Origin of the sequence: Streptomyces flavofungini (genome assembly GCF_030388665.1) — a bacterium.
Lineage (GTDB): Bacteria > Actinomycetota > Actinomycetes > Streptomycetales > Streptomycetaceae > Streptomyces > Streptomyces flavofungini_A.
Genome location: NZ_CP128846.1, coordinates 7,122,910 through 7,180,580 on the forward strand (window position 1 = coordinate 7,122,910; position 57,671 = coordinate 7,180,580).

48 protein-coding genes and 1 pseudogene (2 of these 49 only partly in view) are annotated in these 57,671 nt (G+C 71.3%); 31 read left to right on the forward strand and 18 right to left on the reverse strand.

From position 1 onward, the window contains the following. Positions 1-793, reverse strand: partial view of a glycerophosphodiester phosphodiesterase gene (locus tag QUY26_RS30485; protein ID WP_289952228.1) — the 5' portion only. Its footprint begins 110 nt before the window's first position; the window shows 793 of its 903 coding nt (coding positions 1-793); its start codon is at positions 791-793; its stop codon lies off the left edge, out of view. A gap of 273 nt (positions 794-1,066) precedes the next feature. On the opposite strand from QUY26_RS30485, the gene QUY26_RS30490 reads away from it, so the two are divergent. The 6 genes from QUY26_RS30490 to QUY26_RS30515 all read left to right on the forward strand — a co-directional run bounded on the left by QUY26_RS30490 (position 1,067) and on the right by QUY26_RS30515 (position 9,572). After that, a complete protein-coding gene (locus QUY26_RS30490) occupies positions 1,067-1,960 on the forward strand; it encodes an MHYT domain-containing protein (protein ID WP_289952230.1) in 894 nt (297 codons plus the stop codon). A gap of 41 nt (positions 1,961-2,001) precedes the next feature. Then, positions 2,002-4,170 carry an excinuclease ABC subunit UvrB gene (gene uvrB, locus QUY26_RS30495; protein ID WP_289952232.1) on the forward strand — a complete coding sequence of 723 codons (2,169 nt, stop codon included), beginning with the start codon at positions 2,002-2,004 and terminating at the stop codon, positions 4,168-4,170. A gap of 125 nt (positions 4,171-4,295) precedes the next feature. Continuing rightward, on the forward strand, positions 4,296-4,874 hold the full coding sequence (locus QUY26_RS30500) for a TerD family protein (RefSeq protein ID WP_289952234.1): 579 nt from the start codon (positions 4,296-4,298) through the stop codon (positions 4,872-4,874). A gap of 116 nt (positions 4,875-4,990) precedes the next feature. After that, positions 4,991-6,991 carry a TerD family protein gene (locus QUY26_RS30505; RefSeq protein ID WP_289952235.1) on the forward strand — a complete coding sequence of 667 codons (2,001 nt, stop codon included), beginning with the start codon at positions 4,991-4,993 and terminating at the stop codon, positions 6,989-6,991. 269 nt (positions 6,992-7,260) lie between these two features. Beyond that, positions 7,261-8,280: a TerC family protein gene (locus tag QUY26_RS30510; RefSeq protein WP_289952239.1), complete on the forward strand. Its 1,020-nt coding sequence runs from the start codon at positions 7,261-7,263 to the stop codon at positions 8,278-8,280. A 191-nt stretch (positions 8,281-8,471) separates the two neighbouring features. Then, positions 8,472-9,572, forward strand: coding sequence for a calcium:proton antiporter (locus tag QUY26_RS30515; RefSeq protein WP_289952240.1), 1,101 nt, complete (start codon positions 8,472-8,474; stop codon positions 9,570-9,572). Between the two features lie 31 nt (positions 9,573-9,603). Here QUY26_RS30515 and QUY26_RS30520 read toward each other — a convergent pair whose 3' ends face one another. Beyond that, entirely contained in the window at positions 9,604-10,872 is a 1,269-nt protein-coding gene (locus tag QUY26_RS30520; protein ID WP_289956191.1) for an MFS transporter, read from the reverse strand. Between the two features lie 170 nt (positions 10,873-11,042). Further along, positions 11,043-12,113, reverse strand: a complete 1,071-nt coding sequence (locus QUY26_RS30525) for a S66 family peptidase (RefSeq protein ID WP_289952243.1) — start codon at positions 12,111-12,113, stop codon at positions 11,043-11,045. A gap of 83 nt (positions 12,114-12,196) precedes the next feature. Here QUY26_RS30525 and aroQ point away from each other — a divergent pair, with 83 nt between their 5' ends. Next, positions 12,197-12,658 carry a type II 3-dehydroquinate dehydratase gene (gene aroQ, locus QUY26_RS30530; RefSeq protein ID WP_289952244.1) on the forward strand — a complete coding sequence of 154 codons (462 nt, stop codon included), beginning with the start codon at positions 12,197-12,199 and terminating at the stop codon, positions 12,656-12,658. A 17-nt stretch (positions 12,659-12,675) separates the two neighbouring features. On the opposite strand, the gene QUY26_RS30535 is transcribed toward aroQ, so the two are convergent. Both QUY26_RS30535 and QUY26_RS30540 read right to left on the reverse strand, forming a co-directional pair. Then, positions 12,676-13,332 (reverse strand): MBL fold metallo-hydrolase, encoded by a 657-nt coding sequence (locus tag QUY26_RS30535; RefSeq protein WP_289952245.1) that lies wholly within the window; start codon positions 13,330-13,332, stop codon positions 12,676-12,678. 10 nt (positions 13,333-13,342) lie between these two features. Continuing rightward, complete coding sequence (locus tag QUY26_RS30540) at positions 13,343-14,068, reverse strand: maleylpyruvate isomerase family mycothiol-dependent enzyme (RefSeq protein WP_289952246.1); 726 nt, start codon at positions 14,066-14,068, stop codon at positions 13,343-13,345. Between the two features lie 236 nt (positions 14,069-14,304). On the opposite strand from QUY26_RS30540, the gene uvrA reads away from it, so the two are divergent. Continuing rightward, the gene (gene uvrA / locus QUY26_RS30545; RefSeq protein WP_289952250.1) at positions 14,305-17,400 is read left to right on the forward strand and encodes an excinuclease ABC subunit UvrA; all 3,096 of its coding nucleotides are present in this window, start codon (positions 14,305-14,307) and stop codon (positions 17,398-17,400) included. Between the two features lie 231 nt (positions 17,401-17,631). Next, positions 17,632-18,423, forward strand: a complete 792-nt coding sequence (locus QUY26_RS30550) for a crotonase/enoyl-CoA hydratase family protein (RefSeq protein ID WP_289952251.1) — start codon at positions 17,632-17,634, stop codon at positions 18,421-18,423. Between the two features lie 113 nt (positions 18,424-18,536). Here the strand turns inward: QUY26_RS30550 and QUY26_RS30555 are convergent, their stop codons facing one another. Then, the gene (locus QUY26_RS30555) at positions 18,537-19,106 is read right to left on the reverse strand and encodes a YceI family protein (RefSeq protein WP_289952252.1); all 570 of its coding nucleotides are present in this window, start codon (positions 19,104-19,106) and stop codon (positions 18,537-18,539) included. 113 nt (positions 19,107-19,219) lie between these two features. Between QUY26_RS30555 and QUY26_RS30560 the strand changes: the two genes are divergently transcribed. Further along, positions 19,220-20,080 carry a helix-turn-helix domain-containing protein gene (locus tag QUY26_RS30560; RefSeq protein WP_289952253.1) on the forward strand — a complete coding sequence of 287 codons (861 nt, stop codon included), beginning with the start codon at positions 19,220-19,222 and terminating at the stop codon, positions 20,078-20,080. Positions 20,081-20,094: 14 nt separating this feature from the next. Here QUY26_RS30560 and QUY26_RS30565 read toward each other — a convergent pair whose 3' ends face one another. Continuing rightward, the gene (locus QUY26_RS30565) at positions 20,095-21,033 is read right to left on the reverse strand and encodes a carbohydrate kinase family protein (RefSeq protein WP_289952254.1); all 939 of its coding nucleotides are present in this window, start codon (positions 21,031-21,033) and stop codon (positions 20,095-20,097) included. A 295-nt stretch (positions 21,034-21,328) separates the two neighbouring features. On the opposite strand from QUY26_RS30565, the gene QUY26_RS30570 reads away from it, so the two are divergent. Beyond that, on the forward strand, positions 21,329-21,748 hold the full coding sequence (locus QUY26_RS30570) for a Rieske (2Fe-2S) protein (protein ID WP_289952255.1): 420 nt from the start codon (positions 21,329-21,331) through the stop codon (positions 21,746-21,748). Between the two features lie 4 nt (positions 21,749-21,752). On the opposite strand, the gene QUY26_RS30575 is transcribed toward QUY26_RS30570, so the two are convergent. Next, on the reverse strand, positions 21,753-22,724 hold the full coding sequence (locus tag QUY26_RS30575; protein ID WP_436840434.1) for a hypothetical protein: 972 nt from the start codon (positions 22,722-22,724) through the stop codon (positions 21,753-21,755). 231 nt (positions 22,725-22,955) lie between these two features. Between QUY26_RS30575 and QUY26_RS30580 the strand changes: the two genes are divergently transcribed. The 15 genes from QUY26_RS30580 to QUY26_RS30650 all read left to right on the forward strand — a co-directional run bounded on the left by QUY26_RS30580 (position 22,956) and on the right by QUY26_RS30650 (position 41,147). Further along, positions 22,956-23,603 (forward strand): papain-like cysteine protease family protein, encoded by a 648-nt coding sequence (locus tag QUY26_RS30580; protein ID WP_289952258.1) that lies wholly within the window; start codon positions 22,956-22,958, stop codon positions 23,601-23,603. A gap of 92 nt (positions 23,604-23,695) precedes the next feature. Continuing rightward, on the forward strand, positions 23,696-24,541 hold the full coding sequence (locus QUY26_RS30585; RefSeq protein ID WP_436840541.1) for a hypothetical protein: 846 nt from the start codon (positions 23,696-23,698) through the stop codon (positions 24,539-24,541). 209 nt (positions 24,542-24,750) lie between these two features. Beyond that, positions 24,751-26,907: an excinuclease ABC subunit UvrC gene (gene uvrC / locus QUY26_RS30590; RefSeq protein ID WP_289952261.1), complete on the forward strand. Its 2,157-nt coding sequence runs from the start codon at positions 24,751-24,753 to the stop codon at positions 26,905-26,907. Next, positions 26,904-27,839, forward strand: coding sequence for an RNase adapter RapZ (gene rapZ / locus QUY26_RS30595; protein WP_289952264.1), 936 nt, complete (start codon positions 26,904-26,906; stop codon positions 27,837-27,839). Before uvrC ends, rapZ begins: the two co-directional genes overlap by 4 nt. Continuing rightward, a complete protein-coding gene (locus QUY26_RS30600; RefSeq protein WP_289952266.1) occupies positions 27,836-28,852 on the forward strand; it encodes a gluconeogenesis factor YvcK family protein in 1,017 nt (338 codons plus the stop codon). Before rapZ ends, QUY26_RS30600 begins: the two co-directional genes overlap by 4 nt. Then, positions 28,843-29,832, forward strand: coding sequence for a DNA-binding protein WhiA (whiA, locus tag QUY26_RS30605; RefSeq protein WP_030358801.1), 990 nt, complete (start codon positions 28,843-28,845; stop codon positions 29,830-29,832). The genes QUY26_RS30600 and whiA overlap by 10 nt, the downstream gene beginning before the upstream one ends. Before the next feature lie 215 nt (positions 29,833-30,047). Then, complete coding sequence (locus tag QUY26_RS30610; RefSeq protein ID WP_289952271.1) at positions 30,048-33,017, forward strand: M14 family metallopeptidase; 2,970 nt, start codon at positions 30,048-30,050, stop codon at positions 33,015-33,017. A 187-nt stretch (positions 33,018-33,204) separates the two neighbouring features. Continuing rightward, positions 33,205-34,215 (forward strand): type I glyceraldehyde-3-phosphate dehydrogenase, encoded by a 1,011-nt coding sequence (gene gap, locus QUY26_RS30615; RefSeq protein ID WP_289952272.1) that lies wholly within the window; start codon positions 33,205-33,207, stop codon positions 34,213-34,215. Between the two features lie 124 nt (positions 34,216-34,339). Beyond that, on the forward strand, positions 34,340-35,551 hold the full coding sequence (locus QUY26_RS30620; RefSeq protein WP_289952274.1) for a phosphoglycerate kinase: 1,212 nt from the start codon (positions 34,340-34,342) through the stop codon (positions 35,549-35,551). 8 nt (positions 35,552-35,559) lie between these two features. After that, positions 35,560-36,345: a triose-phosphate isomerase gene (gene tpiA, locus QUY26_RS30625; RefSeq protein ID WP_289952275.1), complete on the forward strand. Its 786-nt coding sequence runs from the start codon at positions 35,560-35,562 to the stop codon at positions 36,343-36,345. A 141-nt stretch (positions 36,346-36,486) separates the two neighbouring features. Beyond that, positions 36,487-36,717: a preprotein translocase subunit SecG gene (gene secG / locus QUY26_RS30630; protein ID WP_030358806.1), complete on the forward strand. Its 231-nt coding sequence runs from the start codon at positions 36,487-36,489 to the stop codon at positions 36,715-36,717. A 251-nt stretch (positions 36,718-36,968) separates the two neighbouring features. After that, positions 36,969-37,304 (forward strand): RNA polymerase-binding protein RbpA, encoded by a 336-nt coding sequence (locus tag QUY26_RS30635; protein WP_003957010.1) that lies wholly within the window; start codon positions 36,969-36,971, stop codon positions 37,302-37,304. Between the two features lie 222 nt (positions 37,305-37,526). Further along, on the forward strand, positions 37,527-38,783 hold the full coding sequence (locus tag QUY26_RS30640; RefSeq protein ID WP_289952381.1) for an MFS transporter: 1,257 nt from the start codon (positions 37,527-37,529) through the stop codon (positions 38,781-38,783). Positions 38,784-38,856: 73 nt separating this feature from the next. Beyond that, positions 38,857-40,560: a glucose-6-phosphate isomerase gene (pgi, locus tag QUY26_RS30645; protein ID WP_289952382.1), complete on the forward strand. Its 1,704-nt coding sequence runs from the start codon at positions 38,857-38,859 to the stop codon at positions 40,558-40,560. 146 nt (positions 40,561-40,706) lie between these two features. Next, complete coding sequence (locus tag QUY26_RS30650) at positions 40,707-41,147, forward strand: MmpS family transport accessory protein (protein WP_289952384.1); 441 nt, start codon at positions 40,707-40,709, stop codon at positions 41,145-41,147. Positions 41,148-41,211: 64 nt separating this feature from the next. On the opposite strand, the gene pgl is transcribed toward QUY26_RS30650, so the two are convergent. The 5 genes from pgl to tkt are packed head-to-tail and all read right to left on the reverse strand — an operon-like array spanning position 41,212 to position 47,916. Continuing rightward, the gene (gene pgl, locus QUY26_RS30655; protein WP_289952386.1) at positions 41,212-42,036 is read right to left on the reverse strand and encodes a 6-phosphogluconolactonase; all 825 of its coding nucleotides are present in this window, start codon (positions 42,034-42,036) and stop codon (positions 41,212-41,214) included. Beyond that, positions 42,033-43,100, reverse strand: a complete 1,068-nt coding sequence (opcA, locus tag QUY26_RS30660; RefSeq protein ID WP_289952388.1) for a glucose-6-phosphate dehydrogenase assembly protein OpcA — start codon at positions 43,098-43,100, stop codon at positions 42,033-42,035. Before opcA ends, pgl begins: the two co-directional genes overlap by 4 nt. Continuing rightward, complete coding sequence (gene zwf, locus QUY26_RS30665; protein ID WP_289952389.1) at positions 43,097-44,620, reverse strand: glucose-6-phosphate dehydrogenase; 1,524 nt, start codon at positions 44,618-44,620, stop codon at positions 43,097-43,099. The genes opcA and zwf overlap by 4 nt, the downstream gene beginning before the upstream one ends. A 4-nt stretch (positions 44,621-44,624) precedes the next feature. Beyond that, on the reverse strand, positions 44,625-45,773 hold the full coding sequence (gene tal / locus QUY26_RS30670) for a transaldolase (RefSeq protein WP_289952392.1): 1,149 nt from the start codon (positions 45,771-45,773) through the stop codon (positions 44,625-44,627). A gap of 34 nt (positions 45,774-45,807) precedes the next feature. After that, on the reverse strand, positions 45,808-47,916 hold the full coding sequence (gene tkt, locus QUY26_RS30675; RefSeq protein WP_289952394.1) for a transketolase: 2,109 nt from the start codon (positions 47,914-47,916) through the stop codon (positions 45,808-45,810). A 390-nt stretch (positions 47,917-48,306) separates the two neighbouring features. Here tkt and QUY26_RS30680 point away from each other — a divergent pair, with 390 nt between their 5' ends. Beyond that, complete coding sequence (locus QUY26_RS30680; RefSeq protein ID WP_289952396.1) at positions 48,307-49,260, forward strand: heme o synthase; 954 nt, start codon at positions 48,307-48,309, stop codon at positions 49,258-49,260. A 58-nt stretch (positions 49,261-49,318) separates the two neighbouring features. Here the strand turns inward: QUY26_RS30680 and QUY26_RS30685 are convergent, their stop codons facing one another. Continuing rightward, entirely contained in the window at positions 49,319-50,461 is a 1,143-nt protein-coding gene (locus QUY26_RS30685; protein ID WP_289952398.1) for an AMP-binding protein, read from the reverse strand. A 126-nt stretch (positions 50,462-50,587) separates the two neighbouring features. Here QUY26_RS30685 and QUY26_RS30690 point away from each other — a divergent pair, with 126 nt between their 5' ends. Further along, on the forward strand, positions 50,588-50,980 hold the full coding sequence (locus tag QUY26_RS30690; RefSeq protein ID WP_289952399.1) for a hypothetical protein: 393 nt from the start codon (positions 50,588-50,590) through the stop codon (positions 50,978-50,980). Positions 50,981-51,081: 101 nt separating this feature from the next. Beyond that, complete coding sequence (locus QUY26_RS30695) at positions 51,082-52,164, forward strand: amidohydrolase family protein (protein WP_289952400.1); 1,083 nt, start codon at positions 51,082-51,084, stop codon at positions 52,162-52,164. Between the two features lie 62 nt (positions 52,165-52,226). On the opposite strand, the gene QUY26_RS30700 is transcribed toward QUY26_RS30695, so the two are convergent. The 4 genes and pseudogenes from QUY26_RS30700 to QUY26_RS30715 all read right to left on the reverse strand — a co-directional run bounded on the left by QUY26_RS30700 (position 52,227) and on the right by QUY26_RS30715 (position 56,166). Beyond that, positions 52,227-53,249 carry a COX15/CtaA family protein gene (locus QUY26_RS30700; RefSeq protein WP_289952402.1) on the reverse strand — a complete coding sequence of 341 codons (1,023 nt, stop codon included), beginning with the start codon at positions 53,247-53,249 and terminating at the stop codon, positions 52,227-52,229. Positions 53,250-53,381: 132 nt separating this feature from the next. Further along, positions 53,382-54,152 (reverse strand): ABC transporter permease, encoded by a 771-nt coding sequence (locus tag QUY26_RS30705; RefSeq protein ID WP_289952403.1) that lies wholly within the window; start codon positions 54,150-54,152, stop codon positions 53,382-53,384. A gap of 89 nt (positions 54,153-54,241) precedes the next feature. Beyond that, entirely contained in the window at positions 54,242-55,168 is a 927-nt protein-coding gene (locus QUY26_RS30710) for an ABC transporter ATP-binding protein (protein ID WP_289952406.1), read from the reverse strand. 225 nt (positions 55,169-55,393) lie between these two features. After that, positions 55,394-56,166: pseudogene (locus QUY26_RS30715) on the reverse strand (aminoglycoside N(3)-acetyltransferase). A gap of 160 nt (positions 56,167-56,326) precedes the next feature. Here QUY26_RS30715 and QUY26_RS30720 point away from each other — a divergent pair. Both QUY26_RS30720 and sufB read left to right on the forward strand, forming a co-directional pair. Then, positions 56,327-57,079: a helix-turn-helix transcriptional regulator gene (locus QUY26_RS30720; RefSeq protein WP_289952407.1), complete on the forward strand. Its 753-nt coding sequence runs from the start codon at positions 56,327-56,329 to the stop codon at positions 57,077-57,079. After that, positions 57,076-57,671 carry the beginning of a Fe-S cluster assembly protein SufB gene (sufB, locus tag QUY26_RS30725; protein ID WP_289952409.1) on the forward strand. 826 nt of this gene lie beyond the right edge of the window, so only the first 596 of its 1,422 coding nucleotides appear in the window; it begins with the start codon at positions 57,076-57,078; its stop codon lies off the right edge, out of view. The genes QUY26_RS30720 and sufB overlap by 4 nt, the downstream gene beginning before the upstream one ends.

Below are 57,671 nucleotides of genomic sequence, written 5' to 3' on the forward strand. Positions count from 1 at the left end.
AGATCTCCAGGCGCTTGCCGTGCACGCCCTTGAGCCGGTGGATCGCGGAGACGTAGTCGGCGGAGATGGACGTGTGCGTCGAGTTGATCTGGTCCGCGAACTTCGCGTACGCCGGGAGGTCGGCGGTCGCCGGCGTGCCCAGGAAGCCGGTCTTGATGTCGGGCCGCTGGGCGTGCACCTTCTTGATGCTGTCCGCGCTGAAGCTCTGGACGACCAGCTTGTTCTTGACGTGGTGGCGGTCCAGCCAGCCGGTCTTGCGCAGCACCCGCAGGGTGTCCCGCTCGATCCCGGGGTACAGCTCGGGCTTCTTGATCTCCAGGACGAGGCTCTGGTGGTTGCGCGAGACGCGGTTCATGTACTGCGTGAGCGTCGGCACGCGCGCGCCCTTGTACTTCTCTCCGAACCAGCTGCCCGCGTCCAGTTTGGCGATCTCCGCCGCGGTGAAGTCTTTCACCTTCCACGGGGAGCGGTCGGGGAAGACCTCCTCGACGTTCGTCGTCCGCTTCAGGTTGTCGTCGTGGACGATCACCAGCACGCCGTCCTTGGTGCGCTGGACGTCGTTCTCGACCCAGCGGAAGCCCATGCGGGCGGCCTTGTCGATGGCGGCGAGGGTGTTCTCGGGGGCGTAGGCGGAGGCTCCGCGGTGGGCCACGACTGTGGGGTTCCTGTGCGCGGCGGAGGAGGCGGCGACGGCGGTGTCGGCGGGGGCCTGGGCGCTGGCGGTGGAGGGGAGGACGAGTGCTCCTGCTCCCAGGAGTGCGGCGGTCGTGGCGGCTGCGGCGCGTGCGTGCACGGGTTCTCCTCGCGTCATGAGCTCACGGTTCGCTTGAGAATGACAGTGCACGGCCAACTACGGACAGGTACAGGATGGCCACACGTTGAACACCGGCCCCCCAAGTGGGGACCCCAGGCGCGGAACCCGTGTTTCTTTGCCGGAAAATCGGTCGTGCGTTCACGGCCGAGCCCTACTCTCACCTCAGCCGACGGCCCGTCACCCGGCCGTCGGCCGGAGGCAGGCAGGGTGATCCGGGACATCCAGGTACGACAGGCGGAAGGGCTACCGCTCATGGAGGGCACGGTCGACGGCTTCAGCTACGGATTCGTCACGCCTGTGGTCGCCTATCTGATGGCCTGCCTGGGCGGCGCGCTCGGCCTGCGCTGCACCACGCGGTCACTGTTGGTCGCGCACTCCTGGCGGCCCGGCTGGCTCGCGCTCGGCTCGGCCGCCATCGGCTCGGGCATCTGGACGATGCACTTCATCGCGATGATGGGCTTCAGCGTCGAGGGGACCCCGATCCGCTACGACCGGGCGACGACCTTCGCGAGCCTGGCCGTCGCCATCGTCATGGTCGGCGTCGGGATCTTCATCGTCGGCTACCGCGGTGCCAGCGGAGCGGCGCTCTTCACCGGCGGCACCATCACAGGGCTCGGCATCGCCTCGATGCACTACCTGGGGATGGCCGGTATGCGTCTTGGCGGCAGGCTTCAGTACAACACCCTGACCGTCGCCGCCTCCGTGGTGATCGCCGTCGTCGCCGCCATCGCCGCCCTCTGGGCCGCGGGTCAGGTCAGGGGCTTCCTGTGGAGCCTCGGCGCCAGCCTCGTCATGGGTCTCGCCGTCAGCGGCATGCACTACACCGGCATGGCCGCCGTCACCGTCCACCTGCACGGCCGCTCCACCGCGCCGCCCGGCGACTCGTCCCCCGAGATCCTCGCCCCCCTCATGGTCGGCCCCCTCGCCTTCCTGCTGCTCGCGGGCGTCATCGTGATGTTCGACCCGCTGATGATGCTGGGCAAGGCCGACCTGAAGGCCGCGGCGGCCCGCCCCGGCACCGCCTCCTACCCCGTGCCCCGCTCCGGCGACCGCCAGTTCGGCGGACACGTCAGCCGCCGGCCCGCCCCGCGCCCCAGCCGCAGGATCCGCCGCAGAACGGGGGCGCGGACACCGCAGAAGTGGTGAGCGCGGGGGCGTTGTCAGTGGGGGGTCGTACGGTGGGTTCCATGCGGCCCGTATCGAAGATCGAACGCACGGTGGCACCTTTCGAGGTCGTCAGCCCGTACCAGCCCAGTGGCGACCAGCCCACGGCCATCGCCGACCTGGAGAAGCGCATCCGCGCGGGCGAGAAGGACGTCGTCCTGCTCGGCGCCACCGGCACCGGCAAGTCGGCCACCACCGCGTGGATGATCGAGAAGCTCCAGCGCCCCACCCTCGTGATGGCGCCGAACAAGACCCTGGCCGCCCAGTTGGCCAACGAGTTCCGCGAGCTGCTGCCGAACAACGCCGTCGAGTACTTCGTCTCGTACTACGACTACTACCAGCCCGAGGCCTACGTCCCCCAGTCGGACACGTACATCGAGAAGGACTCCTCGATCAACGAGGAGGTCGAGCGCCTGCGCCACTCCGCGACGAACTCCCTGCTCACCCGCCGCGACGTCATCGTGGTCGCCTCCGTCTCCTGCATCTACGGCCTCGGCACCCCGCAGGAGTACGTGGACCGGATGGTCCCGCTCAAGGTCGGCGACGAGATCGACCGCGACCAGCTCCTGCGCCGCTTCGTCGACATCCAGTACACCCGCAACGACCTCGCCTTCACCCGCGGCACCTTCCGGGTCCGCGGCGACACCATCGAGATCTTCCCGGTGTACGAGGAACTGGCCGTGCGCATCGAGATGTTCGGCGACGAGATCGAGGCGCTCTCCACCCTGCACCCGCTGACCGGCGAGGTCATCAGCGACGACGACCACCTGTACGTCTTCCCGGCGTCCCACTACGTGGCGGGCCCCGAGCGCATGGAGAAGGCGATCAACGGCATCGAGAAGGAGCTCGCCGAGCGCCTCGCGGAGCTGGAGAAGCAGGGCAAGATGCTGGAGGCCCAGCGGCTGCGCATGCGCACGACGTACGACCTGGAGATGCTCCGCCAGATCGGCTCCTGCTCCGGCGTCGAGAACTACTCGATGCACTTCGACGACCGCGCCCCCGGCACCCCGCCGCACACCCTCCTCGACTACTTCCCGGACGACTTCCTGCTCGTCCTCGACGAGTCGCACGTCACGGTCCCGCAGATCGGCGCGATGTACGAGGGCGACGCCTCCCGCAAGCGCACCCTCGTGGACCACGGCTTCCGGCTGCCGTCCGCGCTCGACAACCGCCCGCTGAAGTGGGAGGAGTTCCAGCAGCGCATCGGCCAGACCGTCTACCTGTCGGCGACCCCGGGGGCGTACGAGCTCTCCCGCTCCGACGGCACGGTGGAGCAGATCATCCGCCCCACCGGCCTCGTCGACCCCGAAGTCGTCGTCAAGCCCACCGAGGGCCAGATCGACGACCTGGTGCACGAGATCCGGGGGCGTACCGAGAAGGACGAGCGCGTCCTGGTCACCACGCTCACCAAGAAGATGGCCGAGGATCTCACCGACTACTTCCTGGAACTGGGCATCCAGGTCCGGTATCTCCACAGCGACGTCGACACCCTGCGCCGCGTCGAGCTCCTGCGCGAGCTGCGCGCCGGTGAGTACGACGTCCTGGTCGGCATCAACCTCCTCCGGGAGGGCCTTGACCTGCCCGAGGTCTCCCTGGTGGCGATCCTCGACGCCGACAAGGAGGGCTTCCTGCGCTCCGGCACGTCCCTGATCCAGACGATCGGCCGCGCGGCGCGCAACGTCTCGGGACAGGTCCACATGTACGCCGACAAGATCACCCCGGCGATGGAGAAGGCCATCGAGGAGACCAACCGCCGCCGGGAGAAGCAGATCGCGTACAACAAGGAGAAGGGCATCGACCCGCAGCCCCTCCGCAAGAAGATCAACGACATCGTGTCGGCCATCGCGCGCGAAGAGGTCGACACCGAGCAACTCCTCGGCACCGACTACCGCAAGGCGAAGGACGGCAAGAACGCCAAGGCTCCGGTCCCCTCGCTCGGCACCGCGGGCGGCGCGACAGCCGCCAAGGGCGCGAAGGCCGCGGCAGCGGGGAAGGCCCCCAAGGGCAAGGCCGGGCAGACGGTGCCCACGGACCGCCCCGCCGCCGAACTCGCCGAGCAGATCGAGGAGATGACCGCGCGGATGCGCGCCGCCGCCGCGGACCTGCAGTTCGAGATCGCGGCACGGCTGCGCGACGAGGTGTCGGAGATGAAGAAGGAACTGCGGCAGATGAAGGAGGCAGGCCAGGCATAGCGCAGTGTTGCAACACCGACACAAAGTGCCCGGCAGGGTGCGGCGCGGTGGACAGGGCTGCATAGGGTGATGGGCACCGCCCGCAACGGGCGGTTGCCCAGGGCAGTTCGAGAAGGGGACAGCGCGTGACGGTCAACATGACCAAGGGCCAGGCCATCAGCCTGCAGAAGGACGACGGGGGCGCTCTGACGTCGGTGCGCATGGGACTGGGCTGGCAGGCGGCCCCGCGGCGCGGACTGTTCGGCACGCGCACGCGGGAGATCGACCTCGACGCGTCGGCCGTCCTGTTCGCCGACAAGCAGCCCGTCGACGTGGTGTTCTTCCGCCACCTCGTCAGCGACGACGGCTCCGTGCGCCACACCGGCGACAACCTGGTCGGCGGCGTCGGTCAGGGCGGCGACGACGAGGCCATCCTCGTCGACCTGCAGCGCGTCCCGGTCCACATCGACCAGATCGTCTTCACGGTGAACTCCTTCACCGGCCAGACCTTCCAGGAGGTGCAGAACGCGTTCTGCCGCCTGGTCGACGAGACCAACGGCCAGGAACTGGCCCGCTACACCCTCGACGGCGGCGGCCAGTACACCGCCCAGATCATGGCCAAGGTCAACCGCGCGGGCTCCGGCTGGCAGATGACGGCCCTCGGCAACCCCGCCAACGGCCGCACCTTCCAGGACCTGATGCCGGCGATCCTGCCGCACCTCTGAGCACGCACCTCTCTGAGCACGCACCACCGAGCACTGCCTGACCGAGCACCACCGTCCAGACGGCAGTCCGCACGCAGGCCCGGTGAGGGGGCCGACACCAAGGGGGAACGAACGCGATGACCGCCGAGCTGGTCAGGGGGCAGAACCACCCGGTTCCCAGCACCCGCCTAGAGATCCGGGTGTCGGCCGGAAAGCCGATCGTCGCCGGTGCCACCCTCTGCGACGACCACCGCAAGGTGCGCGGCACCTCCTGGGTCGCCCACCCCGGCGCCCCCACCCTGCCCGGCCTCGAAGTGTCCCGGCAGGCGGCCGCCGACCACCGTCTGGCCGTCGACCTGGGCGCGCTGCCGGACGGCGCGCACCAGGTCAACGTGCTGCTCGCGCTGCCCGTCGGCGTCGGGGGCCCGGTCGCCTTCGGCGCCGTCGCCGCGCCCTTCGTGGCCGTCACCGGACTCGACGGCACCGAGATCGCCAGCTACACGATCACGGATCTGTCCGCCGAGTCGGCCGTCGTCGCCCTGGAGCTGTATCGCAAGCAGGACATCTGGAAGGTCCGCGCCGTCGGCCAGGGCTACGCGGGCGGCCTCGCCGACATGCTCGCCGACCAGGGCCTGCCCGAGGCCCAGGAGCTGGCGACCGCCATCAACGACGCGGTGGCGCGCGGCCTCGCCCGCTCGGTGGCCGCGCCCCCGCCCCGTCCCGCGGACGAGACCCGCGTGCGCGCCGCGGCCCAGGGCCACACGAGCCCCGGACGACAGCCGTCCGCGCCCGCCCCGGGACCCGACGCCGCGCCCCAGCCCGTCACCCCCACGCCCGCGTCCGGCGACGGCGGCCGGCCCCCGCACCCCGTCGCCCCCGCGTCCGGCGACGCCGCCCCGCCCGCGCAGCCCGGCGACGGCGGCCCCGTGAACTACACCCACCCGCGCCGCCAGACCAGCGCGCCCCCGCCGCCCCCGCCCACCGCGCAGCCCGCCGCCCCCGGACAGCCCGCCCGCCCCGTCGCGGGCGACGCCACCGGCTGGTCCATGGAGGAGCGGCTCTACAACCAGGTGTGGGGCATGTTCGAGGATCTGGCCCGCTCCGCCGCGGCGTACCGCAGCGCGGTGGACTTCGCCGACTCCCGCATGGAGCGGGAGCTGGACGAGGTCCTCTCCGACCCGCGCAGCCGCATCGGTAACACCGGCGACGTCGCGCGGGAGGCCGCCCGCGCCCGCCACGGCGACCTCGTCGACCAGGCGCGGGCGGCCCTCGACCGGGACCTGGCCCAGCTCGCCGCCGAGGCTGAGGTCGTCGAGCCCGCCCTGCCGCCCGCGTTCGCCGACTGGTCGAGCCCGATCTGGCAGGGCTATCGCGTGCCCATGGAGATCCCCATGGCCCTGCGCCTCGGCGGCTTGCACCTGCCCGAGCGCCCCGACCTGCGCATCCCCATGCTGGTGCGGCTGCCCCTGGAGCGCGGCCTGTGGATCGACAGCGGCCGCTCCGGCGCGGACTCCCTCGCGGACGCCGACCAACTGCGCCGCCTCGCCCTGGACAGCGCCGTCGCGCACGCCGCGCGGCTGCTCGCCTCGTATCCGCCCGGCGCCTTCACCGTGCACGTCATCGACGCCGCGGGCAGCGGCACGAGCGCGTTCGCCCCGCTGGTGAACGCCGGGGTCCTGGACGAGCCGCCCGCGACCGGCGCCGCGGGCGCCGCCGCCGTGCTCACCCGCCTCACCCAGCGCGTGGACCTCGTCCAGATGGCGGTCCGCGGCGGCATGGCCGACGCCCTGCCGCAGGACCTGGACACCGGCGAGCACCTGCTGATCGTCAACGACTTCCCGCACGGCTTCGACGACCGCGCCGTGACCCGGCTGCGCTACCTCGCGGACGAGGGCCCCGCCGTCGGCGTGCACCTGATGATGGTCGCCGACCGCGAGGACGCCGCGGAGTACGGCCCGCTCCTCGACCCGCTGTGGCGGGCCCTGCTGCGCCTCACACCGGTGCCCGAGGACCACCTCGCGGACCCGTGGGTGGGTCACGCGTGGACGTTCGAGCCCTCGCTCGCCCCGCCCGGCAGCCAGGTCCTCAGCCACGTCCTCGACCGCGTGGGCGTGGCCCGCCGCACCGGGAGCCGCTGAGCCGCCATGTCGACCTGGAGACTGTCAGATGCCCAAGCACCCTCCTGAGCTGGCCATTTGGTGCTACTTTGCCTCTCCCTTTACCTAACCTTGGTCTTTCGCGTACCCTTCTCGGTGCGGAGGGGAGTACTCCCAGACGCGACGTGCCCGTCAATACGGACCGCCATCGGTCCCGGGGCGTCGGACCGGGGCGCACGGACAGCGCCCGGGTGGAAGAGACCTCCGGCAGCGACGACGCTGATCAGTAGCCGTACGACGCCGGAGGCGCAGTGGACGTTTCTATGACCCTGTGGGTGACGACCGTTCTCGGTCTGTGTGCCCTGATCGCGGTCGACTTCTTCATCGGGCGCAAGCCCCATGACGTGTCGATCAAGGAAGCCGGAATCTGGACGGTCGTCTGGATCGTCCTCGCGGTGATCTTCGGACTCGGCCTGCTGATCGCCGGCGAGAGCCAGGCGTCCGGCGAGTTCTTCGCGGGCTTCATCACCGAGAAGTCGCTCTCCGTCGACAACCTCTTCGTCTTCATCCTGATCATGGCGAAGTTCTCGGTGCCGACCCATCTCCAGCAGCGCGTGCTGCTGTTCGGTGTGCTGATCGCCCTGGTCCTGCGAGCGATCTTCATCGCCGCCGGCGCCGCGGTCATCGCCAACTTCTCCTGGGTCTTCTACATCTTCGGCGCGTTCCTGATCTACACCGCCTGGAAGCTCATCCAGGAGGCGCGGGCCGACGAGGAGGAAGAGGACTGGGAGGAGAACCGTCTCCTGAAGTCCATCGAGAAGAAGTTCGGCGTCTCCGACCGGTACGAGGGCACGAAGCTCTTCGTCCGGAAGAACGGCAAGAAGATCATGACGCCCCTCATGGTCGTCATGCTCGCCATCGGCACCACCGACGTGCTGTTCGCCATGGACTCCATCCCGGCGATCTTCGGCCTCACCCAGGACCCGTACATCGTCTTCACCGCCAACGCCTTCGCCCTGATGGGTCTGCGGCAGCTGTACTTCCTCATCGGCGGACTGCTCAGGAAGCTGGTCCACCTGAGCTACGGCCTGTCGGTGATCCTCGGCTTCATCGGCGTGAAGCTCGTCCTGCACGCCCTGCACGAGAACGGCGTGCACGTCCCCGAGATCTCCATCCCGGTCTCGCTCGGCGTCATCTGCGGTGTCCTCATCATCACGACGATCACCAGCCTCATGGCCTCCAAGAAGCAGGCGGAGCGCGAGGCGGCCGAGGCCGGCAGCGACGGCCCGTCCGGCAAGGACGACGTCCAGAAGGACAGCGTCGAGGCGTGACGGCGACGTGAACACGCGCTACGCGGAGTCGACTCGAAGGCGCCGCCGGTGACAACCGGCGCGGACCGGCGGGTACCGGCTGTGTGAGCACCACCCCGGAAGCGGTGCACGGTCGTCGACCGTGCACCGCTTCCGCATGAAAGGAACCTATGAAGTCGCGGCCCTCCCGTGAGCGGGGCAGCATCGAAAACATGATCCTTGAGCTCCGGGCCCTCGCCGCACGGTGGACCACCGCCGTGCCCGTGCTCGGAATCGTTCTCCTCGCCCTCACCTGGGGGCGCGACCTGCCGGGCGCGGTCGTCGCCCTGGTGACGGCGGTACTCGCCGGGGCGGTGCTCGCCGCGGTCCACCACGCCGAGGTCATCGCGCACCGCGTCGGCGAACCCTTCGGCTCCCTCGTCCTGGCCGTCGCGGTCACCATCATCGAGGTCGCCCTCATCGTCACCCTCATGGCCGACGGCGGCGACAAGAGCTCCACGCTGGCCCGCGACACGGTCTTCGCCGCCGTGATGATCACCTGCAACGGCATACTCGGCCTCTGCCTGCTGACCGGCGCCCTGCGCCACCGCGTCGCCGTCTTCAACTCCGAGGGCACCGGCGCCGCGCTCGCGACCGTCGCCACCCTGGCCACGCTCAGCCTGGTCCTGCCGACCTTCACGACCTCCAAGCCGGGACCGGAGTTCTCCACGGCGCAGCTCACGTTCGCCGCCCTGTCGTCCATCGTCCTGTACGGCCTGTTCGTCGCCACGCAGACCGTCCGGCACCGCGACTACTTCCTGCCGGTCACCAAGGAGGGCGAGGTCGTCGACGAGGACGTCCACGCCGAGGGCCCCTCCGCCCGCACCGCACTGATCAGCCTCGGTCTGCTCGCGCTCGCCCTCATCGGGGTCGTCGGGCTCGCCAAGGGAGTGTCGCCCACCATCGAGTCGGGCGTCGAGTCGGCCGGTCTGCCGCACGCCGTCGTCGGCGTGATCATCGCGCTGCTCGTGCTGCTCCCGGAGACCATCGCGGCCGTGCGCGCGGCCCGCCGCAACCGCGTCCAGACCAGCCTGAACCTGGCTCTGGGCTCGGCGATGGCCAGCATCGGCCTGACCATCCCCGCCGTCGCCATCGCCTCCGTGTGGCTGTCCGGGCCGCTCGTGCTCGGCCTCAGCTCGACCCACATGGTGCTGCTCGTGCTCACCGTCCTCGTCGGCACCCTCACGGTCGTGCCCGGCCGCGCCACGCCCCTCCAGGGCGGCGTGCACCTGGTGCTGTTCGCGGCGTACCTGGAGCTCGCGGTCAATCCCTGACACGCGGGAGCGGCCGGCGCCGGTCCGGGGGTCACCCCGTGACCGGCACCGCCGCCTCCTGCCGCACGGGCCGCGTCTCCGGAAGCAGCGCGAAGCACCCGAGGCTGAACACCGCCACGGCCGTCAGATACGCGGCCACACCCCAGGGCGTGCCCTCGCCCCGCGCCGCCGCGGTCGCCACCATCGGCGTGAGCGCCCCACCGAGGACACCGGCAAGGTTGTAACCCACCGCCGCCCCCGTGCAGCGCACCCGCGGCTCGTACAGCTCCGGCAGATACGCGGCGACCACGGAGAACATCGCGACGAACGCGATCAGCGCCACCAGGAAGCCCAGGAAAATCAGGAACGGCTCACCCGTGGCCAGCAGGGCGACCATCGGGAACATCCACAGGGCGACCCCCGCGCACCCCACCAGGCACATCGGCCGCCGCCCGTACCGGTCGCCCAGGGAAGCCGCCACGGGCGTCAGGGCGCCCTTGACGACGACGGCGGCCATGATGCACGCCAGCATGACGGTACGGCTCACACCGAGGCGCTCCACGCCGTAGGAGAGCGACCACGTCGTGACGGCGTAGAACACCGCGTACCCCACGGCAAGGGCGCCCGCCGTGAGCAGCACGAGCCGCCAGTGCCCGCGCGCCACCTCGACGAGCGGTACGCGCGCGTGCTCACGCACCTGGAGGAAGTCCGGGCTCTCCACCAGCGAGGCGCGCAGCGCGATCCCCGCCAGCGCGAGCACCCCCGCTCCCCAGAACGGAATCCGCCACCCCCAGGAGGCGAACTGCGCCTCCGTGAGGGTCGCGGACAGCGCCAGCGTCACGCCGTTGGCCAACAGGAACCCGATCGCGGGCCCGACCTGCGGGAAGCTCGCCCACAGCGCGCGCCGCTCGGGCGGCGCGTGCTCGGCGGTCAGCAGCACCGCCCCGCCCCACTCCCCGCCGAGCCCCACACCCTGCACGAAACGCAGCACGAGCAACAGCACCGGGGCGGCCACGCCGATCGTCCCGTACGTCGGCACGCAGCCCACGGCGACGGTGGCAACGCCCGTCAGGAGCAGCGAGATCACCAGGACGGGCCGTCGCCCGCGCCGGTCGCCGAGGTGCCCGAAGAGCACGGAGCCGAGCGGCCGGGCGACGAAGCCCACTCCGAATGTCGCGAACGCCGCGAGAGTTCCCGCCAGCGGGGAGAACGTCGGAAAGAACAGCGGCCCGAGGACCAGGGCCGCCGCGGTGCCGTAGATGAAGAAGTCGTAGAACTCGATGGCCGTCCCGGCGAGCGACGCGGCGGCGAGCCGGGGCAGAGAAGGAGGCGTGGGCTGGGCTGTGGGCTGGGATTCTGACGGAGAGTGACTGTTGCGCACGGTGCGTCAACTACCCGGTGTGACGGGCGGTTACGGGGGCTCGCGGGAGTCCGGGGGCGCGCCGCAACGCCCGGTGGCGCGCCCCGCCCGCGGGTGTCGGCGTGCCCCACTCAGTACGTGACCGTGATCCGCCGCTCGTCCCCGTCCACCCGTACCGTGCCGCCGTAGGGGATCACGTACTGGGGATCCGTGTGCCCGAGGTCCACGTCGAAGACGGCCATGGTGGCGGGAGCGTACGCCGAGAGCGCTTCGAGTACGGCCTCGCGCTGCTCCCGTGCGTAGCGGGCCCGCTCCTCGGGGCCGTGGGGCCGGTCGAAGCTCCAGCGCTTGGCGCGGCCCATGAGCAGCGCGGCGAAACGCGCGAGGAGCCCGCGCTCGCCCATGGCACGCAGGATCCGGAACACCTCGGTGGGGGAGGGGAGTTCCTCCGTCGTCTCCAGGAACAGGACGTGCCCGTCGTACGCGGCCGGGTCGGCGACCTCGCGGTCGGCCATCATGAGCCCGGACAGGACCTCCAGGCAGCCGCCCCAGGAGCGCCCCTCCACGACCCGCTCGGCGCCCTCCGGCAGATGCCAGCTCCAGCCCTCGCCCGGCTCCGTCGGCGGCTCGGCGGCGAGGGCCGCCGGGTCGTCCCAAGGGACGTCGACGTCACGGAAGCGCTCGGCGGGACGCAGTTCGTGGCGGCCGGCGGTGAACAGGGCCGCGCGCAGTGAGTCCGCCGTCGGGGCGGCCATGGCTCCCGGCCGCCCCAGTTCGCACATCACCGACGCCCCGTGGAAGCTGACGATGCCGGCCTGCCACAGGAACGCGTGCAGGTTGGTGTTGTCGCTGAACCCGAAGAACGGCTTGGGGTGCGCCCGGATCAACTCCCGGTCCAGGAACGGCAGCACGGTGATCTGGTCGTCGCCGCCGATGCTCGCCATGACGGCCTTGATCTGCGGATCGGCGAACGCGGCGTGCAGGTCCTCGGCACGCTCCCGCGCCGAGGCGCCCATCCTGCGCGTCGTCGGATACTCCACCGGCTCCAGGAGGAAGTCCGTCCGCAGCCGCCGCAGGCCCAGCTCGTAGGGCAGCGGGAAGAGCTCCGGCAGCCCGGCGGCGGGCGACACGACGGCGATGCGGTCGCCCGGGACGGGCTTTGGCGGATAGAGCGGCGGGTGCGGGCGGCCTGGCGGTGTCATGCCGGGCAGCGTACGGCCCGACTCGCGGCGTCCGCACCGTGATAAACCGGCAGTGAGCAGCAGTCCGACGCACGGAGGTCCCTGTGCCCCACACCCTCGCCACCGCCCCGGTCCTGATCCTGAACGGCCCCAACCTGAACCTCCTGGGCCGTCGCCAGCCGGAGATCTACGGCACCGACACGCTCGCGGACGTCGAGGCGATGTGCGCCAAGGCGGCCGCGGCGCACGGCGGGACGGTCGACCTGCGGCAGTCCAACCACGAGGGCGAGCTGGTCGACTGGATCCACGAGGCGCGCGAGCACCACGCGGGCATCGTCATCAACCCGGCCGCGTACTCGCACACGTCGATCGCCATCCTGGACGCGCTCAACACGTGCGACGGCATGCCGGTCGTGGAGGTGCACATCTCCAACATCCACCAGCGGGAGTCGTTCCGGCACCACTCGTACGTCTCGCAGCGCGCCGACGGCGTCATCGCGGGCTGCGGTGTGCAGGGGTACGTGTTCGGGGTGGAGCGGGTGGCGGCGCTGCTGGGGCGGGCCTAGGCCCGCCCCGGCGGGGGTCACCAGCCGCGTGCGCGCCACTCCGCGAGGTGCGGACGCTCGGCGCCCAGCGTGGTGTCCTTGCCGTGGCCGGGGTAGACCCAGGTCTCGTCGGGGAGCGTGCCGAAGATCTTCGTCTCGACGTCATCGATGAGGCTCGCGAACCGCTCCGGGTCCTTCCACGTGTTGCCGACGCCCCCGGGGAAGAGGCAGTCGCCGGTGAAGACGTGCGGGTGGCCGTGCGGGTCGTCGTAGATGAGGGCGATCGAGCCGGGCGTGTGGCCCACGAGGTGCCGGGCGGTGAGCGAGATCCGGCCGAACGTGATGGTGTCGCCGTCGTCCACGAGGACGTCGGTCGGCGTCGGGATGCCCTCGGCGTCCTCGCGGCCCGCGTACGTGCGCGCGCCCGTCGCCGCGACGACCTCCGCGAGGGCCTGCCAGTGGTCGCCGTGCTGGTGGGTGGTGACGACGGCGCAGACGCCGTCGTCACCGATGAGCCGCAGCACCGTCTGGGGCTCGTTGGCCGCGTCGATCAGGAGCTGCTCGTCGGTGGCCCGGCAGCGCAGCAGATAGGCGTTGTTGTCCATCGGGCCGACCGCGACCTTCGAGATCATCAGGTCCTGCAGCTCGTGCACGTCCGCGGGCCCGCCGACCTTCACCACTCCGCTGTACGTCATGCGACTCAGCCTATAGCGGGGGCAGGGCGGGGAGGGAGCCGCCGGCCACGGTCAGTCCGGTGCCGTCGCGACGCCCGGCGAGCCAGCCCAGGAGGTCCGCCCGACGGCCGCTGACGGTGACGTCGACGGCCCGCTCGCGGCCCTCCTCGATCTGCTCCGGGGTGACGCCCTCGACGGCGCCCGTGGCGAGCACGCGGCCGTCGTCCTGCCGGATGGCCACGGCGGGCAGGCCGGGGTGGTTCCTGAAGCGCTGGGCGAGGAAGTCGATCTCGCGCTGGGTGAACTCCTCGGAGAGGTCCTCCAGCTCGTAGCCGACGCCGAGGTCCACGTGGTGCAGCTCCACCTCGATCCAGCGCCGGAACGGCACGTTGAAGGCGGAGTCCTTGACGCCGTTGCGCAGCTCCACGGTGCGGGACCAGTCCGCGGGGGCGGCGCCCTCGTCCTGGAAGCGGGCCGCGGACTCCCGCAGGTCGGCGAGGTGCACCTCCAGCGGTCGTGGCGCGTCACGCTCGATGTCGGCGTCCCGCGCCTCCCCGCTGACGTACATGGGCCGCCCGGCCAGAACGTTCACCAGGGCGTCGGCGTTCCGCGCGACGTGCGCGAGGACGTGGCCGCGCGTCCAGCCGGGAAGCCGTGACGGCTCGGCCGTCGAAGCGTTGTCCAAGGAGGCGGCTGCGGCGAGCAGCCGGTCCGTCGCGTCACGTACAGACGCCAGGTCGCGCACATGATCAATCATGCGCCCGACGATAGCTCCGCCACACGTTCGGGTGAAGGCGGTGGACGAGGCCCGCAAATCGAATGTCCGTGCTATAAGGTCGGTTGCGGCATCGGGCATTCTTGGTAGTCCGGGTTTCATCGGCCCCAGGGCCGCGAACCAGAGAATCCGGCCCGGCGTTGTCAGTGGGTCGCCCTAGTCTGTGAACGACGGGGGCCCCGCCCCTGTCACTTCTCTCAAGAAAGGTGCGGACCGGCGTGGCCGACCGTCTCATCGTCCGTGGCGCGCGCGAGCACAATCTCAAGAACGTCTCGCTCGACCTCCCGCGTGACTCCCTCATCGTCTTCACCGGTCTGTCCGGGTCCGGCAAGTCCTCGCTCGCGTTCGACACGATCTTCGCCGAGGGCCAGCGGCGGTACGTCGAATCGCTGTCGTCGTACGCCCGCCAGTTCCTCGGCCAGATGGACAAGCCGGACGTCGACTTCATCGAGGGACTGTCGCCCGCGGTCTCCATCGACCAGAAGTCGACCTCGCGCAACCCGCGCTCCACGGTCGGCACCATCACCGAGGTCTACGACTACCTGCGCCTGCTGTTCGCGCGCATCGGCAAGCCGCACTGCCCCGAGTGCCGCCGCCCGATCTCCCGGCAGTCCCCGCAGGCCATCGTCGACAAGGTCCTCGAACTGCCCGAGGGCAGCCGTTTCCAGGTCCTGTCGCCGCTGGTGCGCGAGCGCAAGGGCGAGTTCGTCGACCTCTTCGCCGACCTCCAGACCAAGGGATACAGCCGCGCCCGGGTGGACGGCGCGACCATCCAGCTCTCCGAGCCGCCCACGCTGAAGAAGCAGGAGAAGCACACCATCGAGGTGGTCGTCGACCGCCTCACCGTCAAGGACAGCGCCAAGCGTCGCCTCACGGACTCCGTGGAGACCGCGCTCGGCCTCTCCGGCGGCATGGTCGTCCTGGACTTCGTCGACCTCCCCGAGGACGACCCCGAGCGCGAGCGGATGTACTCGGAGCACCTCTACTGCCCGTACGACGACCTGTCCTTCGAGGAACTCGAGCCCCGCTCCTTCTCCTTCAACTCGCCCTTCGGCGCCTGCCCCGACTGCACCGGCATCGGCACGCGCATGGAGGTCGACCCCGAGCTGATCGTCCCGGACGAGGACAAGTCGCTCGACGAGGGCGCCATCCACCCCTGGTCCCACGGCCACACCAAGGACTACTTCGGCCGCCTCGTCGGCGCCCTCGCCGACGCCCTCGGCTTCGCCACGGACATGCCCTGGGCGGGCCTGCCCCAGCGCGCCAAGAAGGCCCTGCTGCACGGCCACAAGACCCAGATCGAAGTGCGCTACCGCAACAGGTACGGCAGGGAGCGGGTCTACACCACCGCCTTCGAAGGCGCCGTCCCCTTCGTCAAGCGGCGGCACAGCGAGGCCGAGAGCGACGCCAGCCGCGAGCGCTTCGAAGGCTATATGCGAGAGGTGCCCTGCCCCACCTGTGAGGGCACCCGCCTCAAGCCGATCGTCCTCGCCGTCACGGTCATGGGCCGGTCCATCGCGGAGGTCTCCGCGATGTCGATCAGCGACTGCGCGGACTTCCTCGCCGAGCTGCGGCTCGACGCCCGCGACAAGAAGATCGCCGAGCGGGTCCTGAAGGAGGTCAACGAACGACTGCGCTTCCTGGTCGACGTCGGCCTGGACTACCTCTCGCTCAACCGCGCCGCGGGCACCCTCTCCGGCGGCGAGGCCCAGCGCATCCGCCTGGCCACCCAGATCGGCTCCGGCCTCGTCGGCGTGCTCTACGTCCTTGACGAGCCGTCCATCGGCCTGCACCAGCGCGACAACCACCGCCTCATCGAGACCCTCGTCCGGCTGCGCGACATGGGCAACACCCTGATCGTCGTCGAGCACGACGAGGACACCATCAAGGTCGCCGACTGGGTCGTGGACATCGGCCCGGGCGCGGGCGAGCACGGCGGCAAGGTCGTGCACAGCGGCTCCCTGAAGGAACTGCTCGGCAACGACAAGTCGGTCACCGGGCAGTACCTGTCGGGCAAGAAGGCCATCCCCGTCCCCGACATCCGCCGCCCCGCCGACCCCGCCCGCCGCCTCACGGTCCACGGCGCCCGGGAGAACAACCTCCAGGACATCGACGTCTCCTTCCCGCTCGGCGTCCTCACCGCCGTCACCGGCGTCTCCGGATCCGGCAAGTCCACGCTGGTCAACGACATCCTCTACACCCACCTGGCCCGCGAGCTGAACGGCGCCAGGTCCGTCCCCGGGCGGCACACGCGCGTGGAGGGCGACGACCTCGTCGACAAGGTCGTGCACGTCGACCAGTCGCCCATCGGCCGGACCCCCCGGTCGAACCCGGCGACGTACACCGGAGTCTTCGACCACGTCCGCAAGCTCTTCGCGGAGACCACGGAGGCGAAGGTCAGGGGCTATCTCCCCGGACGCTTCTCCTTCAACGTCAAGGGCGGCCGCTGCGAGAACTGCTCCGGCGACGGCACCATCAAGATCGAGATGAACTTCCTCCCGGACGTGTACGTCCCCTGCGAGGTCTGCCACGGCGCGCGGTACAACCGCGAGACCCTGGACGTGCACTACAAGGGCAAGTCCATCGCCGAGGTCCTCGACATGCCCATCGAGGAGGCGCTCGACTTCTTCGAGGCGGTCCCCGGCATCGCCCGGCACCTGAAGACCCTCCACGACGTCGGCCTCGGGTACGTCCGGCTCGGCCAGTCCGCACCCACGCTCTCCGGCGGCGAGGCCCAGCGCGTCAAGCTGGCCAGCGAGCTCCAGAAGCGCTCCACGGGCCGCACGGTCTACGTCCTCGACGAGCCGACCACCGGTCTGCACTTCGAAGACATCAGCAAGCTGATCACGGTCCTCTCCGGCCTGGTCGACAAGGGCAACACGGTCATCGTCATCGAGCACAACCTCGACGTGATCAAGACCGCGGACTGGGTCGTCGACATGGGCCCGGAGGGCGGCAGCGGCGGTGGCCTCGTCATCGCCGAGGGCACCCCCGAGCAGGTCGCCGGCGTGCCCGCGAGCCACACCGGCAAGTTCCTGCGCGACATCATCGCCGCCGACCGCATCAGCGACGCGGCGGTGCCCCCGGCCCGCCGCAGCACGAAGAAGACCACCGCCAAGAAGACGGTGGCCTCGAAGTCGGCCCCCACGAGGGCCGCCGTCACCAAGTCGACGGTCACCAAGCCGGAGCCCACGAAGTCGACGGCCGCGAAGCCGACGACGAAGAAGACGGCCGCCAAGAAGGCGGCGGCCAAGAAGGCGCCCGCGAAGAACACGCCCGCGAAGAAGACGGCGTCGCGGTCGCGCAAGGCCTGAGGCCAAGCGCCGCCCGCCCGGTCTTGGGCCACACACGTCAGCGCGCCGCCCCGCACAGGGGTGGCGCGCTGACGTCTCTTCCGGGCCCCCTCCTCCGGGCCCCCTTCTTCCGCTTCCGGGACCCCCTTCTTCCGCCACCCACCTCGCGTACCGTCCAACGCACCCAGCGTCCAGCGCACCCATGCGTTCAATCGCGTTCAACGCACCACCGCGACCAAGGAGGCGTACGAGATGTCAGCCGCAGCCACCCCGTCCGTGCGGAGCGAACGGAACGGAGCCGTCACCACCGTCGTCCTGTCGCGGCCCGACGTGCGCAACGCCGTCGACAGGCCCACCGCGCGTGCCCTCGCCGACGCCTTCCGGGACTTCGACGCCGACCCGGAGGCATCGGTCGCCGTGCTGTGGGGAGAAGGGGGCACGTTCTGCGCGGGCGCCGACCTGAAGGCACTCGGAACCCCGGAGGGGAACGAGATCGCCGAGGTCGACGGGGCGAACGACGGGCCGATGGGGCCCACCCGCCTCAGCCTGTCCAAGCCCGTCATCGCCGCGGTCTCCGGGCACGCCGTCGCGGGCGGCCTGGAACTCGCCCTCTGGTGCGACCTCAGGGTCGCCGAGGACGACGCTGTGCTCGGGGTGTTCTGCCGCCGCTGGGGCGTGCCGCTCATCGACGGCGGGACCGTGCGGCTGCCCCGCATCATCGGGGAGGGCCGCGCCATGGACCTCATCCTCACCGGCCGCCCGGTCGACGCGGCGGAAGCGCTGGGCATGGGCCTGGTCAACCGGGTCGTGGCGAAAGGCACCGCCCGCGCGGCCGCCGAGCAACTCGCCGCCGAGATCGCCGCGTTCCCCCAGACCTGCCTGCGGCACGACCGGCTCTCCGCCCGCGAACAGCACGGACTGCCCGAACAGCGGGCGCTCGCGGGCGAGTTGGCCCACGGCCTGCACGCCCTTGGCGAAGCAGCCGAAGGCGCCGCGCGGTTCGCCGCCGGAGCGGGAAGACACGGCGCCTTCGGGACGAGCTGAACTCCGGGGACGAGGCCGAAGCGCGGGGCGAGCTGAACTGCGGGACGAGGGCCGAAGCCCGGGTCGAGCTGAACCTCCCGAGCCGGAACAGCTGAACCTCCCGGGCCAGGGGCCTACGCCTCGCCCTTGCCCGGCTCCAGGAACTGCATGTCCAGCTGGATCTTCACGGCCTCGCCGAGCATGCCGGGGGCGAACGTCAGGCCGTACTCACTGCGGCGGATCTCGCCCGTCGCCTCGAAACCGGCGTGGCGCGTCTCGCCGAAGTCGCCGAGGCCGCCGAACTCCACGGCCAGCGTCACCGGGCGGGTGACATCCCCGATGGTCAGCTCGCCCGCCATCGTCCAGTCCTCGCCGGAACCGGAGATCCCGGTCGAGCGGAACGCCATCGTCGGGCGCTTCTCCACGTCGAGCAGGTCGGAGGCGCGGACGTGCGCGTCCCGGTCCGGGTTGCCGGTGTCGATCGACGCCAGGGCGATGGTGGCGCTCACCACCGTGTCGTCGAGGGTCTCGCCCACCACCAGCTCCGCGTCGAACTCCGTGAAACGGCCACGCACCTTGGAGATGCCCAGGTGGCGGATGGTGAAGTTCACGGCGGAGTGCAGCGGGTCAAGCGTCCAGCGGCCCGCAGGCAGGGGCAGGGCGGTGGTGGCGGCAGCGTCAGTGGTGTGGGTCTCAGTGGTCATGCCGTCCACTCTGGGGCGAGCGCCGGACCCGAGGAAGGCCGGGCGGAGACTGGTAGTGGCAGGGCCACGATCAGGGGCGGCGGCCCCAGGATGCACCCTGATACGTTCGAACGGTGAGCGAGAACGAGCTGGGATCCTTCCTCCGTACCCGCCGCGAGGCCGTCACGCCCGCCGAAGCGGGACTACCCACCGGCGCGCGCCGCCGCACGCCCGGACTGCGCCGCTCCGAAGTCGCCACCCTCGCCGGAATCAGCGTCGAGTACCTGACCCGCCTGGAACAGGGCCGCGACCGCAACCCGTCGCCGTCCGTGCTCGGTTCGCTCGCCGACACCCTGCGGCTCACCGTCGAGGAGCGCGTCCACCTGCGCCGCCTGCAGAAGGCCGGCAGCGGCGCCGACGACCCCTGCTGCTCCGCCGCCCCGCCCCCGGCGCTGTCCGTGCGGCCCACCGTGCGCGCCCTGGTCGACCGCCTCGAACCCACCCCGGCCGTCCTGCTCAACCGGCTCAGCGACGTCCTCACGTACACGACGGCCTACGAACGGCTCGCCCGCCCCCTCGGCCTGCTCGACGGCGAACGGCCCAACCTGCTGCGGTTCGTCTTCACCGACGAGCGGGCCCGCACCGTCTTCCCCGAGTGGGACCGCGTCGCCGACGAGCAGATCGCGCACCTCAGGAACGAATCGCCGATGATCGACCCCCATGTGGTGCAGTTCGTCGACGAGTTGACGGTGCTCGCGGGCGCGCCGTTCGCCGACCGTGTCGAGGCCGTGCCCGGCCTGCCGCGCCGCAGCGGCGTGGAGCGCCTCGCGCACCCCGAGGTGGGCGCGCTGCGCCTGTCGTACGAGACGCTGGCGCTGCCCGACGTCGACGGTCAGCGCCTCCTCGTCCACCTCCCGGCCGACGACGCCACCTCGGCGGCCCTGGACCAGCTCAACGGCCGCCAGCCCGGCGGCCTGCGCGCGGTCAGCGGCTGAGGCCCGTCCGCGCCTCAGCGGCCCGCGCCCCCGTCCACCTCCCGCGCGTACGGCGGCTCCGCCCCCGCCCGTGAGCACGTGACCGCCGCCGCGCGGGCCGCGAAGCGCAGCACCTCGGCCCAGGCGTCGCCATCGAGCCCCGCCGCCGTCCGCGCGGACAGGGCGTCCCGCGCGGCCAGGGAGTGCAGCAGCGCCGCGTTCACCGTGTCGCCCGCGCCGATCGTGTCCACGACGTCGACCGGAACGCCGGGCACCGAGACCTCACCGCAGGCGCGCGTGAAGACGGACAGGCCCTCGCCGCCCCGCGTCACCACCACGGCCGCCGGGCCCGACGCCAGCCACTCCTCGGGCGTGCCGCCCAGCCAGCGGGCGTCCTCCTCGGACAGCTTCAGGAGCGCCACCGACGGCAGCCAGCTCTTGAACCGGGCACGGTAGGCGTCCGCGTCGGCGATGAGTCCGGCGCGGATGTTGGGGTCGAGCGCCGTGAAGACGCCGCGGGCCGCCTCGCGCCGCATCAGCTCCTCGTACGCGCTCGCGCCCGGCTCCAGGACGAGCGAGCAGGTCCCGAAGGACATCGCCCGGACCCGGTCCGGGACCCGGCGGGGCACGGCGAAGAGCCGGTCGGCGGTGCCGTCCACGTAGAAGGAGTACCCGGCCGAGCCGTCGGCGCCGATCGAGGCGACGGCCAGGGTCGTCGGCTCGGCGCCCCGCTGGACGTACGACACGTCGACGTCAGCCGCCCGCAGACCCGCGAGCAGCGCCTCTCCGAACGCGTCGAGCGAGACCCGGGAGCAGAAGGCGGTGGGGGAGCCGAGGCGGCCGAGGGCGATCGCCGTGTTGTAAGGGCCGCCGCCGAGGCGCGGCGCCAGGTCCGGCAGCACGGGGTGCCGCGCGTCCCGCGGCGCACCCTGCGGCACGAGGTCGATGAGGGCCTCACCTGCGACGACTATCACTGACGGTTCCTTCCCGGCGTGCGGCTCCGGCGGTCCGGCGGTCGGGCCCGCGGACGTTCGCGCGCCCTGGAGCCCCGGCCTCCGCCTGCGGACAGGCTAGGGCCTGACCCGGCGGGCGCGGCCGATGCGGGCGGCACTCGGGCACCGCCGCGCCCCACCCGGTCACGGGGTACCCGGGCCCGACCGTGCCACCTGGTCACGGGGCACCCGGGCCCGACCGTGCCATCCGGCCCCACGACACCCCACCGGTAAGGTCATGATTCGTCGCCGAACCAGCCTGACCTGTGGAGACTTCATGCCCGGCACGTCCCCCGCCCGCCGCACCGTGCTGCGCGCGGCTGCCCTCGCCCCGGCCGTGGGGCTCGGGCTCACCGCCTGCTCCTCCGGCGGCAACGGCAGCCGTTCCGCGCCGACCGAGCCGGTGGACCTCGGCGCGGCCGACGCGGTTCCTGTGGGCGGATCGAAGCTCTACCCGGACGAGAACGTGGTGGTCAGCCGGATCGCCGACGACGAGTACAAGGCGTTCAGCAGCATCTGCACGCACGCCCGGTGCCCCATCGAGAAGCTTCAGGGCGCCGAGCTGACCTGTCAGTGCCACGGCAGCCAGTTCGACGCGAGGAACGGCAAGGTGCTGCGCGAGCCCGCCGTGACACCCCTGGAGGAGCTGCCGGTGAAGGTCGCGGGCGGCAAGATCGTGGCGGGCCCGGGAGCCTGAGGCGTCACTCCCAGTCCCAGCCGATGCCGATGATCCCGGCCCGCACCTGCGGCTCCACGAGGTGGACCGACCGATGGCTGCCGCTCAGCGTCAGCTCGCGCAGGCCCAGGCGGGGCGCGGCCGCCGAACGCTGTGTGAAGCGGTGGCAGCGGACGGGCAGGGTGCCCTCCGCGAAGCGGACCTGGAGGGCGTACTGGCCACCGGTGAAGCTGAAACCGCGCACGTACTCGGCGCTCGTCCCGGCCGTGCCGTCCTCGAAGCCGTAACAGAACAGGTGCGTGTCACCCGCGCGCAGCCGGGCGTCGAACAGCAGCTCGGCGACCAGGACACCCGTGTCGTGGTGCCAGCGCACCCGGCCGGTGCGGCAGTTCTCCAGGGCCCGCACCTCCATCCGCTCCGGGGCGCAGCCGGGGTCCCCGTGGTGGATGGCCAGATAGCGGTCGATCCCGTCCGTGTGGGCGCGTACGACATGCTGGGAATCGCGTCCCAGCAGCTCACGATGGGCGCCTATGCGTATGCGCTCATGGTGGCCGACGGTGTGCAGGCCGCCGTCGAGCGGGGACTCCAGGTCCGCGAGGAGCTTCTGCAGGACGTCGGAGGCCTCCACCAGGGAACGGTAAGAACGGGCCGCGGGGCGTTCGGTGTTGATACGCTCCTCGGCCTGGGCGAGCAGCCGGATGAGTGATTCCTCCGGCAGCCGCAGGATCTCCTCGAGGGCGCGTACGGCCCGTAGTGACTCGGCGCGCTGAGGGCGGCGCGCGCCCTGTTGCCAGTAGCTCAGACTGGTCACGCCGACGTGGACGCCCGCGCGGGCGAGATGGTGGCGCACGCGTTGCAGGGGCAGGCGCCGGGCGGCGATGGCGGCGCGCAGGGCGACGTGGAACGGGCCGGTGCGCAGGGCGGTGGCGAGGTCTGCCGGGGTGTCGTCCGCGACGGGCGTCGCGTGGGGCGTTGTGTGGGGGGTCACGTTCCGCACCGCAGGTCCTTTCTGTGAACGTTCACTCCGGCCGCGCGGGTGTACGCCCCGGTCGAAGCGGGTGGCCAGGTGAGCGTGCGAGCGGCGTTCACAGATGTACGCCGTTGTTCACGCTTCAAACCATGCCGCATTGAAGCGTGTTGACCTGCACTGGACAACACCTGATGCTCAATCGCAGCGTCCGGACGCGCTCCTCCACATCCCACCCCCACTCCGCTCGGGAGGAACGCGATGCACCACTCCACCCGCGGATCGAGCCGTCGCAGACGGCTGTCCGCACTGGCCGTCGCCGCGGCGGCCTTCCTCGCCGTACCGGCGGCCACCGCCGCCGCGGCACCCCACGACACGTCGTCGACCGTCGCTCCGGCCGCCTCGGGAGCGGCCGACCCGTCGGTCCTCGCCGCCAAGCGCCTGAACATCACGATGCAGGCGCAACAGAAGACCAACTGGTGCTGGGCCGCGGCGGGCAACACCATCGCCACGTACCTCGGCAGGAACTACAGCCAGAACCAGTTCTGCAACGCCGCCTTCGGCCGCAACCAGAACACCGAGTGCCCCAACAACCAGGCCACCCTCGGCAACGTCCAGACCGGCCTCCGCTGGGCGGGCATCAACTCCGGTTCTTACGTCACCGGCTGGCTGCGCTACCCCACCGTGCAGTCCGAGATCAACGCGAACCGGCCCGTCGAGACCCGCATCCAGTGGTCCAACGGCGGCGGCCACATGCACGTCATCTACGGCTACGACACCGCCAACAGCTGGGTGTACTGGGGCGACCCGTGGCCATCGAGCGACCGCTACAACTGGGCGTCCCACGGCTGGTACGTCAACAACAGCACCTTCTCCTGGACCCACTCGCTGTACCGGATAGGGGCGTGAGAGCGATGACCAGTCCCCTTTCTCGCGGTCCCGTTCCCTCCGGTCGTCCTTCCGGCCGGGCTTCTTCCGGTCGTGCTTCTTCCGGTCGCGCGCTGAAGGCCGTGCTCGCGGGCTCGGCCGCCACCCTGCTCCTCGGCCTCGCGGCCCCGCACGCCACGGCCGACTCCGGCCCGGCCGCGAAGCCCGCGCCGCCCGCGCCCTCAGCCCCCTCGGACGCCGCCCGCGGCGCCGCACACGACGCGGCCGAGGCCCCGAAGACCCTCGACACGCTGTCCCGCTTCTTCGCCCGCGAGGGAGCCGTCACGAAGGCCGCGGCCGAGCCGCGCGTGGCAGGCGACAAGGCCGTGCCCGTCTACTACTTGTCGCCCGACTTCGTCGCCGGCAAGAAGGACGCCCCCGTCGCCCGTATGGAGTTCCTGGCCAGCAAGGCGGTCTCCTCCGACGGCCAGGAGGCATCGCTCTGGTCCGTCCGGCAGGCAGGCTCCTGGAAGATCGTGAACATCGCCACCGGGGACGACGAGACCCACTACGCGCGCGTGGGTGCCGACAAGCTCCCCGGAGGCACCGTCTTCCACGAGCCGCAGATCAACGGCTGGTACGTCACCAAGGGGGCGCGCGTCCTGCCGCTCGACAAGGACGCCGTGCGCGCGGTCGGCGCGCAGGGGACCTCGACCGACGCCTACCGCAAGCGGGTCCAGAAGGCGTACGGGGACAAACTGCCGGGGTCGGCGTACGCCAAGTCGGGCAAGGCGGGCGGCTACTCCGAGGAACCGGCGGCCGAGTCGGCCAAGGCGGGCGGGGCGCCCGAGTCCGCCTCGTCCTCCTCCTCCGACGGGGCGGTCACCGTCGCCTCCACCGTGGCCGGAGCCGGGGCGCTGGTCGCCCTCGGCCTGTCCGGCGCGGCCCTGCTCCGGCGTCGTTCCCGCCGCCTGAGCTGACCTGGCCCCGGCCGCCGGCCGGGACGTTTCCCGCACCCGCCCGCCCCGCACAGGGCGGGCGGGTGCACCGTGAGCGGTCGCCCGGACGCGCCGGGGCCGGGGGAGAGAAGCGGACGCGCTGAAGCGGGCGAGAAGAGCGCACGGCCCGAGCCTCGGCGCCGCACGGCCGCCGCCACTGACTGTCACTGCTCGCCAGTAGGCTGTCCGACATGGCCGACCCTTCCAGCTACCGCCCCAAGCCGGGACAGATCCCCGACTCGCCGGGGGTCTACAAGTTCCGCGACGAGCACCGCCGGGTGATCTACGTCGGGAAGGCCAAGAGCCTGCGCCAGCGCCTGGCGAGCTACTTCCAGGACCTGGCGAACCTCCACCCGCGCACGGCCACGATGGTGACGACGGCGGCCTCCGTCGAGTGGACCGTCGTCGCCACGGAGACCGCGGCGCTCCAGCTGGAGTACACCTGGATCAAGGAGTACGACCCGCGCTTCAACGTCAAGTACCGCGACGACAAGAGCTACCCGTACCTCGCGGTGACGATGAACGAGCAGTTCCCGCGCGTGCAGGTGATGCGCGGTCAGAAGAAGAAGGGCGTGCGCTACTTCGGTCCCTACGGCCACGCGTGGGCGATCCGCGACACCGTGGACCTGCTCCTGCGCGTGTTCCCGGTCCGCACCTGCTCCGCCGGGGTCTTCAAGAACGCCGCCCGCACGGGCCGCCCCTGCCTGCTCGGCTACATCGGCAAGTGCTCGGCGCCCTGCGTGGACCGGGTCTCCGCCGAGGAGCACCGCGAACTGGCCGAGGACTTCTGCGAGTTCATGACCGGCCGCACGGGGACGTACATCCGGCGCCTGGAGCGGCAGATGACGGACGCCGCCGAGGACATGGAGTACGAGCGCGCGGCCCGGCTGCGCGACGACATAGACGCCCTCAAGAAGGCGATGGAGAAGAGCGCCGTCGTCCTCGCCGACGCCACCGACGCCGACCTGATCGCCGTCGCCGAGGACGAGCTGGAGGCGGCCGTCCAGATCTTCCACGTGCGCGGCGGACGCGTGCGCGGCCAGCGCGGCTGGGTCACCGACAAAGTCGAGGCGGTCACCACCGCCGACCTCGTGGAACACGCGCTCCAGCAGCTCTACGGAGAGGAGACGGGCGACTCCGTCCCCAAGGAGGTGCTCGTCCCCGCCCTGCCGGACCCCGTCGAGCCGGTCCAGGAGTGGCTCACCCAGCGCCGCGGGTCGAACGTGTCCCTGCGGATCCCGCAGCGCGGCGACAAGAAGGCCCTCATGGAGACCGTCGCGCGCAACGCCCAGCAGTCCCTCGTGCTGCACAAGACCAAGCGCGCCTCCGACCTCACGACCCGCTCCCGCGCCCTGGAGGAGATCGCGGCCGCCCTGGAGCTCGACAGCGCGCCCCTGCGCATCGAGTGCTACGACATCTCCCACCTCCAGGGCGACGACGTCGTCGCCTCCATGGTCGTCTTCGAGGACGGCCTCGCCCGCAAGAGCGAGTACCGCCGCTTCCAGATCAAGGGCTTCGAGGGGCAGGACGACGTCCGGTCCATGCACGAAGTGCTCACCCGGCGCTTCCGGCGCTATCTGGCCGAGAAGGAGAAGACGGGGGAGTGGTCCCCGGAACAGGCTCAGGAGAGCCTCACCGAGGAGGACGGGCGGCCCAAGAAGTTCGCGTACCCGCCGCAGCTCGTCGTCGTCGACGGCGGCCAGCCGCAGGTCGCCGCCGCCCAGCGGGCCCTGGACGAGCTGGGCATCGACGACATCGCCGTCTGCGGCCTCGCCAAGCGCCTGGAAGAGGTCTGGGTGCCCGGCGAGGACGACCCGGTGATCCTGCCGCGCACCAGCGAGGGGCTCTACCTGCTCCAGCGGGTGCGCGACGAGGCGCACCGGTTCGCGATCGGCTACCAGCGGTCGAAGCGGACCAAACGCTTCAAGGCGAGCCCGTTGGACGCGGTGCCCGGCCTGGGCGAGGCTCGCAAACAGACACTGATCAAGCACTTCGGTTCGGTGAAGAAGCTCCGGTCCGCGACCATCGACCAGATCTGCGAGGTCCCGGGCATAGGCCGCAAGACGGCGGAGGCCGTCCTCGCGGCCTTCGCCCAGGCCGTCCCGGCGGCGCCCGCGGTGAACACCGCGACTGGAGAGATCATGGAAGAGGAGGAACCCGCGACGGCGGGTGACTCCGGCCACGGCGAGCAGCCCGCACCCGCGGGAGACTCGTCCGACGGCGGCGGGCATTCCGCACCGGCGGAAGACTCGCACGGCGACGGGCCCGACACGACCGGGGCCCCGAGCGACAGCGAGGCGCCCACGCGCGTGGGCGCCGCACGGACACGACGGGGGATGGAGACATGAGCGAGCACGACGAAGGCGGAACACAAGTGAGTACGGGCACGACCATCGAACCGGGCGAAGCCGCGGAGGCGGCCATCCCCGAGCTGGTGATCATCTCCGGGATGTCCGGCGCGGGTCGCTCCACGGCCGCGAAGTGCCTGGAGGACCTCGGCTGGTTCGTCGTCGACAACCTGCCGCCCGCGCTGATCCCCACCATGGTGGAGCTGGGCGCCCGCTCCCAGGGCAACGTCGCGCGCATCGCGGTCGTCGTCGACGTCCGCGGCCGCCGCTTCTTCGACAACCTGCGCCAGTCCCTCGCGGACCTGGAGTCCAAGCACGTCACCCGGCGCATCGTGTTCCTGGAGTCCTCCGACGACGCCCTGGTGCGCCGCTTCGAGTCGGTGCGCCGCCCGCACCCGCTGCAGGGCGACGGCCGCATCGTCGACGGCATCGCGGCCGAGCGCGAGCTCCTGCGCGAGCTGCGCGGCGACGCCGACCTGGTCATCGACACCTCCAGCCTGAACGTGCACGAGCTGCGCGCCAAGATGGACGCCCAGTTCGCGGGCGACGAGGAGCCCGAGCTGCGGGCCACGGTCATGTCCTTCGGCTTCAAGTACGGCCTGCCGGTCGACGCCGACCTCGTCGTCGACATGCGCTTCCTGCCCAACCCGCACTGGGTCCCCGAGCTGCGCCCCTACACCGGGCTCAACGAGGAGGTGTCGGCGTACGTCTTCAACCAGCCCGGCGCCAAGGAGTTCCTCGACCGCTACACCGAACTGCTCCAGCTGATCGCCGCGGGCTACCGCCGCGAGGGCAAGCGGTACGTGACCATCGCCGTGGGCTGTACGGGCGGCAAGCACCGCTCCGTCGCCACGTCGGAGAAGCTGGCGGCCCGACTGACCGCCGCCGGGATCGAGACCGTCCTCGTCCACCGGGACATGGGGCGCGAATGAAGCCCAACCGCCGGGTGCTCCGCCTGAACCGCCTGGGCCGCAAGCGGGGCACCCAGCCCAAGGTCGTCGCCCTCGGCGGCGGCATGGGCCTGTCCGCGTCGCTCGCCGCGCTGCGCCGCATCACCGGCGACCTCACCGCCGTGGTGACGGTCGCCGACGACGGCGGCTCCAGCGGGCGGCTGCGCGCCGAGCTGGGCGTGCTGCCGCCCGGCGACCTGCGCAAGGCCCTCGCCGCGCTGTGCGGCGACGACGACTGGGGCCAGACCTGGTCCCGCGTCATCCAGCACCGCTTCCAGTCCCGCGGCGACCTGCACGAGCACGCGGTGGGCAATCTGCTGATCGTCGCCCTGTGGGAACAGCTCGGCGACCACGTCCAGGCCCTGGATCTGGTCGGCAGGCTGCTCGGCGCGCAGGGGCGCGTGCTGCCCATGTCCGCCGTGCCGCTGGAGCTCCAGGCCCTGGTCAAGGGCCACGACCCGGACCGCCCCGACGACGTGGACACCGTCCGCGGCCAGGCCACGGTCGCGCTCACCCCGGGTGAGGTGCAGTCCGTGCACGTCGTCCCGCAGGACCCGCCGGCCGTGCCGGAGGCCGTCGCCGCCGTCCTTGACGCCGACTGGGTGGTTCTCGGCCCCGGGTCCTGGTTCTCCTCGGTGATCCCGCACCTCCTGGTGCCGGAGCTGCTCGACGCGCTCACCGAGACCAAGGCCCGCCGGGTCCTCTCGCTGAACCTCGCGCCGCAACCCGGAGAAACCGAAGGGTTCTCTCCGCAGCGTCATTTGGAGGTTTTGGCCCGACACGCCCCTAAACTCGCCCTGGACGTGGTGCTGGCCGACGAGGCCGCCGTGCCCGACCGTGGATCTCTGACCGACGCCGCCAAGCGGTTCGGCGCCACGGTGGAGCTGGCGCCGGTGGCCCGCGAGGACGGCAGCCCCAAGCACGACCCGGAGCTGCTGGCCGCCGCGTACGACCGTATTTTTCGGATGCATGGAAGGATCGGCCCATGGCGATGACGGCAGCGGTGAAGGACGAGATCTCCCGGCTCCCCGTCACCCGGACCTGCTGCAGAAAAGCAGAGGTCTCGTCGATCCTGCGGTTCGCGGGCGGTCTGCACCTGGTGAGCGGCCGCATCGTGATCGAGGCGGAGCTGGACACCGCGATGGCGGCGCGCCGCCTCAAGCGGGACATCCTGGAGATCTTCGGGCACAGCTCGGAGCTGATCGTGATGGCCCCCGGCGGCCTGCGCCGCGGCTCGCGCTACGTCGTTCGAGTGGTCGCGGGCGGCGACCAGCTGGCCCGCCAGACCGGCCTGGTGGACGGCCGCGGCCGGCCCATCCGCGGCCTGCCCCCGCAGGTGGTCTCGGGGGCCACCTGCGACGCCGAGGCGGCCTGGCGCGGCGCCTTCCTCGCGCACGGCTCGCTGACCGAGCCCGGCCGCTCCTCCTCCCTGGAGGTGACCTGCCCGGGGCCCGAGGCGGCGCTCGCGCTGGTCGGGGCGGCCCGGCGGCTGCAGATCGCCGCGAAGGCCCGTGAGGTGCGCGGTGTGGACCGCGTCGTCGTCCGGGACGGGGACGCCATCGGCGCCCTGCTGACCCGGCTCGGTGCCCATGAGTCGGTGCTCGCCTGGGAGGAGCGGCGGATGCGGCGCGAGGTCCGCGCCACCGCCAACCGCCTCGCCAACTTCGACGACGCCAACCTGCGCCGCTCGGCCCGTGCCGCCGTCGCCGCGGGCGCCCGGGTGCAGCGCGCCCTGGAGATCCTCGGCGAGGAGGTGCCCGAGCACCTCGCGGCCGCCGGCCGACTGCGCATGGAGCACAAGCAGGCCTCCCTGGAGGAGCTGGGCGCGCTCGCCGACCCGCCGCTGACCAAGGACGCCGTCGCGGGCCGCATCCGGCGCCTGCTCGCGATGGCCGACAAGCGGGCGCAGGACCTCGGCATCCCCGGCACGGAGTCCAACCTGAGCGAGGAGCTCGCCGACAACATGGTCGTCTGAGCCGCCGCATGGTTGTCTGAGCCGTCGCATGGTCGTCTGAGACCGCCGCACCCCCGAAGCCGCCGGTGGCCCCATGGGCCCCGGCGGCTTCCGCGTGCCCGGAGAACCTCGCGGCCCGGCCGGGGAGCCGCTCACCCGCCGTATTGACATGATCATGAAGCGTGACGAGCCTGGCGTTCGCGCACACACGTGCCGGACAACTGCAAGGGGGGCTCATGAGACGAAGAGCGAGCGCGAGATCCGTCCTCGCCGCGAGCGCACTGCTCGTCGGCGGACTCGCCGCCGCACCGCACGCCCAGGCGAGCGGACCGGCCAAGGCTTCGGCAGCCGACGACCCGGCGGCCGTCAAGGTCTACCGGGCCGACGTCACCAAGAAGCAGATACCGATCCTGATCGAGGCGGGCCAGGACGCCCATGAACTCGCCGGACAGGCGCCCGAACGCGGCACCGGCCGCGTCGAGCTGTACCTGACCGAGGGCCAGGCCGACGCGATCGAGCGCAAGGGCGTCGACCTCAGCGAGCACAAGGTGTCCGCCGCCGCCGCGAAGCGGGTGAAGGCCGCGGGGGACGGCGTCTACAGGCCGTACAGCGGAAAGGGCGGACTCCAGGAGGAGATCGTCAGGACCGGGCAGGCCCACCCCGGCCTCACCAAGGTCGTCTCCATCGGCAAGACGGTCCAGGGCAAGGACATCCTCGCGCTCAAGCTGTCCAAGAACGCCAAGAAGTCCAAGGACGGCTCCAAGCCCGCCACGCTGTACATGTCCAACCAGCACGCGCGCGAGTGGATCACCCCCGAGATGACCCGCCGCCTGATGCACCACTACCTGGACAACTACGGCAAGGACAAGCGGATCACCAAGCTCGTGAACTCCACCGAGCTGTGGTTCGTGCTCTCCGCCAACCCCGACGGCTACGACTTCACGCACGCGGCCGGAGGCGACCGGCAGTGGCGCAAGAACCTCCGTGACATCGACGGCGACGGCAGGACGGCCCCCGGTGACGGCGTCGACCTGAACCGCAACTTCGCCTACAAGTGGGGCTACGACAACGAGGGTTCCTCGCCCGAGGCGTCCTCGGAGACCTACCGCGGCACCGGACCGATGTCCGAGCCCGAGACCAGGGCGATCGACCGCTTCCAGAAGCGCATCGGCTTCACGTACGGCATCAACTACCATTCCGCCGCCGAACTGATCCTCTACGGAGTGGGCTGGCAGGTCGCCACCCCCACCCCGGACGACGTGCTCTACAAGGCGCTCGCCGGCACCCCCGAGAAGCCGGCCGTCCCCGGCTACCACCCGCAGGTGTCCTCCGAGCTGTACACCACCAACGGCGAGGCCGACGGCCACGCGGGCAACGTCAACGGCATCCCGATGTTCACGCCGGAGATGTCCACCTGCCAGACCGCCTCGAACGTGGACCCCGATGACGCCTGGCGGCCCCAGGACTGCGCCTCCATCTTCACCTTCCCCGACGACGAGAAGCTGATCCAGCAGGAGTTCGCGAAGAACGTCCCCTTCGCGCTCGCCGTCGCCGAGACCGCACTCCACCCCGACCGGCCCGTGTCGGTCACCGGCATCGAAGCCCCCGACTTCACGCCCGACGCCTTCAGCGCGTCGTACGCGCGCAGAGGCGGCCAGGAAGTCGCCGTCACCGCCCGCAAGTCCGTGCGCTCCAAGGAGCTCAACTACCGGATCAACGGCGGCCGTACGCACGACGAGAAGCTCAAGGCCTGGAAGGGCGGCGAGACCTACGGCGGCGAGGACAACCTGTACTTCGACCAGTACCGCGCCGAGGTCGAGGGCGCCCGCGCGGGTGACAAGGTCGAGGTGTGGTTCAGCGGGCGCGACAAGAAGGGGAAGAAGGGCCGCACCCAGAGCGAGCACTTCACGTACACCGTGGCCGAACGCCCCAAGGCGAGCACCCTCGTCGTCGCCGAGGAAGGCGCCCCCGCCACCCAGACCCAGAAGTACGTCGACGCCCTGAAGGCGGGCGGACGCTCGGCCGCCGTGTGGGACGTCGCCAAGCAGGGCGTCCCGCACCCGCTCGGGGTCCTCTCGCACTTCTCCGCCGTCGTCCACCACACCGGCGATTCCGTGCCCGGCGCGCCCACCCAGCTCGCCCTGCGCGCCTACCTCAACGAGGGCGGCAAGCTGGTCGAGTCCGGCGAGCGGACCGGCAGCGACGTCGACCTCGGCGAAGCCCTCACCGACGACTTCGCGCAGTACTACCTGGGCGCCTACGAACGCCTCTCCGCGCCCGACGCCAAGAGCTTCAGCGGCGCGGGGGCGCTCGCCGGGGCGAACGGCGCGCTCGGCGCGGCCGAGGGCAACCCGCTGGACAAGGCGGGCCGCTTCACCGTCACCTCCGACACCCTGCCCGCCAAGGAGTTCCCGCAGTTCAAGAGCGCCGCGGGCGGCTCCTACCCCGGTCTCAGCAACCCCTACGCGCCCTTCGCGGGCCAGGGCATGGCCTCGGCGACCCACGCCGACCGGGACTACAAGCGGCTCACCCGCACCTTCGACCTGACCGGCGTCACGGCCGCCGACAAGCCGGAGCTGCGGCTCGCCCTGAACTGGAACCTGGAGCCCGGCTTCGACCACGGCCTGCTCGAGGCGCACACCACGGGCGCCGACGACTGGACCACGCTGCCCGACCGCAACGGCGGCTCCTCGGCCACCGTGCCCGCTCAGTGCGCGGCCGGGTTCTTCATCAACGGCCACCCCTTCCTCAAGCACTACCTGACGCAGAGTGCCACGGGCTGCGCGGCGAGCGGCAGCAGCGGCTCCTGGAACAGCTTCACCGGCTCCTCCGGCGGCTGGAAGCAGGTCGCCTTCGACCTCGGCGCCTACGCGGGCAAGAAGGTGGAGGTGTCGCTCAGCGCCGTCACCGACCCCGGCAGCGGCGGCCGCGGTCTGTTCGCCGACAACGCCCAGCTGGTCGTCGGCGGCAGCGCCACCGAGACCGAGGGATTCGAGTCCTCGCTCGGCTCCTGGGCCGTCGCCCCGGCCCCGCCCGGAAGCCCCAATATCACGGGCGACTGGGCGCGCACCGGGGAGCTCTACAAGTCCCACGCCGCGATCACAGCGCGTGACAGCGTGCTGCTCGGCTTCGGCCTCGAACACCTCCCCTCGGCGGCCGACCGGGCCCGGCTCCTGGGCAAGGCACTGGACCACCTGCGCCGCTGACGCTGCGTAGTCGGGACCAAGGTCCCGGTGGCCGGTGCCCCTACTGGGGGGTACGGGCCATCGGGTCTCCGGGGCCCCTGTCGATGTCACCCCGGAGCCGCCGGAGAGGTAGGGTCGGAGGCGGTCGGGGACATCCCATACAACTCGCCGGCGTCTCAGACCGGCGTACCAACGAGGAGATCGGTTCGTGACGATCCGCGTAGGCATCAACGGCTTTGGCCGCATCGGGCGCAACTACTTCCGCGCGCTCCTCGAGCAGGGTGCGGACATCGAGATCGTGGCTGTCAACGACCTGGGTGACACCGCCACGACGGCTCACCTGCTCAAGTACGACACCATCCTGGGCCGCCTCAAGGCCGAGGTGTCGCACACCGAGGACACCATCACCGTCGACGGCCACACCATCAAGGTGCTGTCCGAGCGCAACCCCGCCGACATCCCGTGGGGCCGGCTGGGCGTCGACATCGTGATCGAGTCCACCGGCATCTTCACCAAGAAGGCGGACGCCGAGAAGCACATCGCCGGTGGCGCGAAGAAGGTCCTCATCTCGGCTCCGGCCAAGGACGAGGACATCACCATCGTGATGGGCGTCAACCAGGACAAGTACGACCCGGCGAACCACCACGTCATCTCCAACGCCTCCTGCACCACCAACTGTGTGGCGCCGATGGCCAAGGTTCTCGACGAGAACTTCGGCATCGTCAAGGGCCTGATGACGACGGTGCACGCGTACACCAACGACCAGCGCATCCTGGACTTCCCGCACTCGGACCTGCGCCGCGCCCGCGCCGCCGCCGAGAACATCATCCCGACCACGACGGGCGCCGCGAAGGCCACCGCCCTGGTCCTGCCGCAGCTCAAGGGCAAGCTCGACGGCATCGCCATGCGCGTGCCGGTCCCGACGGGCTCCGCCACCGACCTGGTCGTCGAGCTGCAGCGCGAGGTCACCAAGGACGAGGTCAACGCCGCGTTCAAGAAGGCCGCCGACGACGGCGACCTCAAGGGCATCCTCTACTACACCGAGGATCCGATCGTGTCGTCCGACATCGTCAGCGACCCGGCCTCCTGCACCTTCGACTCCTCCCTGACCATGGTCCAGGAGGGCAAGTCGGTGAAGATCCTCGGCTGGTACGACAACGAGTGGGGCTACTCCAACCGTCTCGTCGACCTCACGGTCTTCGTCGGCGGCCAGCTCTAAGCGGGCAGCGGCTCAGAGCCAGGCATCTCGATGTGAGCACAGGGTCCGGACGGTGCAGTGTCGCGCCGTTCGGGCCCTGTCGCGTGAGCACCCCTCAAGAAGTCCCAGTCACGGAGTCCTATTCATGAAGACGATCGACGAACTTCTCGCCGCCGGTGTCGCGGGCAAGCGGGTCTTCGTCCGCGCCGACCTCAACGTGCCGCTCGACGGTACGACGATCACCGACGACGGCCGCATCCGCGCGGTCCTGCCCACCGTCAAGGCGCTCGCCGACGCGGGCGCCCGCGTGGTCGTCGCCTCGCACCTGGGCCGCCCCAAGGGTGCCCCGGACCCGGCGTTCTCGCTGGCCCCGGCCGCGGCGCGGATCGGTGAACTCCTGAGTGCCGACGTCCGGTTCGCCACCGACACCGTCGGCGACTCGGCCAAGGCCACGGTCGCCGGCCTCGCCGACGGCCAGGTCGCCGTCATCGAGAACCTGCGCTTCAACGCGGGCGAGACCTCCAAGGACGACGCCGAGCGCGGTGCCTTCGCCGACCAGCTCGCGGCCCTGGCCGATGTCTACGTAGGCGACGGTTTCGGCGCGGTGCACCGCAAGCACGCCTCCGTGTTCGACCTGCCGGGCCGTCTGCCGCACTACGCCGGCTACCTCATCGCCACCGAGGTCGGCGTCCTGAAGAAGCTCACCGACGACGTCGAGCGGCCCTACGCCGTCGTCCTCGGCGGTGCCAAGGTCTCCGACAAGCTCGGTGTGATCGACCACCTCCTGGAGAAGGCCGACCGCATCCTCATCGGGGGCGGCATGGCGTACACCTTCCTCAAGGCCCAGGGCCACGAGGTCGGCATCTCCCTCCTGCAGGAGGACCAGATCCCGGCCGTGCTCGGCTACCTCAAGCGCGCCGAGGAGAAGGGCGTCGAGTTCGTGCTCCCCGTCGACGTCCTGGTCTCGACGGAGTTCCCGGACCTGAAGACCAAGGCTCCGGCCAACCCCACCACGGTCGCCGCGGACGCCATCCCGGCCGACCAGGAGGGCCTCGACATCGGCCCCGAGACCCGCAAGCTCTACGCCTCGAAGCTCGCCGACGCCGCCACCGTCTTCTGGAACGGCCCCATGGGCGTCTTCGAGCACCCCGACTACGCCGAGGGCACCAAGGCGGTCGCCCAGGCCCTTCTCGACTCGTCGGCCTTCACGGTCGTCGGCGGCGGCGACTCCGCCGCGGCCGTGCGCATCCTGGGCTTCGACGAGACCGCATTCGGTCACATCTCGACCGGCGGCGGCGCCTCCCTCGAATACCTCGAGGGCAAGACGCTCCCCGGTCTCGCCGCACTGGAGAACTGACACCCCTCATGACGAATCAGACCACCCGCACGCCGATCATGGCGGGCAACTGGAAGATGAACCTCAACCACCTCGAGGCCATCGCGCACGTCCAGAAGCTCGCGTTCGCCCTGGCCGACAAGGACTACGAGGCCGTCGAGGTCGCCGTCCTGCCGCCCTTCACCGACCTGCGCTCCGTGCAGACCCTGGTCGACGGCGACAAGCTCAAGATCAAGTACGGCGCCCAGGACATCTCGGCGCACGACTCCGGGGCCTACACCGGCGAGATCTCGGGCCCGATGCTCTCCAAGCTGAAGTGCACGTACGTGGCCGTGGGCCACTCCGAGCGCCGTCAGTACCACAACGAGACCGACGAGCTCTGCAACGCCAAGGTCAAGGCCGCCTTCAAGCACGGCATCACGCCGATCCTGTGCGTCGGTGAGGGCCTGGACATCCGCAAGGCCGGCCAGCAGGTCCAGTACACGCTGAACCAGCTCGACGGCGGCCTCAAGGACGTCCCGGCCGAGCAGGCCGAGTCCATCGTGATCGCCTACGAGCCGGTGTGGGCCATCGGCACCGGCGAGGTCGCCACCCCCGAGGACGCCCAGGAGGTGTGCGGCGCGATCCGCGGCCGCCTCGCCGAGCTGTACTCGCAGGAGCTGGCCGACAAGGTCCGCATCCAGTACGGCGGCTCCGTGAAGGCGAAGAACGTCGCCGACATCATGGCGCAGCCCGACGTCGACGGTGCCCTGGTGGGCGGCGCGGCGCTGGACGCGGACGAGTTCGTCAAGATCGTTCGCTTCGGCGACCAGTGACGAGACCAGTGAGTATGCGCTAGCCGCGATACGTCGTACCCTTGCGGGGTCCGAGGCTTGTTCTCTGAGCCATGGTGCTCACCGAAGAGCTTCGGGCCCCGTCGTCGATTCAGATCCGAGGAAGTTGGTCCAGCCGTGGTTATGGGGTTCTCGATCGCCCTGATCGTCTTCAGCCTGCTGCTGATGCTGCTGGTGCTGATGCACAAGGGCAAGGGCGGCGGCCTTTCCGACATGTTCGGTGGCGGCATGCAGTCGTCCGTCGGCGGCTCCTCGGTCGCCGAGCGCAACCTCGACCGCATCACGGTCGTGGTCGGTCTGCTGTGGTTCGCGAGCATTGTCGTGCTCGGCATCCTGATGAAGGTCAACAACTGACAGCAGTTGGGTGCCGCCCGCCCTTTCGGCTGCGGTCCTGTTCGCTGTCCCGCTCATAGCCCCATGTTCAGTACGCGCCCCCGTGCGCGGCTTATCATGGGGCTTGCGTGTCGGGGTGGGGTGTAACTCCCAACACTGGACGCGCGTTGGGCCTTACGTAGACTGAGGCACCCGCAGCGGAGCCGGCAGTCGACCCCGCGGCGCAGCCGCCGTTCGACACAGGCAGCACCATCACGCAGGGAGTTACGACCGTGGCAAGTGGCAACGCGATCCGGGGAAGCCGGGTCGGGGCGGGGCCGATGGGCGAGGCCGAGCGCGGCGAGTCCGCGCCGCGGCTGCGCATCTCCTTCTGGTGCTCCAACGGGCACGAGACGCAGCCGAGCTTCGCCAGCGACGCGCAGGTCCCCGACACCTGGGACTGCCCCCGCTGCGGCTTTCCGGCGGGCCAGGACCGGGACAACCCCCCGGACCCGCCGCGCACCGAGCCGTACAAAACACACCTGGCGTACGTGCGCGAGCGGCGCAGCGACGCGGACGGCGAGGCCATCCTCGCGGAAGCGCTCGCCAAACTGCGGGGCGAGATCTAGGACTTGAGACCGGCCGGACACCCTCGGGTGCCCGGCCGGAGCTGTCTGCCCTCCCGAGCCGCGGCCACATGTCGGCTTCCCACGTCGAAGCCGCTGGTCAGCGCCGCGCCCGACCTCGATGTCAGTGGTGGCCGCTACGGTTTGACCGTGGCTCGGTGAACCCTCACAGACCTCGGGGGACCGCCGTGCCGTGGATGAACCACGGGGTGGGGAGGGGGAGTTGTGACGGTTGCTGTCCAAGTGGGCGGGACGGGCGAGCGAAGTGTCGCCTGGCGCGGTGGGTTCGGGCGGCTGTGGGGCGCCGCGGTGCTCTCCAGCTTCGGGGACTCGCTGCGCAAGGCCGCGCTGCCGCTGCTCGCCGCTTCCCTCACCGACGACCCGCTGCTCATCGTGTCGGTGACCGCCTGCGGCTATCTGCCGTGGCTGGTGTTCGGACTGGTCGGGGGTGCCGTGGCCGACCGGGTGGACCAGCGGCGGGCCATGTGGGCCGTGGACGTGGCGCGGGGGCTGCTCGTGGCGGTCTTCGCCGTGGCCGTCGCCGCGGGGCACGCCACGATCGGGCTGCTCATCGCCCTCGCCCTGGTGCTCACGACACTCCAGACGCTGTTCGACAACGCCGCCACGGCCCTCCTGCCCGCCCTCGTGGACCGCACCGCCCTGGCCAGCGCCAACGCCCGGCTCCTGACCGGCCAGCAACTCGCAGGCGGCCTCCTCGCCGCCCCCGCCGTGCCCCTGCTGCTCACCGCGTCCGACTCCCTGCCGTACGCGGCCGACGCGGCCACCTACCTCCTCGCGGCGGCACTCGTGGCGTCCCTCAGGGTGCCCGCCCCCGAGCACCCGCCCAGACCCGCCGGGGCCACGCTGCGCTCCGACATCGCCGACGGGCTGCGCGCCCTGTGGCGGGACCGGGCGCTGCGCGGCCTGTGCGCGGCCACCGCGCTGTGCAACGTGGGCATGGGCGCCCTCATCGCCACCCTCGTCGTCCTCGTCACCGGCTGGCTCGACGCGGGCAGCGGCGGGTACGCGGCGGCGATGACGGCCTACGCCGCCGGGAGCCTGGCCGGCGGGGTGCTCGCGGGACGGCTCGCGCGCCGCCTCGGCCGCATCCGCGGCGTGCTCGTCGCCGGGACGGCCCAGATCGCCGCGCTCGTCGTGATGGGCACGGTGCGCAGCACAGGGGCGCTGGTCGCCGCGATGGCCCTGTTCGGCGTCATGGGCATGGTGTGGAACGTGAGCACCAGGACTCTGATGCAGGAGCGCGGACCCGCCGAGATGCTGGGCCGGATCAGCTCCGCGTTCCGGACCCTCGCCATCGCCGGGGCGCCCCTCGGAGCGCTGCTCGGCGGGGCCGCGGCGGCCCTGTGGGGCGCGAACACCCCGGCGCTGCTCGCGGCCGTCCTCTTCGTGCTCTCCGTCACCGCGCTGCTGCCCGCGCTTAGGTCGGCCGACAGCGGACAGACAACTCGAACCGCTCGCTGATCAATTAGGTTGGGAGGGCAGCGGGGCGAACGCAACGGTACTCAGGTTGTACGAGAGAAGGCTGAAGTCCGAGATGAACGCAACTGAGAGGGACGCACGGAGCGCTCAGAACAAGGGCGGTGGTGGGCGACGGGCGGGACGCACCAAGCTGAATCAGACGCCCGAATGGACGGCGCTGGCCAAGCACAAGGAGCAGTTGGGGGAGGTGCGGCTGCGGGAGCTGTTCGACGCTGATCCGGCGCGCGGCACCGGCTACACCCTCCGGGTGGGCGACCTGCACATCGACTACTCCAAGCACCTGGTGACCGACGAGACGCTGACGCTGCTGCGGGAGCTCGCGGTGGCGACGGACGTCTTCGGCCTTCGCGACGCCATGTTCCGCGGCGAGAAGATCAACACCACCGAGGGCCGCGCGGTCCTGCACACGGCGCTGCGCGCCCCCGCGGGCGCCGCCGTCGAGGTCGACGGCGAGAACGTGGTGCCGGGCGTGCACGCCGTGCTCGACAAGATGTCCGCGTTCGCCGACCAGATCCGCTCCGGCGCCTGGACCGGACACACCGGCAAGCGCATCAAGAACATCGTCAACGTCGGCATCGGCGGCTCCGACCTCGGCCCCGCCATGGCGTACGAGGCCCTGCGGTCCTTCACCGACCGCGACCTGACCGTCCGCTTCGTGTCGAACGTGGACGGCGCCGACCTGCACGAGGCGATCCGCGACCTGGACGCCGCCGAGACGCTGTTCGTCATCGCCTCCAAGACGTTCACCACGATCGAGACGATCACGAACGCGACCTCCGCGCGGAGCTGGCTGCTCACCCAGCTCCGGGCGGACGAGAGCGCCGTCGCCAAGCACTTCGTGGCCCTGTCGACGAACACCGACAAGGTCGCCGACTTCGGCATCGACACGGCCAACATGTTCGAGTTCTGGGACTGGGTCGGCGGCCGGTACTCCTACGACTCGGCGATCGGCCTCGCCCTGATGATCGCCATCGGCCCGGACCGCTTCCGCGAGATGCTCGACGGGTTCCGGCTCGTCGACGAGCACTTCCGCACGGCGCCCGCCGAGGAGAACGCGCCGCTGCTGCTCGGCCTGCTCGGCGTCTGGTACGGCAACTTCCACGACGCGCAGTCGCACGCCGTCCTGCCGTACTCGCACTACCTGTCCAAGTTCACGGCGTACCTCCAGCAGCTCGACATGGAGTCCAACGGCAAGTCCGTGGACCGCGACGGCGATCCGGTGGGCTGGCAGACCGGTCCGGTGGTGTGGGGCACGCCCGGCACGAACGGGCAGCACGCCTACTACCAGCTCATTCACCAGGGCACGAAGCTCATCCCTGCCGACTTCATCGGCTTCGCGAAGCCGGTCGAGGACCTGCGGCCGGGCCTGGTCGCCCAGCACGACCTCCTGATGGCCAACTTCTTCGCGCAGACACAGGCGCTGGCCTTCGGCAAGACGCCCGACGAGGTCCGCGCGGAGGGCGTGCCCGAGGAGCTGGTGCCCCACAAGACGTTCCAGGGCAACCATCCGACGACGACGATCCTCGCGAGCGAGCTGACCCCGTCGGTCCTCGGCCAGCTCATCGCGCTGTACGAGCACAAGGTGTTCGTCCAGGGCGCCGTCTGGAACATCGACTCCTTCGACCAGTGGGGCGTCGAGCTGGGCAAGGTCCTCGCCAAGCGCGTGGAGCCCGCCCTGACGGAGGGCGCGGACGTACCGGGCCTGGACGCGTCCACGACGGCGCTGGTCGCCAAGTACCGGGAGCTGCGCGGGCGTTGATCCCACGGCTCGCCGGTGGCGTCCCGGCCTGCGAAGCCCGGGGCGCCTGGCCCGCGCTGCCCCGTCAACATCCGCCTTCACTCGGATGGCTGACGCGGAGGCGGTCCAGGCGGCAGAGGGCGGGTCACCGCTGAAGCATGGCCGCCATGTCGCAGCAGCAAGGATGGTCCGCCCCCGTACCGCCGCCGCAGCCGAAGAAGCGTCGGAAGTGGCCCTGGGTGCTCTTGGTCGTGTTCCTTTTGATGGCCGGTGGCTGCGTGGCGCTGATCGCGGGTGTCGCGAACGAGGTCGACAAGGAGACCAAGCGCGAGATCACGGTCACGTACGAGGTCACCGGCGACGCCAAGGACGTCGCGATCACCTACTCGACCTACAGCGACGGCGACCTCTCGCAGAACCAACTCAGCGACGTGGAGCTGCCCTGGCGCAAGGAGGAGAAGACGAAGGGGTTCGTGAAGGGGGGAACCCTGGCCGTCACCACAGGAGCCTCCGGCGGCAAGGTCCGCTGCGAGGTCACAGCCGACGGAACCACTCGCACCGCCACGGCCAGCGGCAAGTTCGCCACCGCCACCTGTGACGGTTTCTGACGGCAGCACGCCGACGGGCCCCGGTCCAGAAAGGACCGGGGCCCGTCGGCGCGTACAGCCGGGGTCAGGGCGACGCCGGCGGATACAGATCCCGCGGCAGCTGCGAAGCCGCCGCCGCGTCCAGGAGCCACAGCGTGCGTGCGCGGCCGTACGCGCCCGCTGCCGGGGCCTGGACCTCGCCCGCTCCGGAGAGGGCGATCGCCGCGGCCTTGGCCTTGTCCTCGCCCGCCGCGAGGAGCCAGACCTCGCGGGCCGAGCGGATCGCCGGGAGGGTAAGCGAGATGCGGGTGGGCGGGGGCTTGGGCGCGCCGTGCACGCCGACCACCGTGCGGTCCGTCTCCCGGACCGCCGGCGACTCCGGGAACAGCGACGCCACATGCGTGTCCGGGCCGACGCCCAGCATCAGGACGTCGAACGTCGGGACCGGTCCGCCCGCGGCGGCTGCCGCCGACTGGTAGTGCTCGGGACCGGCGGCCGCCGCGAGTTCGGCGGCGTAGGCCTCGGCCGCCGCATCCGCGCCGTCGCCGTCGGCTCCCTTGGCGTAGGGGCCGTCCGACGCGGGCATGGGGTGCACCCGCGCCGGGTCCAGCGGCACCGAGTCGAGCAGGGCCGCGCGGGCCTGCGTGTAGTTGCGCTCGGGGTCGCCCTCCGGCAGGAACCGCTCGTCGCCCCACCACAGGTCGAGGCGGGACCAGTCCACGGCGTCGCGGGCGGGCGCCGAACTGAGCGCCGCGAGCAGGCCGTTGCCGTTGCGGCCGCCGGTGAGGACCACGGACGCGGAGCCGCGGGCCGCCTGCGCGTCGACGATCTTCGTGATCAGGCGGGCCGCCGCGGCCTGCGCCATCAGCTCCTTGTCGCGGTGCACGACGAGCTGCGGAGCCACCGTCACTTCGCGGCCGCCTTCTTGGCCGGGGCCTTCGCCGAGGCCTTCTTGGCAGCCCCGGACCCGGACTCGGCCTTGGCGTCGGCGCCGTCCTTGGCGCCGTCGCCGGCCGCCCCCCCGGCCGACTCCGCGGCCGCGGACGCCGCCTCGCCGAGCCGGTCCACGCCGAAGCGCAGCGCGGCCGCGTACGTGTCGTCCGGGTCCAGGCGCCGCAGCTCCTCCGCGATCAGCTCGGACGTCTCACGGCGCTTGAGGGCGACCGCGCGGTCCGGCTGACCTTGGATGGACAGGGTGGCGAGGGAGCCGTCGGCCCGGTCGAGCACGATCGGGCCGCAGTTGGTCTCCATGCGCACCCCGGTCAGGCCGGGGCCCGGCGACACGGTGCGCTTGACCGGCACGGAGAGCCGCTCGGCCAGCCACATCGCGAGGAGTTCGACGCTCGGGTTGAACTCCTCGCCGTCCACCGCGGCGGCGGTGACCTCGCACGAGACCTGGTCCAGGGCCGCGGCCAGCATCGAGCGCCACGGCGTGATGCGGGTCCAGGACAGGTCCGTGTCGCCGGGGTGGTAGGCCTCGGCGCGGGCGGTCAGCTCGTGGATGGGCTGCTCGGCGGCGTAGGTGTCCGTGACGCGGCGCTGCGCGAGCGCGCCGAGGGGGTCCTTCGCGGGGTCCAGCGGCGCGTTCACCGGCCACCAGGCGACGACCGGGGCGTCGGGGAGCAGCAGGGGCAGGACCACCGACTGGGCGTGGTTCAGGACCTCGCCGTAAAGGCGCAGAATGACCGTTTCTCCGGTGCCCGCGTCCGCGCCGACCCGGACCTCGGCGTCCAGGCGCGAGGTCGTACGGTCCCGCGGCGAGCGCGAGACCCGCTTGATGACGACCAGCGTGCGCGAGGGGTGCTCGCGCGAGGCCTCGCTCGCGGCCTTCAGCGCGTCGTAGGCGTTCTCCTCGTCGGTGACGATGACGAGGGTGAGCACCATGCCGACGGCCGGGGTGCCGATCGCGCGGCGGCCCTGCACGAGCGCCTTGTTGATCTTGCTGGCCGTGGTGTCCGTCAGGTCGATCTTCATGGCCGACGCCAGCTCCGTCCGTCTTGTGCGAGCATTTCGTCCGCCTCGACCGGGCCCCAGGTACCGGCCGGGTACTGCGCGGGCTTGCCGTGCCGGTCCCAGTACTCCTCGATCGGGTCGAGGATGTTCCAGGACAGCTCGACCTCCTCCGTGCGCGGGAAGAGGTTGGCGTCGCCGAGCAGCACGTCCAGGATGAGGCGCTCGTACGCCTCGGGGCTGGACTCGGTGAAGGACTCGCCGTAGGCGAAGTCCATCGACACGTCCCGGATCTCCATGGACGTGCCCGGCACCTTCGAGCCGAAGCGGACCGTGATGCCCTCGTCCGGCTGGACGCGGATGACGATCGCGTTCTGCCCGAGCTCCTCGGTGGCCGTGTGGTCGAAGGGGGAGTGCGGCGCGCGCTGGAAGACGACCGCGATCTCCGTGACGCGGCGGCCGAGGCGCTTGCCGGTGCGCAGGTAGAACGGGACGCCCGCCCAGCGGCGGTTGTCCACCTGGAGCTTGATGGCGGCGTAGGTGTCGGTCTTCGACTTGGGGTCGATGCCGTCTTCCTGGAGGTAGCCGACGGCCTTCTCGCCGCCCTGCCAGCCCGCGGAGTACTGTCCGCGCACGGTGTCCTTGCCGAGGTCCTTGGGCAGCTTCACCGCGCCGAGGACCTTCGCCTTCTCCGCGACCAGGGCGTCCGCGTCGAAGGAGGCGGGCTCCTCCATCGCGGTCAGCGCCATCAGCTGGAGCAGGTGGTTCTGGATGACGTCACGGGCGGCGCCGATGCCGTCGTAGTACCCGGCGCGGCCGCCGATGCCGATGTCCTCGGCCATCGTGATCTGCACGTGGTCGACGTACGACCGATTCCAGATGGGCTCGAACATCTGGTTGGCGAAGCGCAGCGCCAGGATGTTCTGGACGGTCTCCTTGCCGAGGTAGTGGTCGATCCGGAACACCTGGTCCGGGGCGAACACCTCGTGCACGATCGCGTTCAGTTCCTTGGCGGACTTCAGGTCGTGCCCGAAGGGCTTCTCGATGACCGCGCGCCGCCAGGAGCCCTCCGGGGCGTCCGCGAGCTCGTGCTTCTTGAGCTGCTGGACGACCTGCGGGAAGAACTTCGGGGGCACGGAGAGGTAGAAGGCGAAGTTGCCGCCCGTGCCCTGCTTCTTGTCCAGGTCCTGGATGGTCGCCTTGAGCTGCTCGAAGGCCTCGTCGTCGTCGAAGTTGCCCTGGACGAAGCGCATGCCCTGGATGAGCTGCTGCCAGACCTCCTCGCGGAAGGGCGTGCGCGCGTGCTGCTTGACCGCGTCGTGCACCTCCTGCGCGAAGTCCTCGTCCTGCCACTCGCGGCGGGCGAACCCGATGAGCGAGAAGCCCGGCGGCAGCAGCCCGCGGTTGGCCAGGTCGTACACGGCGGGCATCAGCTTTTTACGGGACAAATCGCCCGTGACGCCAAAAATGACCAGGCCCGACGGCCCCGCGATACGCGGGAGCCGTCGGTCCGCGGCGTCACGCAGCGGATTGCTGCTTGACAAGGTCTTAGCCCTCCGAAGGTGCGAGGCGCTTGAGCTCCGCCTCGGTCGACTTGAGCAGGTCGTTCCAGGACGCCTCGAACTTCTCGACGCCCTCGTCCTCCAGGAGCTGGACGACCTCGTCGTAGGAGATCCCGAGCTTCTCGACGGCCTCGATCTCGGCGCGCGACTGGTCGTACGTACCGGCGATCGTGTTGCCGGTGATCCGGCCGTGGTCGGCGGTGGCCTGGAGGGTGGCCTCCGGCATGGTGTTCACCGTGCCCGGGGCGACGAGCTCGTCGACGTACAGCGTGTCCTTGTACGCCTTGTCCTTCACGCCCGTCGACGCCCACAGCGGACGCTGCTTGTTGGCGTGCGCCTTGTCGAGCGCGAGCCAGCGGTCGGACGAGAAGACCTCTTCGTACGCCTCGTACGCCAGGCGGGCGTTGGCCAGACCGGCCTTGCCGCGCGCGGCCTTGGCCTCTCCCCCAGTGCCGAAAGCCTGGGAGGTACCCCCGGTGCCGAGGGCGTCGATGCGCTTGTCGATCTCGGTGTCCACGCGGGACACGAAGAACGAGGCCACCGAGTGGATCTTGGCCAGGTCCAGGCCCGCGGCCTTCGCCTTCTCCAGGCCCGCGAGGTAGGCGTCCATGACCTCGCGGTAGCGCTCGAGGGAGAAGATCAGCGTCACGTTCACGCTGATGCCCTTGCCGATGACCTCGGTGATCGCGGGCAGGCCCGCCTTCGTCGCCGGGATCTTGATGAGCGTGTTCGGCCGGTCCACCAGCCACGCCAGCTGCTTGGCCTCGGCGACCGTCGCCTGCGTGTTGTGGGCGAGCCGCGGGTCGACCTCGATCGACACCCGGCCGTCCTGGCCCTCGGTCGCGTCGAACACCGGCCGCAGGATGTCGGCGGCGTCACGGACGTCCGCCGTCGTGATCATGCGGATGGCTTCCTCGACGGTGACCTTGCGGGCGGCGAGGTCGGCGAGCTGCTGCTCGTACCCGTCGCCGGACGAGATCGCCTTCTGGAAGATCGACGGGTTCGTCGTGACGCCCACGACGTGCTGCTCGTCGAGGAGTTCGGCGAGGTTGCCGGACGTGATCCGCTTGCGCGACAGGTCGTCCAGCCAGATCGCGACGCCTTCGTCGGAGAGGCGCTTGAGTGCGTCTGTCATGGAATTACATCTCCTACTTGGTCGTATGTGGGCGTCAGCGCTGAGCGGCCGCGATCGATTCCCGCGCCGCGGCGGCCACGGCTTCGGCAGTGAACCCGAACTCGCGGAAGAGGACCTTGCCGTCCGCCGAAGCCCCGAAGTGCTCCAGCGAAACGATGCGCCCCGCGTCCCCGACGAACCGGTGCCAGGTCAGACCGATGCCCGCCTCGACCGCCACGCGCGCCTTGACCGACGGCGGAAGTACCGAGTCCCGGTACCCCTGGTCCTGCTCCTCGAACCACTCGACCGACGGCATCGAGACCACCCGCGTGGGCACGCCCGCAGCCTGCAGCTGCTCGCGCGCCTCGACGGCCAGGTGCACCTCGGAGCCGGTGCCGATGAGGAGGACCTCGGGCTCGGCCGGCTTGCCGTCCGCGCCCTCGGCGTCGAACAGCACGTATCCGCCCTTGACCGCGCCCTCGGTGACCTCGCGCTCGTACGTCGGCACGCCCTGGCGGGTCAGCGCCAGACCGTGCGGGGCGCCCTTGCCGAACACCTTGGTGTAGCGCTTGAGGATCTCGCGCCAGGCGACGGCCGTCTCGTTCGCGTCGGCCGGGCGGACGACGTTCAGGCCCGGGATCGCGCGCAGCGAGGCCAGGTGCTCCACCGGCTGGTGCGTCGGGCCGTCCTCGCCGAGGCCGATGGAGTCGTGCGTCCACACGTACGTCACCGGCAGGTGCATCAGCGCCGACAGGCGCACGGCGTTGCGCATGTAGTCGGAGAACACCAGGAAGGTGCCGCCGAAGATGCGGGTGTTGCCGTGCAGCGCGATGCCGTTCATCTCCGCGGCCATGGAGTGCTCACGGATGCCGAAGTGGATCGTGCGGCCGTACGGGTCCGCCTCCGGCAGCGGGTTGCCCGCGGGGAGGAACGACGACGTCTTGTCGATCGTGGTGTTGTTCGAGCCCGCGAGGTCGGCGGAGCCGCCCCACAGCTCGGGGATCACCGCGCCGAGCGCCTGCAGGACCTTGCCGGAGGCGGCACGCGTCGCGACGCCCTTGCCCGCCTCGAAGACCGGGAGGTGGTCCTCCCAGCCCGCGGGCAGCTCGCCCGCGGCGATCCGGTCGAACTCCGCGGCGCGCTCGGGCGCTTGCGTGCGCCAGGCGGCGAAGCTCTTCTCCCACGTGGCCTTGGCCTCCTGGCCGCGGTCGAGCGCCTTGCGGGTGTGCGCCAGGACCTCGTCGGCGACCTCGAAGGACTGCTCCGGGTCGAAGCCGAGGACGCGCTTGGTGGCCGCGACCTCCTCGTCGCCGAGCGCCGAGCCGTGCGCGGCCTCGGTGTTCTGCGCGTTCGGGGCCGGCCAGGCGATGATCGAGCGCATCGCGATGAACGACGGCTTGTCGGTGACCGCCTTGGCCTTCTGGATCGCCGCGTACAGCGCGGCCGGGTCCAGGTCGCCGTTCTCCTTCGGCTCCACGCGCTGCACGTGCCAGCCGTAGGCCTCGTACCGCTTCTCGGTGTCCTCGGAGATCGCGGTCTCGGTGTCGCCCTCGATCGAGATGTGGTTGTCGTCCCACAGCAGGATCAGGTTGCCGAGCTTCTGGTGCCCGGCCATCGAGGACGCCTCGGCGGAGATGCCCTCCTGGAGGCAGCCGTCACCGGCGATGGCGTAGATGAAGTGGTCGAAGGGAGACTCGCCCGGCGCGGCGTCCGGGTCGAACAGTCCGCGCTCGTACCGCGCGGCCATCGCCATGCCCACGGCGTTGGCGACGCCCTGGCCGAGCGGGCCCGTCGTCGTCTCCACGCCCACCGTGTGGCCGTACTCCGGGTGGCCCGGGGTCTTCGAGCCCCAGGTGCGGAAGGCCTTCAGGTCGTCCAGCTCCAGGCCGAAACCGGCCAGGTACAGCTGGATGTAGAGCGTGAGGGACGAGTGGCCCGCGGACAGCACGAAACGGTCGCGCCCGGTCCAGTCGGCGTCCGCCGGATCGTGCCGCATCACCTTCTGGAAAAGGGTGTACGCGGCGGGCGCGAGGCTCATGGCCGTACCCGGATGGCCGTTGCCGACCTTCTGTACGGAATCCATGGCCAGGACGCGGACGGTGTCGACAGCCCGCTGGTCCAGTTCGGTCCACTCGAGGTCTGTGGTGGTCGGCTTGGTGCTCACCCTGAGTCAGGGCTCCTCTCCACATGTCGAATGCCGGCGGCGATGGATCGCACCGGCCGCTGTCGAGCCTACCGCTGCGAGAACGTGCATTTTTTCGAGTCATTCCAGACTGCCGGGACACGTCCGGATCCGCCTCCCGAAAGGCCTCCGCCCTCTTCACCATGTGAATGCGGCACTGCTCATCTGGTCGACTCATCCGCTTGGCGCACCGGCGTCCACACCGGGGCGAACCCGCCCACCAACTCCGCTCGTCTGGCCCCTCAACACGAACCCACCCCCGCGAAGGGCGAGGTATGGGCAACGTCTACAGTGGCGTGGTACGCGCGAGCCTTTACCGGATCTTCATGTCCGAACGTCCGACGCAGGGCTTGCTGGGAGTCTCTGTCAGGGGTGTGCGTGACGGCCGTTGAATCCCGTCCAGCGGGGGTACTCGGGACGAGCCAGAACCCGATCAACCGGCCGTTCGGGGCCCGAGTCAAGGCATTCGTGGCGCTGACCAAGCCGCGGATCATCGAGCTGCTGCTGATCACCACCGTTCCGGTGATGTTCCTCGCCGAGCAGGGGGTGCCCGACCTGACGTTGGTGTTCGTCACCTGCCTCGGCGGCTACCTGTCGGCGGGCGGCGCCAACGCGCTCAACATGTGGTACGACCGCGACATCGACGCCCTGATGGAGCGCACCTCGCAGCGGCCGCTCGTCACCGGCATGGTCAGCCCCCGCGAGTGCCTGGCCTTCGGCATCACACTCGCAGTCGTCTCGACCCTGCTGTTCGGGTTCGCCGTCAACTGGCTGTCCGCCTGGCTGTCGCTCGGGGCGCTGCTCTTCTACGTGGTCGTCTACACGATGATCCTCAAGCGCCGCACCTCCCAGAACATCGTCTGGGGCGGCATCGCGGGCTGCCTGCCCGTCCTCATCGGCTGGTCGTCCGTCACCAACTCGATGTCGTGGGCGCCGATCGTCCTCTTCCTCGTCATGTTCTTCTGGACGCCGCCGCACTACTGGCCGCTGTCCATGCGGGTCAAGGAGGACTACGCGCGCGTGGGCGTCCCCATGCTCCCGGTGATCGCCTCCAACAAGGTCGTCGCGCGTCAGATCGTCGTCTACAGCTGGGTGATGGTCGCCGTCTCCCTGCTGCTGCAGCCCCTCGGCTACACCGGCTGGTTCTACACCGCGGTCGCCCTCGCCACCGGCGGCTGGTGGCTGTGGGAGGCCCACGGGCTGCAGAACCGCGCGAAGGCCGAGGTCACCGGCGGCAAGCTCAAGGAGATGCGCCTCTTCCACTGGTCCATCACCTACGTCTCGCTGCTGTTCGTGGCGGTCGCGGTGGACCCCTTCCTGCGGTAGCCCCCGGCGGTTCCTGACATCGACCGGCCCCCTTCGCCCCGACGGCGAGGGGGGCCGCTCAGTTCTCGCCCACGTACAGATGGCCGTCGTCGTCGGCCGCAGCGGGCCGCCCCGTGGGAAACCAGCCCTCCCGCGTGCCGTTCGCGTGCCCGTCGGCGTACCCGTCGAACAGCAGGGGCCCCCGCACCCACAGCTCGCCCGCCGCCACCCGCACCTCGGTGCCCGGCGCGGGCAGTCCGCAGCTGTCCGGCCGCAGGCGGACGTCGGCGTGGTCGAGGACGGCGACGTCACCCGTCTCGGGCGAGGTGAGGAAGGCGCGCACCCGGGCGTGCGGGGTCGCGGTCCGGATGTCCTCCAGGAGCCCGGGTTCGGCGGGCCGCCCGCTCGCCTCGACGTCCGCGAAGCGCAGCGTGGCCAGGTGGTGCGGCGCCGTGTCCAGGACGCCCCGCCAGGTCCCGGGCGCGCACACCAGGCGCTCCGCGCGGTGTCCCCGTACGGCCGCGCAGACCGCCACCGGGTCCGGGCGTTCCAGGAGCACCGCGGTGCCCCTGGCCTGCCACTGCCGCAGCAGAGCAGCCCACGCCGACCACTGCCCCGGGGAAAAGCCGCAGACCAGCACGGTGCATGGCTCCGGGCGGCAGCCGGAGTGGGTGCGCAGCACGCACACCCGGTGCGAGAGGACGACCCCGCGAGCGCCGGAGTCGGTGACGACGATCACGCAGGGGTCGTCCTCCCGGGGCGGTGGCTCGCCGGGGCGCGGGTGCTTCTCGGGGGCGCCCTGGGGGCCGTCCGGGAGGCCGTGCAGCACGTCCGTGAGGACGAGGAGGCGCACCGCCGCGCCTGCGGCGAGCCGCGCCCCGGTCGTCGCACCGGCCGCGTCGGCCAGGACAAGGCGGGGCCCGACCGCGCGCACGACCTCCGCCAGGCGGGCCTCCCCGGCGCCCGGGTCGACCGGCACGAACACCGCTCCGGCCCGTGCGGCGCCGGCGAAGGCCGCCAGGGTCTCCGGGGAGGCCCCCGCCGGGCAGACCACGCGGTCGCCCCGCCGCACTCCGTGTCCTGAGAGGTGCCCGGCGGTCCGGTCCGCCGCCGCGTCCAGCTCCGCGAAGGTGAGCGCGTGGTCGCCGACCAGCGCGGCCACGCGGTGCGGGACGGCGCGGGCGGCGGACCGGAAGACCTCACCGATCAGCAGTCCGGTCATGCCCCCTGGTCCTACCACGGGGCGGCACCGGGCGGAACGGGCGTGCGAGCCCCCGGCGCGTGCGTGGCCGAGACCACGCCACCCGGGCGTCGCCGAATGATCTACCCGTCGGTAGCATCCTGTGCCATGGCAGACACGGAGCAGGTGACGGAGCAGGGCGCCCCGGACGGCGGCGACGGCGGCTCGGCGGCGAAGGCCGCCAAGGAGGCCGCCCGTGCCGAGCGCAGGGCCGCCAAGCTGGCCAAGGAGATCGGCGCGTTCGCGCGGGCACACGGCGGCGCGGAGGGCCAGGTCGCGTACATCGGCGAGCGGGGCGCGCGGATCGTGCTCGTCGGCGAGGACGGCGGCTGGGGCGACCTCGTCGCGCCGAGCCACGCCATCGCGACGAGCGCCGTGGAGAAGGCCGGGATCACCGTCCACGAGGACTTCGACGGCGACTTCGCGGCCAAGGTGACGACGGGACCGTACGAGTGGAAGCGCATGGCGGGCATCCAGATCGGCAGCCCCTCGGGCGGCTGACGACACGCGCGGGGCGGGCACGGTGTGACCCGGTGAGCAACACCTGACACCGGGGTCACCCGTTAGGACCGTAGGAACACGGTCCACGTCTGGGAGCCAGGATGATCGAAACCCCGTCCCTGGTGGACCAGCACTGCCACGGCGTCCTGCGCACGGAGCTGGGGCTCGGCACCTTCGAGGCCCACCTCGGCCGGGGCGAGGGCCCGCCCGCCCCCGGCACCACCTTCTTCGACACCCAGACCGGCTTCGCCGTGCGCCGCTGGTGTCCGCCGCTGCTCGGCCTCGACCCGCACTGCCCGCCGGCCCGCTATCTCGCGCGCCGCCGTGAACTCGGCGTCCTGGAGGCCGGACGGCGGCTCCTTCGCGGCAGCGGGATCACGACGTACCTGGTCGACACCGGCCTGCCCGGGGACCTGACCGGCCCCGGTGAGCTGGCCTCGACGGGCGGCGCCGAGGCCCGCGAGATCGTCCGCCTGGAATTACTGGCCGAGCAGGTCGCCGACACCTCGGGTACCGTCGACTCCTTCCTCGCCAACCTCGCCGAGTCCGTGCACGGCGCCGCGCACGGAGCCGTCGCGTTCTCCTCCGTCGCCGGGGTGCGCGCGGGCGATGCCCTCGCCTGCGAACCGCCGGGTCCCGGCGAGGTGCGCGGCGCGGCCGGACGCTGGCTGGCCGGGCGGCAGGTGGGCGGCGAACTCGCCGACCCGGTGCTGCTCCGGCACCTGCTGTGGATCGCGGTCGCCTCCGGCCTGCCCCTGCAACTGCACACCGGCGCCGCCGACCCGCAGTGCTCCTTCGGCGACTTCGCCCGCGCCACCGCCGGGCTCGGCACCGACCTGGTGCTCCTGCACGGCTATCCGCACCACCGCGCGGCGGCCCACCTCGCGGGCGTCTTCCCGCACGTGTACGCCGACCTGGGCTCCGCCCTCGTCAGGACGGGGGCGCGCGCGACCGCCGTCCTCGCCGAGATCCTGGAGCTCGCACCCTTCGGCAAGCTGCTGTTCTCCAGCGGCGCGCAGGGGCTGCCCGAGCTGCACGTGGTGGGGGCCCAGCTGTTCCGGGAGGCGCTGGGGCGGGTGGTCGGGACGTGGGTGGCGGAGGGCGCGTGGTCGCTGACGGACGCGCAACGGGTGGCGGGTCTGATCGCGGCGGGGAACGCGCGCCGCGTGTACGGGCTCGACTAGGGCCTGTCCGGTGGACCTTCGCGGCACGGGCCCGGCGCCGGATCAGCTCGACCGGCGCCTGATCAGGCCGACGTGAGCTGGTCCGACGACACCGGCCGCGGTACGTCCACGGTGGTGTGCGGGCGTTCGCGCAGCGAGAGCAGCACCCGCACCACTCCGATCCAGACCAGGCAGGAGCCCAGCATGTGGGCGGCGACCAGGACCTCGGGGAGGTCGGAGAAGTACTGGATGTAGCCCACGAGCCCCTGCGCGAGCAGGATCAGGAAGAGGTCGCGCGTGCGGTTCAGCGGGCCGCGCGGGGCGTCCACCGCCTTCAGGACGAACCACAGGGCGAACGTCAGCGTCACCACGATCCAGGCCAGCACGGCGTGCAGCTTGGTGACGCCCTCCCAGTCCAGGCCCACGGCACCGACGTTCATGCGCGGCACGTCGCTGGAGTCGCCCGCGTGCGGGCCCGCACCGGTGACGACCGTGCCGACCGCGATGAGCAGCACCGTGACGCCGGTCAGGACCCACACCAGCTGGGCGACGGCCTTGCCGACGAGCGGACGGGGCTCGTCGTCGCCCTCACGCGTGCGCTGCCAGGTGGCCGTGGCGACCGCGATCAGGGCGGTGGAGAGCAGGAAGTGGGCCGCGACGGTGTACGGGTTGAGGCCGACGAGCACGACGATGCCGCCGAGCACCGCGTTGCCCATGACCAGCCAGAACTGCGCCCAGCCGTACCGGGTCAGGCTGCGCCGCCAGGGCTTCTGCGCGCGCATGGTGATGATGGCCCAGCCGACGGCGGCGCACAGCACGTACGTGAGCATGCGGTTGCCGAACTCGATGACGCCGTGGACGCCCATCTCGCTGGTCGCGGTGAGGGATTCGTCGGTGCACTTGGGCCAGGTCGGGCAGCCGAGCCCGGAGCCGGTCAGGCGGACGGCGCCACCGGTGACCACGATGACCACCGTCATCACGAGCGAGATCAGAGCCGCCCGCTGCACGGTCCGCTGCGTCGGGGTCCAGCGCTCGGCGATGAAGGCGAGCGGATTGCGCACGAATCGAGCGGCGTCGGCTCGGGTCACGTTTGGCACGGGCCCCATCGTAGAAGGCCGCTTGTGCACGCCTTCACGAGGGGGACGTATCCGGTCCATTTGTGGCGCAGGTTACGCCGGCGGGTGCCACTTCGCCGTCGGCTCCCGGCCGCGTCCGCGCGGTGGTCCGCCTGCTCCCCGCTACTCCCAGCGGAAGAACCGCGCCGCCGCGCCGAGCCCGAGCACCGACCACACCGCCAGGATCCCGAGGTCCGCCCACGGCATCGCGGCCCCGTCCTGGAGCACGTCCCGCAGCCCGTCCGAGAGCGCCGAGATCGGCAGCAGGCCGAGCACCGACTCGACGGCGCCGGGGAACTTCTCGAGCGGCACGATGACACCGCCGCCGACGAGCAGGAGCAGGAAGACCAGGTTGGCGGCGGCCAGCGTCGCCTCCGCCTTGAGCGTTCCTGCCATGAGCAGGCCGAGGCCGGAGAAGGCGGCCGTGCCGAGGACCAGGAGCAGCAGCACCGCGAACGGGTTGCCGTGCGGCGACCAGCCGAGCGCGAAGGCGATCGCCGTGAGCAGCGCGACCTGGAGGACCTCGGTGACGAGCACCGACAAGGTCTTGGCCGTCATCAGGCCCCAGCGCGGCAGCGGTGACGCGGCGAGGCGCTTGAGCACGCCGTAGCGCCGCTCGAAGCCCGTGGCGATGGCCTGCCCGGTGAAGGCCGTCGACATCACGGCGAGCGCGAGGACGCCCGGGGCCAGGAAGTCGACCGCCTTGCCCTCGCCCGTGTCGACGATGTCGACCGCGCTGAACAGGACGAGCAGGAGCGTCGGGATGACGACGGTGAGCAGCAGCTGTTCGCCGTTGCGCAGCAGCATCCTCGTCTCGAGCGCGGCCTGCGCGGCGATCATGCGGGGGAGCGGGGCGGCGCCCGGCTTCGGCGCGTACGTACCGGCGGCGCTCATCCGCGCAGCTCCTTGCCCGTGAGTTCCAGGCTGTGTCTTCCCGGGGGGGCGCCCCCCGGACCCCCGGCCGAAAGACGCGTGGGCCTGCGTCATGAGCGCAACTCCTTGCCGGTGAGTTCCAAGAACACGTCTTCGAGGGTGTGGCGTTCGACCGAGATCCGGTCCGGCATGACGCCGTGCTGCGCGCACCAGGAGGTGACGGTGGCGAGCAGCTGGGGGTCGACGGTGCCGCTGACGCGGTAGGCGCCGGGGGTGAGTTCGGCGGCGGCGGAGTCCGGGGGCAGCGCCTTGAGGAGGGAGCCGACGTCGAGTCCGGGGCGGCCGGTGAAGCGCAGGGTGTTCTCGGCGCCGCCCCGGCACAGCTCGTCGGGGCTGCCCTGTGCGATGACCTTGCCCGCGTCGATGATGGCGACGTCGTCGGCGAGTTCCTCGGCCTCGTCCATGTGGTGGGTGGTGAGGATCACCGAGACGCCGTCGGCGCGCAGGTCGCGCACGAGGCTCCAGGTGGCCCGGCGCGCCTGCGGGTCGAGGCCCGCGGTCGGCTCGTCGAGGAAGACGAGCTCGGGCCGTCCGACCACGGCCATGGCGAGCGCGAGGCGCTGCTGCTGGCCGCCGGAGAGGCGCCGGTAGGTGGTGCGGCCGCAGGAGTCGAGGCCGAGGCGTTCGACGAGGGCGTCGACGTCGAGGGGGTGCGCGTGCAGCTTCGCGACGTGGCGCAGCATCTCGTCGGCGCGGGCGCCGGAGTAGACGCCGCCGGACTGGAGCATCACGCCGATGCGGGGCCGCAGCGCGGCGGCCTCCCGGACCGGGTCGAGGCCGAGGACGCGGACCTCGCCCGCGTCCGGCCTGCGGTAGCCCTCGCAGGTCTCGATCGTGGTGGTCTTGCCGGCCCCGTTCGGGCCGAGGACGGCGGTGACGGCGCCCGCGCGGACGTCGAGGTCGAGGCCGTCCACCGCGGTCTTCTTTCCGTACCGCTTGACCAGGCCCACGGCCTGGACGACGGACTCAGTTCCCATGCCGGGAAGTCTAGAGAGGGTCGCGGCGTCCACGGCCAGGGGGGCCGCAGGGGGTCAGGACGGGGCGGGCGGGCCCTTCGCCCCGGTCGGGCCGGGCCCTGGGCCGGTCGGAAGGGGACTTGTTCGGTCCGGTCCGGGCGCGTCCCGGGCGCAGCCTCGATGACGTGATCGGCATCGCCGAGCACACCACCGAGACCACCGAACTGGCCGCGCGCAAGCTCATGATCACGACACCGGGGCCCCGCCGGACTCCGCGTCGGCGGTACGGGGCCGGTGCTCCGCCAGCCACTCCTGCGCGTACGCCACCGCATCCGCCAGCGGGAAGAGCCGCGCCGTCGCCGCCCCCACCCGGCCCCGCGCCACCGCCCGCTCCCGCTCGAAGGCGGTGCCCAGCTCGTCGAAGCGGTCCACGCTGATGGCGGGCTCGCGCGCCGTCGTCCAGCGGCGGCCCTCGTCCGTCATGACGGCGAAGGAGTTCGCGACGGGCGGCGCCGGAAGCCGGTACTCGGCCGGATGGAAGGCCGTGCAGGAGTCGAAGCCCGCCCCAGGAGCAGCGCCCGCGCTCCGGCCCGCTCCAGGGCGGCCGGCGGACCGCGCTCGCCGAGGCGGCAGTCGAGCGCGTGGCCGTCCATGAGGGCCTTCGCGCGGGGGCCGACGCGGCGAAGGACGTCTGCGGGTGGACGCTGCGGACGGCGCCTGGCCAGGCGCGCACGGTCTCGGGGACGTCGCCGACGCCCCGGGTGCGGGCGGTGCGCGGGTCGTAGGCGGGCATCGTGGCGCGGATGACGGGCCACCAGGAGGCGGGCACCGGCGGCTCTCCCCCCCCGGCAGTCGAACAGCGCGAGGACGACGGCCTCGGCGCCGCCGTCCACCCGGCCGAGCGAGCTGAGCGAGGTGTGCACGAGCAGCGTCTCGCCGGGACGCGCACCGAGCGCGCGCAGCTCGTCCGCGATCGACTCACGGGGGCACAACGGGCCGGTGAGAGGAGGTGCGGGCACGCCCCGGAGTGTCCCCGGCGGTCCGGGGACACGCCACCGAACTGATCCGGCAAAGATCGTTTCCGCAGGTCAGCTTAGGTATGCCTAAGTGATGCACGGCACCGAACAGTGATCCGGACGCGGGTTGTCAGGCTCTGAGGAATTACGCAACAATGGCGTTGTGAAAAACGTTGGCGAGGCTCGGGAGACCCTCAGGGGTGCCCCTCAGGAAGAGCTCGCGACCCGGGAGCGGTCGACCCGCAACCGCGTCGCGCGCTCCATCCTGGACCACGGCCCGTCCACCGTGGCGGACCTCGCGGGCCGCCTCGGCCTGACCCAGGCCGCCGTCCGCCGCCACCTCGACTCCCTCGTCCAGGAGAACGTGGTCGAGGGCCGTGAGAAGCGTGTCTACGGCACCCGGACCCGAGGCCGCCCGGCCAAGGTCTTCGCCCTGACCGACTGCGGCCGCGACGCCTTCGACCAGTCCTACGACAAGCTGGCCGCCGACGCCCTGCGCTGGATCTCCGAGACGCACGGCGAGACGGCGGTCGTGGAATTCGCCCGCGCCCGCATCGCCGAGCAGGCCAAGGCCTACCGCGCGGCGATGGACGCGGCGCCCCCCGAGCGCAGGACCCACGCGCTGGCGAAGGCATTGACCGCCGACGGGTACGCTGCTACGGCGCGCAGCGCACCGGTGGGGGAGCAGCTCTGCCAGCACCACTGCCCGGTCGCCCATGTCGCCGAGCAGTACCCGCAGCTGTGCGAGGCGGAGACGGAGATGTTCTCCGCGCTCCTCGGGACCCACGTCCAGCGCCTGGCCACCATCGCCCATGGGGACGGCGTCTGCACGACGTACATCCCGGACGCGGCCCCGCACAGCACGCAAGCCACCGAAGAAGCATCCACAAGCACGGCCGGGAGGAACCCCGCATGACTCTCCCCACGGAGACCGCCCACCCTGAGCTGGAGGGCCTGGGCAATTACGAGTACGGCTGGGCCGACTCCGACGCGGCCGGTGCCGCCGCCAAGCGCGGTCTGAGCGAGGACGTCGTCCGGGACATCTCGGCGAAGAAGTCCGAGCCGGAGTGGATGACCAAGCTGCGCCTGAAGGGCCTTCGGCTCTTCGACAAGAAGCCCATGCCGAACTGGGGCTCCGACCTCTCCGGCATCGACTTCGACAACATCAAGTACTTCGTGCGCTCCACGGAGAAGCAGGCGGAGTCCTGGGAGGACCTGCCCGAGGACATCAAGAACACGTACGACAAGCTCGGCATCCCCGAGGCGGAGAAGCAGCGCCTCGTCGCCGGCGTCGCCGCGCAGTACGAGTCCGAGGTCGTCTACCACCAGATCCGTGAGGACCTGGAGGAGCAGGGCGTCATCTTCCTGGACACCGACACGGCGCTGAAGGAGCACCCGGAGCTCTTCAAGGAGTACTTCGGCACGGTCATCCCCGTCGGTGACAACAAGTTCGCGTCCCTGAACACCGCCGTCTGGTCCGGCGGATCGTTCATCTACGTCCCCAAGGG

What these genes read in the sequence shown, in the direction of transcription:
- QUY26_RS30490 (WP_289952230.1), top strand. Translation starts at nt 1,067, where the DNA reads ATGGAGGGCACGGTCGACGGCTTCAGCTACGGATTCGTCACGCCTGTG.
- uvrB (WP_289952232.1), top strand. Translation starts at nt 2,002, where the DNA reads ATGCGGCCCGTATCGAAGATCGAACGCACGGTGGCACCTTTCGAGGTC.
- QUY26_RS30505 (WP_289952235.1), top strand. Translation starts at nt 4,991, where the DNA reads ATGACCGCCGAGCTGGTCAGGGGGCAGAACCACCCGGTTCCCAGCACC.
- QUY26_RS30515 (WP_289952240.1), top strand. Translation starts at nt 8,472, where the DNA reads ATGATCCTTGAGCTCCGGGCCCTCGCCGCACGGTGGACCACCGCCGTG.
- QUY26_RS30525 (WP_289952243.1), bottom strand. Translation starts at nt 12,113, where the DNA reads ATGACACCGCCAGGCCGCCCGCACCCGCCGCTCTATCCGCCAAAGCCC.
- QUY26_RS30535 (WP_289952245.1), bottom strand. Translation starts at nt 13,332, where the DNA reads ATGACGTACAGCGGAGTGGTGAAGGTCGGCGGGCCCGCGGACGTGCAC.
- QUY26_RS30540 (WP_289952246.1), bottom strand. Translation starts at nt 14,068, where the DNA reads ATGATTGATCATGTGCGCGACCTGGCGTCTGTACGTGACGCGACGGAC.
- QUY26_RS30550 (WP_289952251.1), top strand. Translation starts at nt 17,632, where the DNA reads ATGTCAGCCGCAGCCACCCCGTCCGTGCGGAGCGAACGGAACGGAGCC.
- QUY26_RS30555 (WP_289952252.1), bottom strand. Translation starts at nt 19,106, where the DNA reads ATGACCACTGAGACCCACACCACTGACGCTGCCGCCACCACCGCCCTG.
- QUY26_RS30570 (WP_289952255.1), top strand. Translation starts at nt 21,329, where the DNA reads ATGCCCGGCACGTCCCCCGCCCGCCGCACCGTGCTGCGCGCGGCTGCC.
- QUY26_RS30580 (WP_289952258.1), top strand. Translation starts at nt 22,956, where the DNA reads ATGCACCACTCCACCCGCGGATCGAGCCGTCGCAGACGGCTGTCCGCA.
- uvrC (WP_289952261.1), top strand. Translation starts at nt 24,751, where the DNA reads ATGGCCGACCCTTCCAGCTACCGCCCCAAGCCGGGACAGATCCCCGAC.
- rapZ (WP_289952264.1), top strand. Translation starts at nt 26,904, where the DNA reads ATGAGCGAGCACGACGAAGGCGGAACACAAGTGAGTACGGGCACGACC.
- QUY26_RS30600 (WP_289952266.1), top strand. Translation starts at nt 27,836, where the DNA reads ATGAAGCCCAACCGCCGGGTGCTCCGCCTGAACCGCCTGGGCCGCAAG.
- whiA (WP_030358801.1), top strand. Translation starts at nt 28,843, where the DNA reads ATGGCGATGACGGCAGCGGTGAAGGACGAGATCTCCCGGCTCCCCGTC.
- QUY26_RS30610 (WP_289952271.1), top strand. Translation starts at nt 30,048, where the DNA reads ATGAGACGAAGAGCGAGCGCGAGATCCGTCCTCGCCGCGAGCGCACTG.
- QUY26_RS30620 (WP_289952274.1), top strand. Translation starts at nt 34,340, where the DNA reads ATGAAGACGATCGACGAACTTCTCGCCGCCGGTGTCGCGGGCAAGCGG.
- tpiA (WP_289952275.1), top strand. Translation starts at nt 35,560, where the DNA reads ATGACGAATCAGACCACCCGCACGCCGATCATGGCGGGCAACTGGAAG.
- secG (WP_030358806.1), top strand. Translation starts at nt 36,487, where the DNA reads ATGGGGTTCTCGATCGCCCTGATCGTCTTCAGCCTGCTGCTGATGCTG.
- pgi (WP_289952382.1), top strand. Translation starts at nt 38,857, where the DNA reads ATGAACGCAACTGAGAGGGACGCACGGAGCGCTCAGAACAAGGGCGGT.
- QUY26_RS30650 (WP_289952384.1), top strand. Translation starts at nt 40,707, where the DNA reads ATGTCGCAGCAGCAAGGATGGTCCGCCCCCGTACCGCCGCCGCAGCCG.
- opcA (WP_289952388.1), bottom strand. Translation starts at nt 43,100, where the DNA reads ATGAAGATCGACCTGACGGACACCACGGCCAGCAAGATCAACAAGGCG.
- tal (WP_289952392.1), bottom strand. Translation starts at nt 45,773, where the DNA reads ATGACAGACGCACTCAAGCGCCTCTCCGACGAAGGCGTCGCGATCTGG.
- QUY26_RS30685 (WP_289952398.1), bottom strand. Translation starts at nt 50,461, where the DNA reads ATGACCGGACTGCTGATCGGTGAGGTCTTCCGGTCCGCCGCCCGCGCC.
- QUY26_RS30690 (WP_289952399.1), top strand. Translation starts at nt 50,588, where the DNA reads ATGGCAGACACGGAGCAGGTGACGGAGCAGGGCGCCCCGGACGGCGGC.
- QUY26_RS30695 (WP_289952400.1), top strand. Translation starts at nt 51,082, where the DNA reads ATGATCGAAACCCCGTCCCTGGTGGACCAGCACTGCCACGGCGTCCTG.
- QUY26_RS30700 (WP_289952402.1), bottom strand. Translation starts at nt 53,249, where the DNA reads ATGGGGCCCGTGCCAAACGTGACCCGAGCCGACGCCGCTCGATTCGTG.
- QUY26_RS30705 (WP_289952403.1), bottom strand. Translation starts at nt 54,152, where the DNA reads ATGAGCGCCGCCGGTACGTACGCGCCGAAGCCGGGCGCCGCCCCGCTC.
- QUY26_RS30710 (WP_289952406.1), bottom strand. Translation starts at nt 55,168, where the DNA reads ATGGGAACTGAGTCCGTCGTCCAGGCCGTGGGCCTGGTCAAGCGGTAC.